The sequence below is a fragment of the Actinacidiphila glaucinigra genome (assembly GCF_035918135.1).
GTDB lineage: Bacteria > Actinomycetota > Actinomycetes > Streptomycetales > Streptomycetaceae > Actinacidiphila > Actinacidiphila glaucinigra.
Window position 1 is genome coordinate 112640 of the sequence record NZ_CP109145.1, and the last position, 57671, is coordinate 170310.

At 68.0% G+C, this 57671-nt stretch carries 53 protein-coding genes and 1 pseudogene (2 of these 54 running past the window's edge); 39 read left to right on the forward strand and 15 right to left on the reverse strand.

What is annotated here, in order from left to right; all coding sequences use genetic code 11:
- The 5 genes in view from OIE69_RS43755 to OIE69_RS43775 are tightly spaced (at most 32 nt apart) and all read right to left on the reverse strand, a layout consistent with a single transcriptional unit that may run on beyond the window.
- On the reverse strand, positions 1-141 hold the beginning of the coding sequence (locus tag OIE69_RS43755; protein ID WP_326581688.1) for a TauD/TfdA family dioxygenase. Its footprint begins 816 nt before the window's first position; the window shows 141 of its 957 coding nt (coding positions 1-141); it begins with the start codon at positions 139-141; its stop codon lies beyond the left edge, outside the window.
- Positions 138-1382, reverse strand: a complete 1245-nt coding sequence (locus tag OIE69_RS43760) for a Zn-dependent hydrolase (RefSeq protein WP_326581689.1) — start codon at positions 1380-1382, stop codon at positions 138-140. Before OIE69_RS43760 ends, OIE69_RS43755 begins: the two co-directional genes overlap by 4 nt.
- Positions 1382-4468: an amino acid adenylation domain-containing protein gene (locus tag OIE69_RS43765; RefSeq protein WP_326581690.1), complete on the reverse strand. Its 3087-nt coding sequence runs from the start codon at positions 4466-4468 to the stop codon at positions 1382-1384. Before OIE69_RS43765 ends, OIE69_RS43760 begins: the two co-directional genes overlap by 1 nt.
- A gap of 32 nt (positions 4469-4500) precedes the next feature.
- A complete protein-coding gene (locus OIE69_RS43770; RefSeq protein WP_326581691.1) occupies positions 4501-5688 on the reverse strand; it encodes a cytochrome P450 in 1188 nt (395 codons plus the stop codon).
- A 1-nt stretch (position 5689) separates the two neighbouring features.
- Positions 5690-7684: a carbamoyltransferase C-terminal domain-containing protein gene (locus tag OIE69_RS43775; protein ID WP_326581692.1), complete on the reverse strand. Its 1995-nt coding sequence runs from the start codon at positions 7682-7684 to the stop codon at positions 5690-5692.
- 572 nt (positions 7685-8256) lie between these two features.
- Between OIE69_RS43775 and OIE69_RS43780 the strand changes: the two genes are divergently transcribed.
- Positions 8257-9393 (forward strand): hypothetical protein, encoded by a 1137-nt coding sequence (locus OIE69_RS43780; protein ID WP_326581693.1) that lies wholly within the window; start codon positions 8257-8259, stop codon positions 9391-9393.
- Between the two features lie 640 nt (positions 9394-10033).
- Here the strand turns inward: OIE69_RS43780 and OIE69_RS43790 are convergent.
- On the reverse strand, positions 10034-10750 hold the full coding sequence (locus tag OIE69_RS43790) for a hypothetical protein (RefSeq protein WP_326581694.1): 717 nt from the start codon (positions 10748-10750) through the stop codon (positions 10034-10036).
- On the reverse strand, positions 10740-11348 hold the full coding sequence (locus OIE69_RS43795) for a hypothetical protein (protein WP_326581695.1): 609 nt from the start codon (positions 11346-11348) through the stop codon (positions 10740-10742). The genes OIE69_RS43790 and OIE69_RS43795 overlap by 11 nt, the downstream gene beginning before the upstream one ends.
- A gap of 211 nt (positions 11349-11559) precedes the next feature.
- On the opposite strand from OIE69_RS43795, the gene OIE69_RS43800 reads away from it, so the two are divergent.
- The 7 genes and pseudogenes from OIE69_RS43800 to OIE69_RS43825 all read left to right on the forward strand — a co-directional run bounded on the left by OIE69_RS43800 (position 11560) and on the right by OIE69_RS43825 (position 18744).
- Complete coding sequence (locus OIE69_RS43800; RefSeq protein WP_326581696.1) at positions 11560-11904, forward strand: hypothetical protein; 345 nt, start codon at positions 11560-11562, stop codon at positions 11902-11904.
- 796 nt (positions 11905-12700) lie between these two features.
- A pseudogene (locus tag OIE69_RS44920) lies at positions 12701-12922 on the forward strand (zinc-ribbon domain-containing protein); the annotation flags it as partial.
- A gap of 21 nt (positions 12923-12943) precedes the next feature.
- On the forward strand, positions 12944-14932 hold the full coding sequence (locus tag OIE69_RS43805; protein ID WP_326581697.1) for a zinc-ribbon domain-containing protein: 1989 nt from the start codon (positions 12944-12946) through the stop codon (positions 14930-14932).
- Between the two features lie 942 nt (positions 14933-15874).
- Positions 15875-16507 carry an AsnC family protein gene (locus OIE69_RS43810; protein WP_326581698.1) on the forward strand — a complete coding sequence of 211 codons (633 nt, stop codon included), beginning with the start codon at positions 15875-15877 and terminating at the stop codon, positions 16505-16507.
- 130 nt (positions 16508-16637) lie between these two features.
- Positions 16638-17081 (forward strand): hypothetical protein, encoded by a 444-nt coding sequence (locus OIE69_RS43815; RefSeq protein ID WP_326581699.1) that lies wholly within the window; start codon positions 16638-16640, stop codon positions 17079-17081.
- A gap of 167 nt (positions 17082-17248) precedes the next feature.
- Complete coding sequence (locus OIE69_RS43820) at positions 17249-18133, forward strand: PIN domain-containing protein (RefSeq protein ID WP_326581700.1); 885 nt, start codon at positions 17249-17251, stop codon at positions 18131-18133.
- Positions 18134-18378: 245 nt separating this feature from the next.
- The gene (locus tag OIE69_RS43825) at positions 18379-18744 is read left to right on the forward strand and encodes a DUF4158 domain-containing protein (protein WP_326581877.1); all 366 of its coding nucleotides are present in this window, start codon (positions 18379-18381) and stop codon (positions 18742-18744) included.
- A 16-nt stretch (positions 18745-18760) separates the two neighbouring features.
- Here OIE69_RS43825 and OIE69_RS43830 read toward each other — a convergent pair whose 3' ends face one another.
- Positions 18761-19990, reverse strand: a complete 1230-nt coding sequence (locus OIE69_RS43830) for a hypothetical protein (protein ID WP_326581701.1) — start codon at positions 19988-19990, stop codon at positions 18761-18763.
- A 1090-nt stretch (positions 19991-21080) separates the two neighbouring features.
- Positions 21081-21359, reverse strand: coding sequence for a hypothetical protein (locus tag OIE69_RS43835; RefSeq protein ID WP_326581702.1), 279 nt, complete (start codon positions 21357-21359; stop codon positions 21081-21083).
- A 120-nt stretch (positions 21360-21479) separates the two neighbouring features.
- On the opposite strand from OIE69_RS43835, the gene ligA reads away from it, so the two are divergent.
- Both ligA and OIE69_RS43845 read left to right on the forward strand, forming a co-directional pair.
- Entirely contained in the window at positions 21480-23501 is a 2022-nt protein-coding gene (ligA, locus tag OIE69_RS43840; protein ID WP_326581703.1) for an NAD-dependent DNA ligase LigA, read from the forward strand.
- A gap of 749 nt (positions 23502-24250) precedes the next feature.
- The gene (locus OIE69_RS43845; protein ID WP_326581704.1) at positions 24251-24676 is read left to right on the forward strand and encodes a hypothetical protein; all 426 of its coding nucleotides are present in this window, start codon (positions 24251-24253) and stop codon (positions 24674-24676) included.
- A gap of 2695 nt (positions 24677-27371) precedes the next feature.
- On the opposite strand, the gene OIE69_RS43850 is transcribed toward OIE69_RS43845, so the two are convergent.
- The gene (locus OIE69_RS43850; protein ID WP_326581705.1) at positions 27372-28136 is read right to left on the reverse strand and encodes a GntR family transcriptional regulator; all 765 of its coding nucleotides are present in this window, start codon (positions 28134-28136) and stop codon (positions 27372-27374) included.
- Between the two features lie 3 nt (positions 28137-28139).
- The gene (locus OIE69_RS43855; protein ID WP_326581879.1) at positions 28140-28709 is read right to left on the reverse strand and encodes a UTRA domain-containing protein; all 570 of its coding nucleotides are present in this window, start codon (positions 28707-28709) and stop codon (positions 28140-28142) included.
- 156 nt (positions 28710-28865) lie between these two features.
- Between OIE69_RS43855 and OIE69_RS43860 the strand changes: the two genes are divergently transcribed.
- From OIE69_RS43860 to OIE69_RS43995, 28 genes are all read left to right on the forward strand, one after another.
- Positions 28866-29282 (forward strand): RNA polymerase sigma factor, encoded by a 417-nt coding sequence (locus OIE69_RS43860; RefSeq protein WP_326581706.1) that lies wholly within the window; start codon positions 28866-28868, stop codon positions 29280-29282.
- A 545-nt stretch (positions 29283-29827) separates the two neighbouring features.
- The gene (locus OIE69_RS43865) at positions 29828-30340 is read left to right on the forward strand and encodes a hypothetical protein (protein ID WP_326581707.1); all 513 of its coding nucleotides are present in this window, start codon (positions 29828-29830) and stop codon (positions 30338-30340) included.
- 148 nt (positions 30341-30488) lie between these two features.
- Positions 30489-30695: a DUF5999 family protein gene (locus tag OIE69_RS43870; RefSeq protein ID WP_326581881.1), complete on the forward strand. Its 207-nt coding sequence runs from the start codon at positions 30489-30491 to the stop codon at positions 30693-30695.
- A 36-nt stretch (positions 30696-30731) separates the two neighbouring features.
- Positions 30732-30992 (forward strand): WhiB family transcriptional regulator, encoded by a 261-nt coding sequence (locus tag OIE69_RS43875; protein WP_326581708.1) that lies wholly within the window; start codon positions 30732-30734, stop codon positions 30990-30992.
- 151 nt (positions 30993-31143) lie between these two features.
- Positions 31144-31635, forward strand: coding sequence for a hypothetical protein (locus tag OIE69_RS43880; RefSeq protein WP_326581709.1), 492 nt, complete (start codon positions 31144-31146; stop codon positions 31633-31635).
- 801 nt (positions 31636-32436) lie between these two features.
- Positions 32437-34137: a DUF2637 domain-containing protein gene (locus OIE69_RS43885; protein ID WP_326581710.1), complete on the forward strand. Its 1701-nt coding sequence runs from the start codon at positions 32437-32439 to the stop codon at positions 34135-34137.
- A 180-nt stretch (positions 34138-34317) separates the two neighbouring features.
- Positions 34318-34797, forward strand: a complete 480-nt coding sequence (locus tag OIE69_RS43890) for a hypothetical protein (RefSeq protein ID WP_326581711.1) — start codon at positions 34318-34320, stop codon at positions 34795-34797.
- Positions 34798-34898: 101 nt separating this feature from the next.
- Positions 34899-35099, forward strand: coding sequence for a hypothetical protein (locus OIE69_RS43895; protein ID WP_326581712.1), 201 nt, complete (start codon positions 34899-34901; stop codon positions 35097-35099).
- Positions 35100-35222: 123 nt separating this feature from the next.
- Positions 35223-37178 (forward strand): hypothetical protein, encoded by a 1956-nt coding sequence (locus OIE69_RS43900; RefSeq protein ID WP_326581713.1) that lies wholly within the window; start codon positions 35223-35225, stop codon positions 37176-37178.
- Between the two features lie 11 nt (positions 37179-37189).
- Positions 37190-37606, forward strand: a complete 417-nt coding sequence (locus tag OIE69_RS43905; protein WP_326581714.1) for a conjugal transfer protein TraB — start codon at positions 37190-37192, stop codon at positions 37604-37606.
- 217 nt (positions 37607-37823) lie between these two features.
- Entirely contained in the window at positions 37824-39815 is a 1992-nt protein-coding gene (locus OIE69_RS43910; protein WP_326581715.1) for a chromosome segregation protein ParM, read from the forward strand.
- Positions 39816-39928: 113 nt separating this feature from the next.
- The gene (locus OIE69_RS43915) at positions 39929-40468 is read left to right on the forward strand and encodes a hypothetical protein (RefSeq protein ID WP_326581716.1); all 540 of its coding nucleotides are present in this window, start codon (positions 39929-39931) and stop codon (positions 40466-40468) included.
- 292 nt (positions 40469-40760) lie between these two features.
- Complete coding sequence (locus OIE69_RS43920; protein ID WP_326581717.1) at positions 40761-40943, forward strand: hypothetical protein; 183 nt, start codon at positions 40761-40763, stop codon at positions 40941-40943.
- Positions 40944-40958: 15 nt separating this feature from the next.
- Positions 40959-41363 carry an RRQRL motif-containing zinc-binding protein gene (locus OIE69_RS43925; protein ID WP_326581883.1) on the forward strand — a complete coding sequence of 135 codons (405 nt, stop codon included), beginning with the start codon at positions 40959-40961 and terminating at the stop codon, positions 41361-41363.
- Between the two features lie 115 nt (positions 41364-41478).
- The gene (locus OIE69_RS43930; protein WP_392567712.1) at positions 41479-42342 is read left to right on the forward strand and encodes a DUF6919 domain-containing protein; all 864 of its coding nucleotides are present in this window, start codon (positions 41479-41481) and stop codon (positions 42340-42342) included.
- A gap of 47 nt (positions 42343-42389) precedes the next feature.
- Entirely contained in the window at positions 42390-43007 is a 618-nt protein-coding gene (locus OIE69_RS43935; protein WP_326581719.1) for a hypothetical protein, read from the forward strand.
- A gap of 3 nt (positions 43008-43010) precedes the next feature.
- Positions 43011-43733 (forward strand): hypothetical protein, encoded by a 723-nt coding sequence (locus OIE69_RS43940; RefSeq protein WP_326581720.1) that lies wholly within the window; start codon positions 43011-43013, stop codon positions 43731-43733.
- Between the two features lie 270 nt (positions 43734-44003).
- On the forward strand, positions 44004-44681 hold the full coding sequence (locus OIE69_RS43945; protein WP_326581721.1) for a GGDEF domain-containing protein: 678 nt from the start codon (positions 44004-44006) through the stop codon (positions 44679-44681).
- On the forward strand, positions 44678-45019 hold the full coding sequence (locus OIE69_RS43950) for a hypothetical protein (protein WP_326581722.1): 342 nt from the start codon (positions 44678-44680) through the stop codon (positions 45017-45019). The genes OIE69_RS43945 and OIE69_RS43950 overlap by 4 nt, the downstream gene beginning before the upstream one ends.
- The gene (locus OIE69_RS43955) at positions 45016-45939 is read left to right on the forward strand and encodes an ATP-binding protein (protein ID WP_326581723.1); all 924 of its coding nucleotides are present in this window, start codon (positions 45016-45018) and stop codon (positions 45937-45939) included. The genes OIE69_RS43950 and OIE69_RS43955 overlap by 4 nt, the downstream gene beginning before the upstream one ends.
- 103 nt (positions 45940-46042) lie before the next feature.
- Positions 46043-46624: a hypothetical protein gene (locus OIE69_RS43960; protein ID WP_326581724.1), complete on the forward strand. Its 582-nt coding sequence runs from the start codon at positions 46043-46045 to the stop codon at positions 46622-46624.
- Positions 46625-47036: 412 nt separating this feature from the next.
- On the forward strand, positions 47037-47501 hold the full coding sequence (locus OIE69_RS43965) for a hypothetical protein (protein WP_326581725.1): 465 nt from the start codon (positions 47037-47039) through the stop codon (positions 47499-47501).
- Positions 47502-48762: 1261 nt separating this feature from the next.
- Positions 48763-48885 carry a hypothetical protein gene (locus OIE69_RS43970; protein ID WP_326581726.1) on the forward strand — a complete coding sequence of 41 codons (123 nt, stop codon included), beginning with the start codon at positions 48763-48765 and terminating at the stop codon, positions 48883-48885.
- On the forward strand, positions 48885-49238 hold the full coding sequence (locus tag OIE69_RS43975) for a WhiB family transcriptional regulator (protein WP_326581727.1): 354 nt from the start codon (positions 48885-48887) through the stop codon (positions 49236-49238). Before OIE69_RS43970 ends, OIE69_RS43975 begins: the two co-directional genes overlap by 1 nt.
- Positions 49235-49621 carry a hypothetical protein gene (locus tag OIE69_RS43980; protein WP_326581728.1) on the forward strand — a complete coding sequence of 129 codons (387 nt, stop codon included), beginning with the start codon at positions 49235-49237 and terminating at the stop codon, positions 49619-49621. Before OIE69_RS43975 ends, OIE69_RS43980 begins: the two co-directional genes overlap by 4 nt.
- Positions 49618-50406, forward strand: coding sequence for a hypothetical protein (locus OIE69_RS43985; RefSeq protein ID WP_326581729.1), 789 nt, complete (start codon positions 49618-49620; stop codon positions 50404-50406). The genes OIE69_RS43980 and OIE69_RS43985 overlap by 4 nt, the downstream gene beginning before the upstream one ends.
- A gap of 721 nt (positions 50407-51127) precedes the next feature.
- The gene (locus OIE69_RS43990) at positions 51128-52168 is read left to right on the forward strand and encodes a hypothetical protein (protein ID WP_326581730.1); all 1041 of its coding nucleotides are present in this window, start codon (positions 51128-51130) and stop codon (positions 52166-52168) included.
- Positions 52169-52170: 2 nt separating this feature from the next.
- A complete protein-coding gene (locus OIE69_RS43995; RefSeq protein ID WP_326581731.1) occupies positions 52171-52983 on the forward strand; it encodes a hypothetical protein in 813 nt (270 codons plus the stop codon).
- Positions 52984-53175: 192 nt separating this feature from the next.
- On the opposite strand, the gene OIE69_RS44000 is transcribed toward OIE69_RS43995, so the two are convergent.
- Together OIE69_RS44000 and OIE69_RS44005 are read right to left on the reverse strand one after the other, a co-directional pair.
- Positions 53176-53616 (reverse strand): hypothetical protein, encoded by a 441-nt coding sequence (locus tag OIE69_RS44000; protein WP_326581732.1) that lies wholly within the window; start codon positions 53614-53616, stop codon positions 53176-53178.
- A gap of 170 nt (positions 53617-53786) precedes the next feature.
- Positions 53787-54932 (reverse strand): ADP-ribosylglycohydrolase family protein, encoded by a 1146-nt coding sequence (locus OIE69_RS44005; RefSeq protein WP_326581733.1) that lies wholly within the window; start codon positions 54930-54932, stop codon positions 53787-53789.
- Between the two features lie 187 nt (positions 54933-55119).
- On the opposite strand from OIE69_RS44005, the gene OIE69_RS44010 reads away from it, so the two are divergent.
- Positions 55120-55878: a hypothetical protein gene (locus OIE69_RS44010; protein WP_326581734.1), complete on the forward strand. Its 759-nt coding sequence runs from the start codon at positions 55120-55122 to the stop codon at positions 55876-55878.
- Positions 55879-55901: 23 nt separating this feature from the next.
- Here the strand turns inward: OIE69_RS44010 and OIE69_RS44015 are convergent, their stop codons facing one another.
- On the reverse strand, positions 55902-57035 hold the full coding sequence (locus OIE69_RS44015) for a hypothetical protein (protein WP_326581735.1): 1134 nt from the start codon (positions 57033-57035) through the stop codon (positions 55902-55904).
- Between the two features lie 32 nt (positions 57036-57067).
- Positions 57068-57671 carry the 3' end of a DnaB-like helicase N-terminal domain-containing protein gene (locus OIE69_RS44020; protein ID WP_326581736.1) on the reverse strand. Its footprint extends 1070 nt past the window's final position, so 604 of the gene's 1674 nt are visible here — the last part of the coding sequence; its start codon lies off the right edge, out of view — the gene reads right to left on this strand; its stop codon occupies positions 57068-57070.

Sequence of the window (57671 nt, forward strand, 5' to 3'; positions counted from 1 at the left end):
CTGCGGGCCGCTCACGGTGAACCCGCGCAGCAGGACCGCGCCGGTGGCGGCGAGCGTCTGCTCTACCTGGCCTGCGTGCTGGCTGGTCCAGGTGGCGAGCGGGACGGATGTTGGTGCGGTGAGGGTACGCGGGATGGTCATGGGAGGCTCCCCGGGCGTGAGGTGAGCGCGAGCGCGGTGTCCTGGAGCATCTGTGCGCCCAAGACCAGGTCATCGGGGCTGGTGTCCTCGTGCGGGACATGACTGACACCACCGAGGCTGGGCACGAAGATCATCGCGACAGGGGTGATGGCCGCCATCATCTGAGCGTCGTGCCCGGCTCCGCTGGTGAGGGGCAGCGTCGGCACCGCGCGCCGGGCGGCCGCCGCGGCGATCGACCGGCGCAGGGCCGCGTCGGTGAGCACTGGCTTGGAGGATGCGGCTCGGGTACACGATGCCTTCACCGTGCGGCGCTGCGCGATGCTCTCGATTCGGCGCACGGCCTCATCGGCCGCCTGGTGCAGCTGCGCTTCATCGGCATCGCGCACATCGACGGTCAGGCGCACGAGGCCCGCGATGGTGTTCGGTGAGTTGGGCGCGGCCTCGAGTCGGCCGACTGTGGACACCTGGCACCAGCCGGTGGCGGGCAGACCTTCGACAGCGAGGACGATCTCCGCGGCGGCAGTGAGCGCGTCGGAGCGGCCGGGCATCGGGGTGGTGCCGGCGTGGGCGGCCGCGCCCATGAGCTCGACTTCCAGTTGGACACGTCCCACGATGGCGTCGACGATGCCGATGGGGATGCGCTCGCGTTCCAGTACCGGGCCCTGCTCGATGTGCAGTTCGAGGTAGGCCAGGAGCTGATGCGGGTCCAGGCGGGCCTGGTCAATGGCGTCGAGATTGCCGCCGGCCCGGGCCATCGCGTCCCGCAGGAGGGTGCCGTCATAGGCGGTGGGCGCTGCGGCGGGCGTGGGCAACTGCCCACTGGCGGCCAGCGATCCCCAGAACGGCTGTGGGTGCAGCGCCCCTTCCTCGTTGGCGAAGGCGACCGCTGTGACCGGGTGCGCGAGGCTCAGGGAAGTGAGGTTCTCCACGGCTTCCAGGGCGGAGGCCACCCCGTAGACCCCATCCAGCGGACCGGCGTCGACGACGGTGTCCAGATGCGAGCCGAGAACCAGCGTGGTCGTGCCGGGGCGCGGGCGCGGCCCGAGCCACAGATTCCCGGCAGCATCCACGGCGGCGGGGAGACCGGAGTTCTCGGCTTCGTGGACCATGTAGCGGCGGGCTTCGAGGTCCGCGGGGCTGAAGCCGGGGCGGGTCACACCGCCACTCTCAGACCTGCCGATCTGGGCGAGCTCCGTGATACGGCGCAGGAGCCGGTCCCGGTTGACGGGCTGGGCGGGCATCAGTTCACCTCCCCTTCCGGTGCTGTCGACGCGGCCGGGTGGTGGAGTTGGTGCGCCTCGGCTGCGTGAACGCACAGCTCCCCCAGACGCGGCGACCGGTCGACGGCATTCAGAGCGACTCGGGTGGGCAGGGAGAGGGTGCGGGCGAGCAAGAGGGCGGCACCGGTCGTCCAGGCCAGCGTGCTGGGCAACTCGCTCGGTGCGTCGGCGGTCGGCTTCAGGCCCAGGGCATCGGTCACCTGCCGGCCGATGGCGTTGTCCATAGCAGCCTGTTCGGTGGCTTGGTGCCTGGCGTTACCGGGTGCCGGGAGCGCTGAGCGGTCGACCTTGCCGTTGGCGTTGAGTGGGACGGCGGGGATGGGGATCAGGTGAGTGGGGACCAGGTGGTCGGGCAGCCATATGGCCAGGTGCCGGCGCATCTGTCCGCTGTCGACCGGCGCGGTGGCGACGTAGTAGCCCGCCAAGGCCAGAAGTTCGCGGCGGCTGCCGACCGCCGTGACGATGGCCTCAGTGACCTGCGGGTGGCTGGTCAGTGCGGCCTCGACCTCGGCGGGTTCGACTCGATATCCGCGGATCTTCACCTGCTGGTCCCGGCGACCCAGGAACTCAATGCTTCCTCCGGGCTGCCAGCGGCCGATGTCGCCGGTGCGGTACATCCGGGCAGCCGGGTCGACTGCGAACGGGTCGGACAGGAACCTCTCGACGGTCAGCTCTGGCCGACCGCGGTAGCCGCGGACCACGCAGGCGCCGCCGATGTACAACTCGCCGGGGACACCGACGGGAACCGGCTGATGGTCCCCGTCGAGGACGTACATGGTGGTGTTGGCGATCGGGCGGCCGATGGGGACGAGCTCAACGCCGAGATCGACGGTGTCGTCGATCATGTGGACGCTGTTGCCGACGGACGCTTCGGTGGGCCCGTATTCGTTCAGGATCTGTGCGTGCCTGGTCGGTTCCCGGTCGCGCCAGTGGGCCAGGGTGCGGGTCGTGAACGCGTCCGCGCCCACCGCCAGCATGCCGGTCAGTGCCTTGGCCTGGTCCGCGGTGAGGAGCTCGGCCAGCGCGTCGAGCTGTCCGGGAGTCAGTTTCAAGAACGCGAACGGAGCGTTCTGCGCCAGCGCCTCGGTGATCTGGAAGAGGTCGGCTCTCTCCGGGATCATCAGAACGCGCTGCCCGGCGAGCAGTGGCGCGTACAGGTTCGGAACGACCATGTCGTAGGCGACGCTGGAGAACACCGCACCGCCGCCGGTGCGCTCGCCGATGTACTGCTCGACGCACCAGTGCAGGTAGTTCACCAGGCCGCGGTGTGGCACCTCGACGCCCTTGGGCAGACCGGTGGACCCAGAGGTGTAGATGACATAGGCCAGGTCGTCACCAGTGACTTCCGGAAACTCCGTCGGCGTGTCGGGCTCGGTGTCGCCGCTGGTCAGATCCCGGATTTCCAAGGCCGTCCACGGGCCTTCTGGGGTACTGGCGGCGTAGGTGGCGTCGCTGAGAACCAGGGTGACCTTCGCGTCATGCAGCATGTGCACGGTCCGGCTCTCCGGTGCGAGCGGGTCCAGCGGGAGGTAAGCCGCGCCGGCCTTCATGACCGCGACGAAGGCCACCAGTTGGTCCGCGTTCCGGCGAGCCCGGACTGCGACGATCGCCTCGGGGCCTATGCCGAGCTGGGCGAGCCGGGCCGCGACTCGGGTAGCGCGTTCGTCCAGGTCGCGGAACGTCAACTGCTGGTCCGGGTCCTGGACGGCGACGTGGTCGGGGGTTCGGCGGGCCTGGTCCTGTAAGAGCTTGTGCAGCGGGGTCTGCAGGTCCCAGCCTCCCTGCGGCCCCTGCCAGGCGGCCATCGTCAGGTTCTCGTGCGGCCGCGTCAGGACCAGCGGCTCAGCAGAGTTGGGCGGCAGTGCCAAGGCGGTTTGGTGAACCTCGGCCAGTGCCCGCATCTGCGCCGGGTTCAGGCGCGTGGAGACGAGCTGCAGCTCGGTGCTTCCGGTGCGGGGGCAGTGGATCAGGTGCAGCAGCACCGTTGCGTCCGCTGGGTGGGTGGTGGCCGGTCCAAGCGCGGTGCCTCCCAGTGGGATGAGCTCGCTGGTTTCCGGGTCGGCCATGTCGGCGGCGGGCCCGTGTGCGTCGACGAGGACCTGCGTGTCCACGACGTCCACCACGCCGAGGCTCCGAGCGATCTCGTAGACGGTGTCCGAGGCCGCCGCAGCCAGCAGGGCGCGGCCAGCACCGGGCTGCTCGCCGTCGAGGCGGCCGGTGCTCTCGGTCGGCGGCACAGGGACGCTGGTCACGATCAGGCGTCGGCGGCTGCTCAGTTGGACGGCGACGTTCGGGGCCGGGCGGCCGGTGGCGATACGCACCGCCGCGAGGTGCGCGCTGATCAAGGACTCCAGCGAGTGGCCGGGGCCGACCGGTACTCGGGCCTGGACCGGTTCACCCGGAGAGGGTGCGGCCGTGTCGCCTGCGGGCAGAGTGGGCTGGGTGATCCAGAACCGGGGCTGCTGCGCCCCGTCCTGTACCTCCGTTCCGGCCACAGGTGGCACTGCGGACGGCAGGGTCAGATCGGCTACGTTCCGATGGGATACGGCAGGGGCCTGCTGGTGGTAGCGGTGCAGGACCGCGGCCAGAGCCTGGGTCTGCTGTCCCAGGGTCAGTGCGGCCGGGTTGTGGACCAGCAAGAGAGCGGCGACACCGGGGCCGGTGATCAGCCCGAAGCGTACGGCCGGCGACAGTCTCTCGGGGTCGGGATGGATCCGGGTGACCTCACTCCCCCAGGCCGCGGCCAGCGCACCGACCTTCGTCAGGGGTTCCACGGGCGCATCGCCAAGGTCATGGACGGTCAAGGGCGACGGCTCGTTTAGAGACCGCCACACCGGCATGGTCTCGCACAGGGTCAGTGCCTTGCGCAGCCCGGGCAGATCCTTGGCGGCGGCACGGTAGGCAGCTTCGAGGCGTCCGCGGTCGGGCACGAAAGCGAGCTGGAGGTGGACGACGGCTGCGCCAGCGCGCGCCCCCACGCGTAGCAGCGTCAACTCGTCCGCATCCAGGGCCCCGGCCGGAGCCGATGACGTTGCGGAGGTGGTCATGATGCTCTCTTTCGGCAGTGTGTGAGGGCCGGTCAGCCGAGCAGGGTGACGGGCAGGTAGTCGTAGCCCCAGGTGCGCAGAGAACGGGACCGCCGCCCGGGACCGGCCGGGTGGAGCTGGGTCACACGCTGCGCCATAGCGTCAAGCAGGCAGGTGAGGGTCAGCCGCGCGAGCCAGGCGCCGAGGCAGTGGTGTGAGCCCATCCCGAAGGAAAGGTGGTGGTTGGGCTGGCGTCCGATGTCGATCCGGTCAGGGGCGGAGAAGATGCCGGGGTCACGGTTGGCGATCGGGTGCCAGGCTGTGATGCGCTCTCCGGCTCGGATGGTGGTGCCGCCGATGGTGAGGTCCTCGATCGCAGTCCGCATCACGTTCAGGCTGGGTGCGCTGACGCGCAGGACTTCCTCCACCGCGTCCGGTAGCAGGTGCCGGTGAGTGCGCAGCCGCTGCCACTGATCTGGCGCCGCGATGAAGGTGCTGGCCGCGCCTACCAAGGCTTGCCGTGTCGTCTCGTGCCCGCCGGCGAGGAGCAGGTGCGCGTTGTAGAGGATCTGCTCCATGCCGACATCCTCCTGCCTGTCGGCGCGCAGCCGGGCAAGTACTCCCTTACCAGTGCCAGGACGGTGCAGGAGCTGCCGGAAGTAGAGGAACAGCTCAGCGTTGGCTTCGGCTACGTCCTGCTGGTTGGGTTCCGTCGCAGGAAGCGGGCCGGAGCTGGAGCCGAAGGCCACGGCGGTCCACTGGGAGACCTGCTCGCGGTCGGCGGCGGGGATCCCGAGGATCAGGCCGGTCAGGGTCAGGGTCATCCGTGTGGCCACGGCCGTGGTGAAATCAACCTTTCCGACCTGGAGTGCGTCGTCGACGACCGTACGCGCCGTCTCGGCCAGCGGCTCCTCGACGAAGGCGAGGGCCTGGGGTGTCATGGCCCGGCTGAGCGCGGCCTTCATCCGACTGTGTGTACGGCGGTCGGACTGCACAAGCATCCGGCCACGGGCCGGCTGGTCGGCCTCGTGTAACTGTCCGACGTGGATGCCGTACTGGCTGGAGACCTGTCGCCGGTTCCGGTACAGCCAGACGACGTCGGCGTACCGTGTCAGTGCCCAGAACCCCTTAGGCTCCCCGGAGTTCCAGTAGATCGGGCAGTTGCGCTGCAATGCCCGGAGTTCCTCCAACCCGCCGGTAGTGGCGAACAGGTCCGGGTCGGCAAGGTCGATACCTGCCACGTCAGCCTCCGTGATGGGGGTCGTACTGCGCCATCGGCAGGTCGGGGGCCGTGTAGACGGGAATGGCGTCCCAGCCCAGCAGCTCCCGCCGGCGGAGGTCGAGCGCCATCGTGACCGCCAGGTCCGGCTGCCAGCCGAGGTGCTCGGCGGCTTCCCGAAGCGGGCGCTCACCATTGGCCAGGTCGAGCAGGAGCGCCTCCTCCGGGGCGAGACCGGTGGTGTTGGATCCCGGCATACGGACTGGTCGCAGATCCAGGCGCTCAGGGGCCAGGATTTCGGTCGTGCCGATGAACAGCCGGTCGAGCTGGCTACCGAAGAGGCAGTCGATCGCCTCCGCGGGGGCTTCGACGATCGGCTTCCCTCGGACGTTGAAAGAGGTGTTCAGCACCATCGGGATACCGGTCAACCGCGAAAACTCCTCGATGACCAGCCGGAAGCCGCCGGGCAGATCCGCAGCCACGGTCTGCAGACGGCAGGTGCCGTCGACGTGCGTGATCTCCTGCACCTGCGCGGCATGCTCGGGCCGGACCGGGCAGACGAGGAGCATGAACGGGCTGTCTTTGCACGGCAGCTCGAACCACGTGTGGGCCTGCTCCTGGAGGACCGAGGCCGCGAAGGGCCGGAAGCCCTCACGGAATTTGACGCGGGCGTTCAAGCGATCCTTCATCCCGGCAATCCCCGGGTGACACAGGATCGAGCGGGCTCCCAGGGCTCGTGGGCCGAGTTCTGCGCGGTCCTGGAACCAGCCGACGATCTCCCCACGTGAAACGGCGGCGGCCGCTGCTTCGGCAGCGCTCCGCTCGTCGATGTGGGTCACCGGCTCCAGCCCGGCCTTCCGCGCGAGAGCCTGAATGGCGTCCTGTTGGCCGGTGACCTGAGACGGTCCGAGATAGACGTGGGTCATCCGCGAGGCGAGTGCGGGGGCGGAGCGGCCGAGCAGGACACGGTCGGCGTACAGGGCCGCGCCGACGGCATTGCCGTCATCAGTCGCGGCTGGGAATACAAACAGCTCTTCGGGTTGCAGCTCTGCGGCGATGCGCGTGTTCAGGGCGCTGTTGAGGAAACAGCCGCCGGCCAGCACGAGGCGGCGGGTGTCGGCCTCGCGCATCGTTCGGTCGGCCAGCGCCAGGCATGCGGCCTCGAACTCTTGCTGGAGTTGGGCGGCAAGGTCGAAGTGCCCGTGGTCGAACGCGCAGGTGCCCCCGGACGGGCGAAGTAGGTAGCCGTCGGTGGTGCGGGTGGCGAAGCCAAGGTTGGCAAGGTGGTCCGCGGCGCCGTCGAACCGGATCTGGTCCCCGTCGATCTGGATGAAGAGCGGCTCTTTCGACAGAGGCTTGCCGTAGCTGGCCAGCCCCATCGTCTTTCCTGCGTCATCGTAGGTGGACCCGTGCTCGGCGAATCCGAGTGCAAGCGTGACGACCCGGTAGACCTCTCCAATGCCGGACAGATCGGACGGGATCCACAGGTCGCCATCCCGGCGTCGTCCGGCGATCCTGCTCGATGGACGCACCGTTTGCCACAGCAGCCGGGGCTCCCCCGTTGGCTGGAAGAGGAAGGCGGTTTCCTGCTCGCGAACCTTCGGGCCTATGCGCGAACCGTAGGCGTCGATGACCAGCGCTGCGGCCGGCCGGTCCGCTGGGCTGCAGTAGAACGCGGCGCTGGCATGGGCGAGGTGGTGCCCGGGGTGCGGTAGCGCCAGCGTCGACGCTGGGTCAGTGAGTAGCCCAAGGCTCTCCAGCAGCCCGTTCTCTTCACTCTGGCTGCGCGTCTCGGTTGAGGTCGCAACCCAGTGATCGACGTCCCCTCGGCCGAGGCCCTGGTCGGCGAGGACGCTGTCGATCAGTCGCGCCATAGCGGCAGGGTAGGCGTGGTGGGCAACCACGCCGCGCTTCACGCCGGTGGTGCGCTCCAGGGCTAGGGCCCCGCGCACTTGGCCATCCACGATGAGCGCCGCGGCGCTGTCGTGGCTCATGTTCAAGCCGACGATGACGGTCATGAGGCTCCTTTTGGGCAGGCGAAGAGCAGGCAGGCCCACCGACGTAACGACGTCCTGAGCGGACGTCAACCGAGTGGCTGCGGCCGCTCTTTGAGGGTGGAAGTTGTGCCTGACTCGCCGCTAGAGCCGGGGGCTGTGCAACCTGTGCAACCTGCTACGGCCTCTCCCTAGCGACCGCCTGCGGCAGGGACGATCGAGGCGCTTCCCGGAAACGGCCCAGGCCAATGAGCAACGCGCTGTAAAGTCACCGTCACCCTCTGGTGCATCTTCGTGTTGAAGGGCTGCCCATGGCTCGATCAACGGAGCTTTCTCCCAATCACCGGCTCGAACAACTGATCGCCGAGACTGGATGGGACACCGTTGGTGTTCTCGCCGACCGCGTAAGCCGGCTCCTACGCCAAGCGGGCAGCCGCCGCGTAATCCATCGCACTACCCCGTACAAGTGGCTGCAAGGGCACGTCCCGAGTGGTCCCGTCCCGGCTCTCGTAGTCCGAGCGTTATCGAGCGCCTTGGGCAGGGACCTCACTTTCGATGATGTTTGGGTCCACCGCGGTCCGACAACCGTCACCGAGGTGATCCGCGCACACGAAGGACTCGATCAACCTTGGGACAACACCGGCCTGCACCAGCTACTGAAGGAGCTGGACACAGTGCCCACACGCCGTGTAGTGCTGGCCGCCACGGGAACCGTCCTGACAACGCTGGCCTGGCAATCCCTCGCTGCTCCGCGCCCCCGCCTGACCGCCCCGGGCAAACCAACCACTGCCGTCCCCCCGTCTGCATTGCAGATCGTCGACAGCCTGGTAGCCGCCGCGCAGGCCGCCGACGACAGGGAGGGCAGCTCCGCCAGACAGACCATCCGAATGTCCATACCCGTCATCGTGAGGCTGCTCCAAGAAGGCGAGTACTCGCCCGAAACCGGGGCCCACCTCGCACGATCCCTCGCCCAGATCTGTCAGACCCTGGCCTTCATGCACCACGAGGAACTCGCGGCTGGCGCCTCCCAGCGCCTCTACCTCATGGCTTTGCGAGCCGCCCATGCCGCAAGCGACAGGGCCCTCGTCGCAAGCATCCTCGCTCTCATGTCAGGCCAAGCGGCTGACCATGGACAAGCCGCCGACGCCGTCCAACTCGCCGCTGCGGCCACAGAGGCAGCCGCGCACTCCGCCCCAAGCGTGCGTGCCCTCGTCGCCGCCCGCAAGGCCATCGCACACGCAAGCGCTCGCGAGCTCGACGCTTTCGAGTCATCGATCGATGACAGCAACCGCTTCTTCGAACAGGCAGCTCATCAGGTCGGAGCCCCCTCCTGGGCAGGCTATGCCGACCGGACCGAACTCGATGCCATCGCCGGACGCGGCCTCGTCCTGCTGGCCGCCAAGCGAACCGCTGACCCATTGATCGCATTGCCCCGGGCAGCCGAGCTCCTTCAGGCCAGGGCGCAGACGCCGTTGGGCGGCGACCACCAACGCTCCGCCCTGCGTCATGGAGCCCTGTACAGCCTGGCTCAAGCCCGGCTCGGCAACCTCGACACCGCCGTCGACGCGGCCGAGACCGCACTCACCCGGCTTCCGACCGTTGCATCCACCCGAAGCATGATGCTGCTACGCGAGCTTGCCTCTGTCCTTAGCCAACACAGCTCCGCATTCCCGCGGGCTCGCGCGATCGTGTACGAAGTCCATGACCATTGCCAGCGCCTTCGTCTGCGCTAGGCCCTGTCTGACAAAGATCATTCTGGAGGCTCGCGTAGCCACAGGATCACTAAAGCGAGGCTGAGTCCCGCGTGGTTGCGGCTGATGAGTTCAGCGAGCCAGGTGGCCATCGCCCGGAACTGCTTGAGCCGGCCATGCCGTCGGCACCAGGATCGGATCACCCTCGACGAATACGCCTGCCACCACACGGGCCGGGCCGGTGCGCGGCCGGCCCCGCCCGGAGTCGGGGGGATGCGGATGCCAACTGGATCTCATCCAGGTCCTCGGGCCGGTCATCTTGCATACCGGTCACGGGACGGGCTAGCGACGACAGCTGCCCGGCGCCGAGCCTCGCGGTGGCCTGGTTGCGCGAACACGGGGCACGCCCGTGTCTCGGCTTTGGCCTCACGGCTGCGGGCGCCGCGCTACGGTGGTCTCTCCCCGCTGTTGTGGGGATGGCCCGTTGACTGCATCGGTGGTTCCGATGGTTCGCATCGGTGGTGCTGCAGGGGCTACTCCCCGCGCGAGCGGGGGTGGACCGATTCTGATGGGTGAGCCCCGTCGATCGCGTCAGTGGTTTCCCGCGTGAGCGGGGGTGTCAACGTCGTGGGCCCGGTCACCTCTCAGGGTGGCCGGGCCCACGTGTGTGCTGGACAGGCGGCTACTCGAGGAGGTTCGCCACCAGGCGGGCGACGGCCTGGACGTCCAGCCGGGACGCTCCCTTGGTGCCGGCGTTGTTGGTGGCTTCGGCGTCCCACTCCCGGGGGCGTGCGTAGTGGCCTCCGGCGAGGACCTTGAACTGCGGCTCGCGGTCCTCGTGGAAGGTGACCAGCCACGCCGCGGCCTCGGGGTGCTCGCGCTCGAAGCGGATGGACTCCATCGTGGGGAGCAGGTTCCGCACCGGGACGTGCTCGGGGGTCTCCAGCGGCTGGGAGTAGACCGCGCGCACCAGCTGGACCGTGATGGGGTCGTTGTCCCGCTGGGCGGCGAGGTCCACGTACACGGTGGTGAGGCCGCCGCGGGCGAGGTGCCAGGCAGTGGTGCGGTCCGAGACCGCGTGCCAGCCGCGCGCCCACATGGCCTGGCGGAGCCGATCCCATACGCCTTCCCCGAACCCGGGGGCGCGCAGGTAGACCACGACGGGCGAGGCGGGTGCCTTCGGGGTGGGTACGTCGCCGTCCTCGGTGGGGTTGAGTACCGCCGTGATGCGGTTGCGGTTCTGGATGCCGAGGGCGCGGGTGATGTCCGCGACCCTGCGGCCGCCGGCGGCGTGGGCGTCGCGGATCGTCTGCTCGTGCACGGCCCTGGCGGCCTCCACGGCGTCGCGGGTGCCGCGCAGCCGCTCGTCCCAGGCCTCGGGGGTGGTGTCAGTGCTCACTGGTTCTGTCCTTGTCCGTGCCGTGGGCGGCCAGGGTGGCGTCGATCTCGGCGATGCGGGCGAGCAGGCGCTCCCGCTCCTCGCGCAGCGCGGCGACGTCGACCGTGGTCTCCACGATCTCGTATGCGCCCCGGTGGAGGTTGTCGAGGAGGGCGCGGGGCAGGTCGCGGATCTCGACCACGGTGTCGGCGAGGGGTTCCAGCGCCGGGTACTTCGTGCTGCCGCCCTGCCCGGGGAAGCCGCCCGAGATCAGGACCACGCCGACGCCCAGGCGTACGTCCTCGTCGCGGCTGCGGCGCGAGGCGATGCGGTGGCCGCCGAGGTGGAGCTCGCTGTCGCCCCTCCTCTGGCAGTAGTTGGAGATGTTCCAGCGGATGGTGACCTTGTCGGCCTCGTCGGCCGGGGAGCCGTCGGTGCCGAAGAAGTCGCGTGCCAACTCGCGGACGCGCTGCTCGTCGCGGGCGTCGAAGTGCCAGTAGCGGGCGGTGCGGTCCCAGCGTCCCCCGAGCTCCCTCGCGGCTGCCGGCAGTTCGCTGTTGTACGGGCTGACCAGGGCGACGCGCCCGTTGTCCAGGGAGATGACCCTGACGTCTTCCATGTGCTTCCCGTCTGTCCGGGGCGGGGACCAGCTCCCCCCGCGCGGTGTATGACGACCGTACATAGGTGTACGGCGTTCATACAACCCCCGAGAGGAACCGGGCTGGACCGGTCCCGGGTCGTCACGCTCTCGTCACACAGAGCGCCATGGGCCGCTCTCCGCCCGTACCGTGATGATCACCTTCACCAGACACACAATCCCTGGGGGGATCATGTCCGTTCGCACCGTGGCGCCCGCGCTCCTACTGCTCGCGGGGCTCGCGCTCACCGGCTGTTCCGGCAGCGACAGCAGCGCCGACCCCGCCCCGGCCGCCAGCTCCCCGGCCGCGCCGGCACCGACCTCCGCCCCGGCGTCGCCCAGCCTCACCAAGGAGGAAGCGACCGCGGCGTGCGTGGAGGCCGTCGCCCAAGTCGCAGCCGAGACCGAGGGTGCTGAGGTGCCGTCCGAGCCGGTCCCGGACGAGTGCGCCAGCCTCAGCGAGAGCGAGTATCTGGACGCCTACATGGACGGAATCCAGGAGGCGAACAGGAAGGCCCGCGAGGCGCTCGGCGGCTGACGGCGCACGTCCCACCGAACCGGTGGCGGGCTGTCGGCGACGTATGACACAGTGAGGACCGCTCCACTACCCGCTCACGCGGAGATGGCCCGTTGTCGATCCGCAAGGGGCAGGTGCTCCCCGCAGCCGCGGGGATGAACCAGGAGTATGGAGCGTCGAGACGGCCCCACACGCCGCTCGTCTCCCCGCCACGGCGGGGATGGAGAAGGCCCCCTCAGCGAGGGGGCCTCACTCATGCGTGGGCGCGGTCACCTGCCAGGACAGGTGCGGACTTCCTCGCAACGCCAAGTCGGCATGCCCGCCTTTGTGGGGTGCTACGTGAGTCGCAGGGCACAATCGGGCTCGCAACAGGGGCCACCGGGTAATCCGCAAACAGGGCGAAGCGCGGTTCCCGGCGAGGCAAGAAATGGTCCAGACCCGATTGGGCGAGGTGAAGCTGCGCGACGGGCTTTGTCCCTGTTCGATGGTCGACAGCAGCCCGGCGCGGCCCCCGACGCGCCGGGCTCCAGCGGTCCACGGTCCGCTGGATAGCGTGGAGCAATTGGAGTCTGCACGATCACTGGCGCACACGCATACTTCGACACCTCTGTATCAGTTAGGCAGACGCTGCTCAGGCCACGTGCCCCGGAACGGTCAGTGCTGGTGTGAATCCGGGCGCAAAAAGAACAAGCGTTGCGGCGATCCAGCGCGGAACTGGTACGCGACATGACCGACCTTCGCTCCCCGGGCGGCACGACATGCCGTTGCGGCGCTTGCCCAGGCCAGGATGTCAGTGGCGGTGCCTAGAGTCGGCTAGGTGCACAGGACTTCCCGGAAACTGCTCGCCCCCATTCCGGCAGACGCGACGGTAGCCGATTACCCGCACCTTGCCGCACAGCTGGATCCCGAAGCTGGCGAGGCCAGACTGATTCGAGCCCGAAGCGACCGTGACGTGTGGTGGCGGTGTCCGGTCGCAGAGGATCACCGATGGTCAGCACCTCCCAAGAGGCGTGCCGGTCAGGGCAGTGGCTGTCCCGCCTGCTCAGGGCGCCAGGCATCGGTGACGAACAGCCTCGCCGCCCTCTTCCCTGAGATCGCTTCCGAACTTGACAGGGACTCGCCTGCCACCGTGGGCCTGACTGCAGACCAGCTCGTCGCAGGCTCGCACAAGCGTGTGGGTTGGCGCTGCTCTGTCTGTGGGCACCGCTGGGAAGCGCAGGTCGGTCCCCGCACCGGCCGTCAGCAGGCGGGATGTCCGGCATGCGCCGGCCACGTCGCTACAGCGACCAGCAACCTTGCAACCTTGCGTCCAGGGATCGCGGCGCAATGGCATCTTCAGCGCAACGGCGAATTGCGTCCCCAAGACGTGCGACCGGGCAGCAGCAGGGCAGTGTGGTGGCAGTGCCCAGCGCACGAAGACCACGAGTGGCAGGCCGTGATCAACGCTCGCACCCACCCGTCCAATCCCACCGGGTGCCCTGCCTGTGCCGGGTACCAGCTGTCCGCCACGAACAATCTCACTGCGCGCTTTCCCGCCCTTGCTGAACAGTTCGACCCGGCCCTGAACGCGGGCCGCACACCCGACCAGGTGCTGGCAGGTACTCGCGAACCGGTTACTTGGCGATGTCCGGCAGGCCCAGATCACATCTGGAGCAGTGGCGTCGTCGAACGCACTGCAAACGGCAACGGCTGCCCATTCTGTGCAGGCCGTCGCGCTTCTGTGACCAACCACCTCGCCTCGCGGCCTGAGCTCGCCGCCGAGTTCGACCTCGAAGCAAATGCTCCCGACACGCCGCACACGCTCGCACAGAGTTCGAGGAAGAAGGTCTGGTGGTCCTGTTCGAGGGGCCCGGACCATCGCTGGCAGGTCTCCGTTGCCGTGAGGGCGAAGGCCGGACACGGCTGCCCGTTCTGCGCCGGCCACCGTGTGTCCGTCACGAACAGCCTGCTCACCAAATTTCCCGAAGCGGCGGCTCAGCTTGATCCGGCCCTCAACGACGGACTCACCGCGGATCAGGTCACAGCGACGGTCTCAAGGCTCGTCGAGTGGAGTTGCTCGCACGGTCATACCTGGCAAATGACGATCCAGGCCAGGACTCGAGCCCTCGCCACTGGTGCCGGCGGCTGCCCCTACTGCTACCCCTACGGTGCAAGTCTGCGTCAACTCGCCGTATCGTCGGCGCTCGCCCACTCGCTCCCAGGCCTCACCGTCAACGACCGCCCCGCGTCCATCATCGCCGCAGGACGGCCGCGACGCGTGGACATCACTATCCCCGCGCTGCACCTGGTGCTCGAGTACGACGGCGCCTTCTATCACGCCGGTCGGGAACTGCACGACGGCGAGAAGTCGAACGCACTCCGCAAGGCGGGGTGGCAGGTCGTCCGGCTGCGGGAATCGCCACTGGACCGCATCGACAGTCAGGACCTTCCCGTGCGGGTCACGGCACCTGCGTACGCCGATGAGCTTGTGCCGGAGATCCTGAGCCACCTGCAAAGCGTCCTGGACGAGACCAGCGTAGAGATCCTGCAGCGGGAACTGCATCGGCCGTCACCGGACGGACGACCGGCATGGCAGTGGTCAAACCCTCCCCCGAGGTTCTTGGACGCTCTGCAGGCTCTCCAAGCATTCGCCGAACGCGAGGGCCACGCCCTGCCCCCCTCGGATCACGTTGAAGGAGACGTCCTCCTCGGCCGCTGGGTCATGCGCCAGCGACGCATGCACCGCGACCGCAAGCTCGCCCGGCCTGAGCAGCAAATGCTCGAGGGGCTACCAGGATGGTCGTGGGACTGGCGCGAATACCGGTGGGACCTTTTCATCACGGCCCTGACCAGCTTCGCTGACCGTGAGAGACATCTCCAGGTCCCGCAAGGCCACCATGAGGGGGACTATCCACTCGGAGCGAAGGTCGCCCATACGCGGGGCGCCCATCGCAGTGGAAGGCTCTCAGCTCAGCGTCAGGCCGAACTTCTCACACTGCCCGGATGGACATGGGAGCCCGACCGTCGAGGTCGCCACGCCGACGGTCCCACGCAACTGACGGCCTTTTGAGGCCGCCATGCGGCCGGCAATCTGGCTAACCTGCCGCGTAGGAACCGCTGCTCACGACGATCGCTCAATGTCGCCGCTCTCGGTGCACTCAGACAGGCGACGCCCCCGCGTCCGGGGCCGGTTACCCGCTCACCCCATCGGCAGTTGTCCCAGAGGTCGTCGCACGTCGGCTTGTGCCGCAACTAGACCTGCGACTGCTGCGTCGGCACGGTCCGTGCCAGGTGTCAGGGCGCGCAACAGCCTGCACTGCGACATTAGTGCCGTAACGGCGAGCTGCCTCGAACAGCCGCTGCAGGATATGCAAGGCGCGCGGGTCGAGCTGGCCGATCAGCGCGCTCCATGTGCGAGTTGCGGAATCGAATGCGGCAACGGACCGCAGCAGGCTGCGCTGCGCTTCGAAAGATGCAGGATCAACCGTTGCCGAGACGGCAGTGACTCTGAGAACCCACTGCGGTGGCGCCGTTTGGCCTGGGCTGGGAGTCGTCATGAGTTCGACCGTAGCGCTGTTGACTGACACCCGGACAGCCCCAGGCCTCTGAGGTGTGGACCGCGAGGCGGCGAGGTTCAGCGATGGTCGAATGTTGCTGGCCGACCGATCGTGGTGTCGTCTCGGCAGCTTTGCGGGGGTTGCTCACCTGGGGTTTCGCCAGGCTGGTGTCTCCGCGCATCAAGACTGCACTATGGGCACCCATCTGCTCCCGCGTGGCTGACACCTTGTGATCTATCGGTAAGGTGCCTTACCGTGAATCTGGTAAGTCACCTTACCGAGAGGGGATCCCATGGCTTGGCGGTTCACCCGCAAGTCCATGCCGGCCGAGGCTCACATTTCCGTGCACGCCAAGGCCCAGCCGGGAAGGCTGCCCGCACGTCGCCTGCTGACGTCGACCCCGCCCGCTTACCAAGCCGAGATGTACGGCCGTGACTGATCAGGGAAGGACCGCCATGACCGAACGCCCCACCGCCGCCCACGACGCTCACCACCTCGGACGAATCCGCCTGGAGCACCTGGACTCCACCCACGCCGGGCACTCCCCGGTGCAGAAAGGAGCCACGGCCCATTGGGCGGACGGCACAACTTCCTATGTACTGCACACCCGCAGCGGGGACGCCCACGGCTGGGCGGTGGCGGACGAGACCGACACCGCCATCCGCGCGATGGACGCCCTGCGGGCCGGGGAGGACATTACCCCCGGAACCCTGCGCAACGCGCTCCGGGACGTGAGGCGACTCCGTGGCCGGTTGGAGGCCCTGGAGGCCGAACTCATCCTGTACGCGCGGGAGGCTGACGCCGATGGTGAGCCTCGGCTCCCTTTCCGGGCGATCGGTGAGGAAGTCGGGACCACACACCCCGCGGTCATGGAGCGTCACCGCCGTCTGTCAGCCGGAGAAGTCCCCTATTACCGGAACTGGCTCATCCAGGGAACCGTCCGGGTCCGCCTCGGTGCCGTGACGCACGCCGGGCAACCGATGCACGGGGACTGCACTATCTGCGGGGAGCCGATCACCGAGGGCGTAGCGATGGCGGCCCGGGGCGGCTACGCGCACGAAGCCTGCCACCCCCTCGGCAACCGGTGATCGCGGGCATGTACTCCCTGGACGACTACGCGGCCCCCCGGACCGCATTCGACAGCCCCCTGTCCCTGTTGTGCTGCGGGGGATCGCCCATCACGAGGCCGCTCACGCGGGCGTGGGCACGCACTACGGAATGACCGTGGCGCGGCTGGAGATCGCGCAGGCCGCCGACCAACACGGCGTGACCGGATGGAGCTGGGGCACGACCTGGCGGCCCTCCTGCCCGAACGCCTTCCACTTCGCCACGCAGGCCGCGGCCGGTGAGATCGCGGACCGCCGGCAGATGGTGGAGGCCTACGGGATCGACCCGACCGAGGCGGCCCACCTGGCCGGCTCCACCCACGACCGTGACCAGGCAATCGCACTGCTGGCCGCGGTCGGGTACCCGATCGCCCTGGAGGGCCCGGCCCCCGAGGGCGGGGGCACGTGGGAGCAGGTGACCGAAGCCGCCGCGGTGGTCGTGGCCGAACTGTGGGAGCCGATCAGCCGGACCGCCGTCGCGCTCCTGATCGCACCCGGCTACAGCCTCCCCGGGGAGCGCGTAGTGGACATCCTGCGAGGCGGTGAGGCGCTGTAGGTCGCGTCTTCCTCGGCTGGCTGCTCGGAGCCTCGCTGACGTCGCGGTGGCCAGGCCGGTCCCCACGCACGAGGTGCATCGGACTTGCCTGACATGCCGTCTGGTGGGCGCCCCCAGTGACTGGGAAAACACCCCCTCGTCCCTGCCTGTTCGGCATCATCGGCAGCATGGCCCACAAGCAGCCCGCCCCATCGTCGTACGCAGACCGCCTCATCGGGGAACTCGACACGATTGCCACCGAATTCCATGCCATCCTCGCGGACTCCTCTATCCGCCCACGGAACCTGGAGAGCGCGGGCATGGTCGTGATGACCGCGAACCGGTGGGCGTGGGATATCAGCAGTGCTGACGGCGAGGCACGCAGAATGGCATTGCTTCAACGGCTGCGCGACTGGGGACCCCGGTTCCGCCTGTTGTTCCCTCACCCCACTCCCCAGGTGCAGCACAGCCTCGATGACGGCCTCGGACTCTTGGAGGACTGGCTGGTGCGCGCCAACAGGGCGAAGCATCACCCTCCACGGGACCTTCCCACCGCGACACAGAAGGCGGCCGCCGCTGTAGCGAAGCTCCAGGCGCTCGCTGACTTGCTGCCCGCCGACGACTGGCATGTGCGGGTTGTGGTGGATACGAACACGCTGCTCGACGACCCTGACGTGACGCTTTACCAGAGCGAACTCGGCCCTCGGTACATGGTTCACCTGTTGCCGGTTGTGCTGCGTGAGATCGACGACAAGAAGCGAGACGGCCGGACGCAAGACCTGCGTGAGGCCGCCAAGCGAGCTGATCGCCGGCTGAAGGGATTGCGCCACAACGGCGACGTGCTCGTGGGGGTTCGGGTCGCCGGCGAAGTCCATGCCGTCTTTGAGCACATCGAGCCACGGGGAGACGGCCTGCCGGATTGGCTCGACCTCAACGTTCCCGACGACCGTTTCCTCGCCTCCACGCTTCTGCTGCAATCGCGACACCCTGGGGCGCGGGTGTACGCCGCTACCAGCGACATCAATCTGCAAACCAAGCTGGCCGCGGTGGGCTTGCCGTTCGTCGAACCCTGATGGACTCGAAGCCCTCGTGTCGGCAGACGTCTCCTGCAACGGCAGAGCCGGCACCGGGCTGTGGAACATCGATGTCAGATCGTGCGCCAAGCCCTCTCCGGGCTGATTGGGCCTTTGGCCTGGGGTGATCGAGCATCGGAGCCTTCGCGGGTCGTTGCTGTCGATCTTCGGAGAGATGTTGTGGCGGTCGAGTTTCTGACGGGTGAGCAGGCGGCTCGGGACGGGGGCCTTCAAGGGCGGCGGAGCTGGAGCGGTACTTCTTCCTTGACGACTCGGACCGGGAGTCGGTACAGGCCAAGAGGTGTTCGCTTAACCGGCTCGGGTACGCGGTCCAGCTGGCGAGCGTGCGCTACTTGGGCCGGTTCATACCGGACCCGCGGCAGAGGCCAGCGGTGGTCGCCGAGTATCTGGCCGAGCGGGTGAAGATCGCGGACCCGTTGTGCCTGAAGCTGTGCGGCGACTGGGACGGCACGGCCCGTACGCACGCCGGGGAGATCCAAGAGGCCAAGGGCTGGAGGGACCTCGCTGAGGCGGGCCGAGTTAAGCGGGTGGCCGGACGCGCGGGTGTGGACGACCGGCGATGGGCCGAAGGCGCTATTCATCGCTGGTGAGGCTGCACCCAACGTTTTATCGCTTGACGCGACTCCGGATTGCCAGGGCGCCGAGAGCGAGCAGCACCGGCTCGGAGACCCGTGAGACCATCTCGATATAGTTGCCCGCCGTCGTCAGATCCTGACCACTGGATCGGAAGACCACCGAGTCAAGGGTCATCCTCAGCGCCTTCTCGAACCGTCTCGTCGTGAAGCGGCTCTCAGTTGGGTTCTTGGGGTCATCCTTGTCAATTTCGTAGACAATCTGCCCGCCTCGAGAGGGCAGGACGCTGGTCGCGGTCTGCTTTGGCGGTTCACTCGGTAAGCCAAATCCCATCATGAGCAGGACTGTGATTGTCATAGCCACAACCAACCAGCAGAGAGCCCGGGAGGCACGTAATCCGTAGCCCGAGAGCAGCCAGTACGCCTGCAATAGCCATCGCTCGGCCTCGTGCCATCGGTGGCTGAGGCGACGCATCTCCATCTCACCGTAATAGAAATCTGCGGCCCCCGGTTCGTTCTTCGTGTCCTCAAGGGATTTACGCAACTCCCGATACAAAATGGCGATGTGCTGAGGGCCGGGGTGAGCGCCAAGGCGGGGGATTATGTCTTCCGGATTCGTGAGCTCCTGCCAGCCATCCGCCACAGCACCCGGTTGATGCGCGCGCCAGTGATGCTCCTCCGCCAAAGTCCGGCGAGCTGTCCAGTGACGAGGTACTGGCAACAAGCGCAACCTCTTCGGCACGGAGGCGAATGAGCAGTTCCCGTGCATTCTCAATTGATCCAGATGGAAGGCGCCAGCGAATGTGCAATCGGACAGGTCGATATCTGTCAGCATGAGGTGTGAGGCGTCGACCCCTCGCAGTGAGCGCAACTGAACATTTGGGTCACCAGAGACATTAGCTTCACCCATAGGGCGATTAAATGCAGCAATGAAAGGTTCCGCGCTCGCGGAAACCGAAACAGGATACTCGAACGAGGCATTAGTGAAATCGACCGAAGCGTACCTTAGGCGGAGGGTCGCAGTCGATGACCATTGACTATTGTGGCACAGCACGTACGGTGCGGAAATCTCGATCGCCGCGGGAGATCTGAACTGCGCGTGGGCAAAAACCGCCCGCTCGGCGCAAATCAACGGCCCTATGTGAGTATCTACGGATTCAAACCGCACATCTGAAAAGAATACCCCCCCATAGGATCCGTCGATATTCAATGCATGCCCTGCAAATATTGCCCCGGCGAACGTAATATCCGCTTCGCAGGTCACGTTGAAAAGGTAGGCGCTATCCGAGAAGGTCGCTCTCTTGAACTGCGCAAACCCCCCGAAGTGAACGTGGTTGAAGCAGGCAGAGACGAAACTTGAACGATTAAAATTTGCCCCACTAGGGAAAGTTGCTGCTAGGAAATTTGCCGTTTTGAAAGCCGGATCTCCGGAAGCGTCTCGAACCGCGTCCAGAAGCCGTGCCAGGAGAGGTTCATCAATGCGAGTGCCTCGCAGGTCGATATCGGCCCCTGGTGCTAATCCTCGCAAGTACGCGTCCTGCTCTGCCGGCTCAAGGTGCGCTAGGCACGCCATATGGCCAGGCAGCCGTATGCCTGTGCAGCTCCCAGGGTGACTGCCGGGCATAGCTTCAAGACCGCAGTACTGCCAGTCCGGCTGGGTTAGGTGGTGTGAGGGCATGGGCACGTCGATACCAACGACGCACTGCTTCACGCGGTTCCGGCAGTAGGGGCCGGATGTCGCCCGGGGCCCACAGCCCAGTGAGCTCGGCGATTGCCTCGGGTGAGGGTTTGAAGTACCGCTTCACGTTCTCCGGTTTGCTGTGCCGGGACTTGGCCATGAGCATCAGCAGGCTTGCGCTGGCCTCGCCGAGGTGGGTGAGGCCGGAGTGCCGCCACTCGTGCAGGTCCCAGCCGTTGCCGGCGTCCCGGAGACGGCGGTCTGCCGCAGATGATAGAGCGTCATCTGTGGGAAGACTTCAGACCGCCTCCGCCGCCAGCGATCCGCTAGCCACTCACCAGGGCTGACGGGGGCTTAGCGCACGATCTGACATCGATGTTCCTCGGACCCCGGCCCGCCGATAGTCTCACGCTGCAACACTGGGATGGTCAGTCCGGGAGCAGGTGGCCCAAGGGTCCCGCATCGTCGGCCTGTATGGCGGGAGCGACTGCAACCGCGGTGTCGATGAAGCGTGGCCCTCCCCAGGCGCCCGGGCATGCCACGGGCCCTTCTGTGCGTTGGTGCCATATCGGCGAGCCGCTTCGCTGAGCTGGGACAGAATGCTCAGGGCTCGCGAATTGAGATGCCCGATCAGCCTGCTCCATGTGCGGGCGGGTCGCGGGCCGCTGCGGATCCTTTAAACCGTGCACGCCCCAGTCGCTTCCGACGTCTGCCAATCCTGTGGCCACGGCTTGAGCACTTCGTGGTTGCCTGCGGTGTCCTTCACCAGCTGGATGAACACGTCCGCTCCGTCGCCGTACAGCCCGACCCAGTCGCGAAAGGTGTCGAACGCCGTCTTCGGCTTGGTCCACTCCCCTGTGACCTCGCCACCGCCGGGCCGAAAGCGAAGAGTGACGAGATACACGGCAGCGGACGTGGTGCTCTCGGGCACCGCGTGCGCATCGGTCACCATCATCTCCGTCTCCCAGGCGAGGCGCCATCTCTTCAGGACTCCTCTCCGGCATCGCCCCGACCCGGTGGCCCACTGGTGCAGCAGCGGACAGCACTGTCCGACCTGTGCGCGAAGATGCGGCGCATGACGACAGTAACCCCTGCTCCACTGGCTGACCGCACCGCATATCACTCAGCCGTCGACATGGCCCTGGGCGCTTGCGCCGCCTACTACGGCGACGGGACGAGTCCGCTCGACGACGCCAGCTACGACCTGCTGGCCGGCCGCATTCGCGCCTACGAGCTGGAGTACCCCGAGGACGTCCGGGAAGACTCTCCCACCGGCAAGGTGGGCGGCGGTGCGGCCCCGTCGGGCGATGTCGCGCACACGGTCCCCATGCTGTCCCTGGACAACGTCTTCAGCGCGGACGAGCTGTTCAAGTGGGAGGCCTCCCTGGCCCGCCGGCTTGGCGGGCCCGTGGCAGGTGGCTACGTAGTCGAGCCCAAGCTGGACGGGGCGGCGATCGCCGCCCGCTACGTCGATGGGCGCCTGGTCCAGCTCGTCACCCGGGGCGACGGCGCTTTCGGTGAGGACATCTCGCACGCGATCGGGTCGATTGTCGGTCTGCCCTTGGAGCTGGACAAGTCGGCGACGTTCGAGGTCCGCGGGGAGGTCTTGCTCACTCGCGAGCAGTTCGAGGCGGCCAATGCGATCCGACTGGCCCACGGGGCGAAGGTCTTCTCCAACCCGCGCAACGGCACCGCTGGCACGCTGCGGGCGAAGGACCGCCCGTACGTGATCGAGACGACCTTCTTCGCTTACGGTGTGATCGGCCTGACCGGAGACACGCACGAGGAGATGATGGCGGCGGCCGCCGCCACGGGGGTGCAGACCACGGCCGCCACGCCTGCAGGCCTGCGCGTGTATGCCTCGGTGGAGGAGGTCCAGTGCCGCGTCCAAGAGATTGCCGCAATGCGTGCGGAGCTCCCGTTCGGGATTGACGGTGTCGTGATCAAGGCCAACGCCGTCGCCGAGCAGGATAAGGCCGGGTTCGCCACCCGTCATCCGCACTGGGCCACGGCTTACAAGCTCCCCCCCTCGGTTCAGCGTTCGAAGCTTCTGGCGGTGGAGTGGAACGTCGGCCGTACTGGCGTCATCGCGCCGCGGGCCGTGCTGGAGCCGGTCGAGGTCGACGGCAGCGTCGTGCAGTATGCGACCTTGCACAACCCGAGGTTCATCCGCGACAGCGGCTTGATGATCGGCGACACGGTGGGGGTGTTCAAGGCGGGGGACATCATCCCGCGCGTGGAGGCACCCGTGGTGGAGCTCCGCACGGGAGCGGAGTCGCCGATCGTGCTGCCCGAGGCATGCCCGAAGTGCGGCGGCGAGATCGACACCTCCGGCGAGCGGTGGGAGTGCGCAGGCGGCGCGGGTGGTGGATGCGGGCTGCTCGCCGCACTGCGCTATGCAGTGGGCCGCGACCAGCTCGACATTGACGGCCTCGGCGTCACCTATATCGAGGCCCTGGTCGACAGCGGCGCCGTGACCGACGTCGGCGACCTGTTCACCCTCCGCCTTGAGCAACTGGTCGACGCGACGCGCAGCGAGAAGCGGGCCGAAACCGTCCTAGGGCAGATCGAGGCAGCTAAGGCTAAGCCGCTGAGCCGGGTCTTCTGCGCCCTGGGCGTGGTGCGCACCGGCCGCACCCTGTCGCGGGAGATCGCCCGGTACTTCGACACCATGGACGCGATCCGGGCCGCGGACGCCGACGCTCTCGCCGCGGTGCCGAAGCTGCCCGGCGCCAATGCCCCGAAGATCGCCGCGCACATCGCCGCGCTGGCCCCGGTCATCGACAAACTGGTCGCAGCGGGCGTGAACATGACCCAGCCGACGCTTCCCGGAGCGGCCGAGGGCGGTCCGCTGACCGGCGAGGTCGTGGTGATCACCGGCGGCATGCACGGGGCGCTCGCCGGTAAGAACCGCACCGAGATGAACGACCTCGTCACCCAGGCTGGCGGATCTTCCTCGGGCAGCGTGTCCAGGAAAACCACCATCTTGGTCGCGGGCGAAGGCGCCGGATCGAAGCTCGCCAAGGCGCAGGAACTGGGAACCAGGATCCTCACCGAGCAGGAGTTCGCCAAGCTCGTCGCCGACTACCTGACCTAGGCGGAGAGGCCAGCTGCCTGGGCGCAGCGCCCGCCATCGCCAATAAGGAGGAGCCCCTGAATGGCGAATTCCAGGGGCCTTCTCTGGCAAGTCAATCAAGGCTCAGCACCTCGTTGCGGTGACGTCAGCAGCTGCTCGGGCGAGGCGCGGGTCAGTGCTGATGTCAGGCGAAGTGGTCCAGCCGCCCGGCAAAGGTCACACGCAAGAATGGCTCAGCATGCTCGGCCCAGCTCTTTGGCGCGGCAGCGAACGCAGACAGCCCGGGTCGGTAGCGCGCTCCTTCCGCACGGTTCACCGTCCCAGCCCTCACACGCTCGCTGACCCTGTGCGCTGGTTGCGTCGATGACTGCTCGAGACCTTTCCGGGCAGGGGCACGCTTCGCATGTCCCTAGCGCCGGACATTCGCTGTTCTGGCACCCGATCCTTACTTCCGGCCGGCGGCGCGCTGAGGTCGTCGTCTTTGGTTCGTGTGGGGTCGCGTCGGGGGGCAGGATTGCCTGGACTGCGGCAATGCGGGTGGTCAGGAGATGCTGAGCCGTGCGCTGTCGGGCGCGCTCTGCGTTCCTCGCTGCGGCCTTCTTCGCGGCCGCTAGGTCGGCGTACCGATGCGCCACTCGCATCGTCGCTTCGGACGCTAGCGTCGCTTCCCGGTCCGCCGTCCCGCTGCGAGCCAGATTCGACAGTGCCGAGAGCCGGTACGTGGCCGCCTCGGTCTCCACCGTCAACCGTGCCAGCAGGGACAGCGTCTCGTGGGTTGCTCCGCGGGCGGTGGCGTCACTGAGCGCCTGGTCCAGCTGGGCGCGGAGGATCTCCTCGTATGCCGCGCGGACCGCCACAACGTGCATGTGCCGGTGCTCAGGAACGTGGGAACCTTCAAACCCGGCTTCTGCAGCCGCAGCCGCCAGTGTCGCGTCGAGGATGGCCCGCTCCGCGGCCTTGCGATTGCCACAGGCCGGGCACATGCCCGCTGCTTCGGGCCGACCGCAGTCCGCGCACGGTTCAGCGCGACGCGCCCGCTGTGCTGCCTGGGCGTCTGTACGAGCCTGCGCTACGGCCTCTGCCCGCCGGTCCCGTTCGGCGACGGCGCGCTGGTGACGGGCGTCAGTCTCGGCTACCTGCACCGCAAAGGCCTCGTGCAGCTCGTGCTCGTAGGCTGCGCGTCGCTCTGCCGTTGAGGCGCGCGGCACGGTGGTGACGTTGGCCGCAACGCGGCTGCGGACGCCACGGCGGTCCGCAATGAGGGATCCGCAGGCCTCGCAGGGGCCGGAGGTGTCCATCCGTCGTCCGTCATCGCAGCGTAGGTCGCTGCATCCCGGTCGTCGTCGCAGGCCCCTGCCGCGGAGCCAACCCACGGGGTCAGTGACGGCATCTGGGCCGCCTTGCTCCGACAGTCTGCGCAGAAGGCGAGCGCCCAGCACCTGGCCAGCAGCCGGGGTCCCGGTAAGCCCGGCAATGGCCGCAAGCTCGCGCCGTGCGGCCGCCACGACTGTGGCTCGGGCCCCGGGGCGATCAAGGCGCGCCCACAAGGGCTCTACCTGCGCGAACACCGCCTCAAGATCATACGGAAGTCGGGGAGGCTGGTCCGGTAGCTGACCGTGTGTGCGCCCGCCAACGACAACGCGGGCGGGCGGTGTGCGGCGTTCCACGTGGTCGGGAAGTTGTTTGCGGCCACCCCGTTGATCGGAGGAGTCCTGGTGCTTGTCCCCGCGAAGCGGGTCCTGCTGACCAGCGGAGCGCTGGTGCTCGCCTGGTCCGTCGACCACCGGTGCGAGGCCCTCGCGCGTGCACGCGCAACCCGGCAGACCACAGCACCCCAACGGCTCTTCGCCGGAAAAGCCACTCTCATCAGCATCTTGGGGTACTACCTGAGCCACTGGCGCGTGGAGGGTGTGAAGGGCTGCCGTACCGTCGGGCTCTGCGCTCCGAGTTTCACGGCGGACGCGTGTACCACTGACCTGCACATCTGTCGCCGCGTCGGATGGTGCACTAGGTCCTGCCGTAGCGTCGGGGTCCGCTGGGACAGCACCGACAGCGTGACCGCGTCCTTCCAGCAACCAATCACCGACGACAAGCCCATGCGCTCGCGCCACCGCCGGGACCAGCAGCCGCGACCGGTTGGCCAGACCGGAGGCAGTCTGCCGCCGGACCCTGGCCACAACTCCGGCCGCCTCGAGCCGCTCCAGAACACGTTCACCGGCCGAGGCGGAGCTCCCTAGCAGCCGCGCCATCGTCGCCGCTGGACGCCCACGCCGGATCTCGATGGTTCCCCCGCAGAGCGGAACACGCCCCTGTCTATTCGCCTCGAGAGCCAGCAGCAGCAACGCCAACCGGTCCGTTGGAGCCCCACGTCCTGTCCTCGTCCCCAGCAGGCCGGCTGGCGTCACGGACCCGTCCCGATGGGCCCACCCGGGGGCCATGACGGCCTCGACCATACGCAGGAGCGTCGCCAATTCCTTGCGGTTGAGAGCGAGTGGGTGGCCGACAACTCCACGGGCCGTCCACAGTGGTATGACCTCACAGATCAAGGCACGGTTTTCGCCGGACTCGCCGGTCGCCACGCTGGTACGGACAACGCCGGACCTGCGCAGCGCCGGTAGAACACACGAGGCGACATACGAGGGCGACACGCCCAGCCAGCGAGCGAGCTCAGGAGTACGGATCTCTACCCGCCCGGTCGCCTCAGGAGTACGAGCAGCCAGGACGACTGTGGCCAGCCGCACCGCGTCAACCGTCCCAACGAGGCCGGGCGCGTCCAGCAACAAGTGCACGGCGCCACGCAAGCGCGCGCGGGTGTCGCGACCTAGTGCCAGCGGACGACACGCCCGCGGCGCCTGTGCCTGACGCGGATGGCCGACTCCCTCCTCTGGTCGCATGGCCGTGCGACTGCGACTTAGGGGGCCGAGGGCCGACCGGCTCGCACGGCTGACCCGCTGGGAGGTTGTCATCGGGCCACCGCCCGTAGTGGGGGTGAGGCTGCGCCAACTGATGGTGTGACCTTCGTCTCACCACAGGGTCGTAGAGGGCTAGTTTCTGGGCCAGAAAGGGGGACGCGGGCACGCCAAAGGTGGCGTGCTGCCATGACGTGATGCAAAATTGGCAGCGCTCCTTCTACGGGAGGGCATGACGAAGCCCCTCATCGGGTGCTTCGGCAGGTTGGGGAACCTGAAGATCGAACTGTTCGGCGGGCTGCGAACCTGTCGAACAATCCCTTCGGAGGGACTGGTGCTCCTCCGGTGGCAGGGGGCGCTGAGCTTCGGTGACTGCGAATCACCGCGACGCTGAGCGTCCCGGCGGCTGAGCCGCCCTCGCGTTAGCTCATGCGGGCCCCCTCAGCAGGAGGGGTGTGCGCGGCATCGGTCGAACAAATGCGAACACCCCACCGAGGGGTCAGCGCGTATTCAGTCGCTGGCCCTACGGCGGGGTGCTGCGTGTCTGTCAGAGGGTGCGGGTACCCTGAGTCCATGTCGATCACCTGACGGTTGCTGAAGGTGGCCGGCAGGCCAACGTCCCTTGTGGAGAGGTTCGAAGGCCACGTGGCCCCACACTCGACTTGCCTAAGGTCGACGGGGCCACATTTTTTTGATCTACGTCGGAGGCCACTGTACCCCTCGACCTCAGGACCTGGTGAGGCTTGCGGAACGTGTCGCCGAGCTGCTCGGTTCAGCACTTTGACGACTCATCAAGGCCAGCCAATCGGCCGGCCAAAGGCGACGAACCGTCCGGTCAGGCGCATAGGTCCCCAAGACCGCAGAAGCGGCACGACACCTCCCTGAGTGCAAAGCGATCTACCGCTCAGCCAAGCTATCACCTTACTGCCCTAAGACTTAAGGCCCTCGGCCGCACCTGCTCGGAGGGCCCCTGAGTTCGGTCTCACTCGGCAGAGAACTGGTAGCGCACGCGGTAGTGGTGTGCCGGCTTGGTCAGTAGCGAAGCCTCGATCGGACGGTCGCCAGCCGCGTACACGACGCGAAAAGTTACAAGGACTGGCCGGTCCTTGGGCAGCTGGAGGGCTACGACTTCTTCTTCAGTCGGGATTTCGGACGACACCTCGTCGACCACGTTGACCGGCGGATATCCGAGCTCGGCGAGGAGCGCTGGCGTGCCCCCCCGGATCTTGCGGCGCGCCATCATGGCCGTGCCCTCGGCAAGGTTCAAGGGGTAGTAGGACATGGCGAATTCAGTGGGCTCACCGTCAAGCAAGAGCACCTGCTTGCGCAACACCGCGTTGCCCCCCTCTGGAAGCCCGAGCGCCCGCCCCACCTCGAACGGTGGCTCGACCACCGCCACGTCGAGAAGCGTGATCGAACCCTGCTGTGATCGCTTGGCCGCTTCGCTCACCCACGGATACGGTTCGCCGACCGGAGCTGGCCTCGCGTACAGCGATGGCTCTATGGCCTCCTGGGTACTGCCCGTAACAAAGACGCCCTTGCCTGGCTGACCATGCACAAGCCCCTCTTCCTTGAGCAACGCCAGTGCGTTCTGGACTGTCGTTCCAGCCACTTCGTACTGGGCCATCAAGGCAGGCGTAGACGGCAGCTGTACCCCGGGCTCCAGGTCACCGCGCATGATCCGGCGCCGAAGGCCAGCAGCGATCCTCTGGTGCGCCGACCGACCATCCTCGAATGCTCTCGCCATAGGTCAGCTGGCCTGCCTTCTCTGTCGGTACCGCAAATGTCCAGTCCCAGTCATGATGCTTACCTCGATCGGCTCGCCGGTGGAAGACGCGACGAACCGTACGCAGATCAGCACAGGCGATCCCTCGGGCAGTCTCAAGAGGTGCGACTGCTCGGCAGTCGCGGCCGCCGCGGCAACGTCCTCCAGCGGCTCGTCCTCCGGGGTCTGCCCGATCGCCGCCAGAAGGGATGCGGTCCCGCCGCGGACTTTGCGGTGCTCGGCCAAGGCCGTCCCGTTGGCAAGGTGCAGCGGGTAATACGAGTCGGCGAGCTCGATAGGACGGTCATCGAGAAGGATCAGGCGCCGGCGGGCGATGACCTGGGCGCTGTGGGACAGCCGAAAGAACTCTCGCACGGGCTCGGGCGGGTCCACGGCTCCTACTGCCAACAGCCGCTGGGTTCCCTTGCGACCATGTGCGGCCGCGTGTGCCGCCCAAGGATCACCCGTTCCCTTCCGGCCCGGCCCTAGGTAGGGCCGAGGATCACCAGCCCATGCGTCCTTGCTGTCCACGGTCCGTCCCCCCTTGGCTGACATCTGCTCGTTCAAACCCTAGTGCCCGCAGTGATCAGCCGTCGCACGACCCAGAAGCCCTTGCCACCTTAAGGCTAATGGCCTTATGGTCGCATGGAGGTCGACGATTCGGAACTCGACCGACGAAGGCTCACCTGACTGAATCGAAAGGGGCCGCACATGACTCGACGTCAATGCGCAAACGAAGCTGCCGCCGCCGGCTCGGCCAACGGCCAAGCCAACGACTCAAATGCCTGCTGGACGGACCTGCTCGCCAGCACCTACGAGCGGCACGCCGGTCGACTGCAGGCCTACATCTCCAAGCGACTCACCCCGGGGCTGCGCCAGGACGCTGAGGACGTCGCCTCCGAGGTCTGGCTGCGGTGCGCCGAGGCGACCAGCACGATCGACCGTCGCATTCTCGACTTCTCGTGGCTGCAACTCATGGCCCACGCCGCAGTGCGCGCGCACCTCGGCGAGTCCCACTCCGGCGACCACGCCGAGGCGCCTATCGCCATCGACACGACTGCTCCCGTACTGATCGGCGGGACCGGCAGCGGCAAGACCCCGCTGGCCAAGCCCCTGCAGCTGACGTGATCTGACGCCTTTTGCCGGAACCGTCTCGGACGGCGCCGGCGATGGGCGCCGGAACCTCGGCGACCAGCACCACACAGGAAGTCGCCGCCCTAAACGGGGCGACCAGGGTCGATAGCACCATCAAATCCCCTGGCTCGCGACGACCTGTCGCACATCGCAGCGTCAGTGCGCTGTCTGGCCGTCATGGCGCTCGTACCTCGGGCGCCTGGCGGGCAGAGAGGGCATTCGCCGCCGCGCCCTCGAGGCCTGCCACGGGAGACGATGCAATGACCACCCAGACCGGGACTGCGACCGCTCGCCCCCGGGCGAAGAGGACCCGCACCAAGAACCACAGCAGCCGCCCGGCCTTGCTTGTCTCGACACTCGCCCCCCACCAGGTCGAACTTCTGCCCGGGGAGGTCAGCTTGGTCTGCCCGGATTGCTCCACCTGGTGCCCCATCACCGGAGTCCAAAGCGCTCCCAAGGTCGTCCCTCACGACACTGCGCCAGTGGGTGCACCCAAACAGGGCCGCTGCCGCGGCACCAACCGCTTAGTGGTCATTGACGTGACCATCGCCGAGTGGGCAGGCCGCCTCGGTGACGGCATCGCAGACGCCGCATCGCGGAGGCCGACTGCGGTACGCCGCAAGCCGATCACGCCCGCAACGCCAGCGGCGACCCGTATCACGCCCGTTGTTCCGCGCGCGGACGCCGCTTGGGACAGTCTCACCGCCCACCGCAAGGGCTGCGCCGTTTGCACCGGCCGCGACTACTGCCAGGACGGGATCACGCTGGCAGACACCTACAGCCGCCTGCTCCGGCAGGAGCCCGCTCGCAGGAACGTCCAGCGGGGGTGGGCTCGAGAGCGCAGGTCCTTCGACCAGTCCTACGCCAAGCAGGCGCGGGAACGGCAGGAACTGATGTTCGCCAGCCAGGCGCCCGCGGGGCAGTCCTCCGCCAAGGGAAGCGGCACGGCCGTCGAGGACACCAATAACACCTGCCGGACCACCCGGCAGGGCGCCTCGTCCGAGTTCCGAGGCCCCGAAGTGCCCCTCACCCCGACCCGCATCACCCGATAGTCCACTACCTGGAACGAACCACCGCGGCCGCCGCCAGCCCAGAACGGGATGGCGGCGGCCGCGGCCGTTCGTACCGCACCTCGTCAGCAGCGGCCGCGCGGCCTCGCGCGGCGGCCAAGCCCGCCCCGAAGGGACTGTCATGGAACGAATCTGCCTCCATCACCCCGCCTGCCCGCCGGCAACAGCTGCCGACCGGGAAGCCGCTCAGGTCGTGAGCGCGGTCTACCAGCAAGGTTGGAGCCTCCTTTGCAACGGCGTCCTGCTCTTCTCGGACACCGGGGAGTTACTGCCGGACGGTCGCGTCATACCGCCGCGCCACCCGCTCGGCACCAGCACCGTCGACACCGCCGCTTGAACCCACCACGACCGACCCTGAGAGGGAGGAAACACCATGGACTGGCGCCACAACGCGGTGTGCCGCGAGGAGGAGGACCCCGACCTCTTCTTCCCGATCGGCAACACCGGTCCCTCGCTGCTGCAGATCGAGGAAGCCAAGGCGGTCTGCCGCCGCTGCCCCGTGATGGAGCTGTGCCTCCAGTGGGCCCTGGAGACCGGCCAAGACGCGGGCGTGTGGGGCGGCCTCAGCGAGGACGAGCGTCGCGCGATGAAGCGCCGCGCCGCGCGTAACCGCACCCGCAAGGCCTCCTCCTGACGGCTTCGCACACCAGTGGCCACGGGCGTCGGCATCCACCTCGGATGTCGGCGCCCGCGGCTGCTCGTATGCAGCCAAACGGCGGCGGCCCCGGGATCGCACCCCAGGGCCGCCTCCAGGTCGCCAACCACTCAGGAAAGGGAACACGACCTTGGCAACCCTCATGATGGCAGCTCCCCAACTGCTGGACACCCCCCGCCCGACGTCCCCGCCCAGGGAGCCGGTCAAGCTGCCGCTGCCGCGGCGAGAGCCCGGCAAGACCCTCCGCTACGACGACCACGGCCTGCCGGCCCGGATTCCCGCCGGTCCGCCCAAGCCCGACGGTGCGATGCTCCAACGTCGGCTGATCGCGGCAGGCCGAATCAGCCGCCCCGCCGCCTGCACCCGGGTGGTCCCTGCGGCCGTCCTCGCGGCCTACGACTACAGCACGCTGGCGGAAGCCCACGACGACCGGGTCTGCGCCCGGCTGGCTGCGATCGCCCGCCGTACGCGGACGACCGGGCCGCAGATGGCGGACCACAGCATCAACGGGGACTACGGCCACGAGCCGATCCCCACCCCGCCGCCGACACCGCCCCCGGCACCGTCGGGGCAGACCAGCTCCAACGGGACCTCGATGGGGGTGGCCCCACGGGATGCCTGATGCACCCCGACGTTGTCCGGACTGTCGAGGCACCGGCAACGGCGTGCTGATCATCGACGGCTCAGGCCGGCAAACCCCGCAACGGTGCACAACCTGCAAGGGAAACGGCGAGCTCTAGACCCGCGCGTTCCCAAACCCCGAGGCGGGGGGCTCCGCCAAACTCCGGAGCCCCCGCCTCCTCCCACCACTTGAGCTATCGGTGCCTGACGATCTTCACGTAACGATTCGTGCACGGGTGTTGGTTACGGCAGCCGCCCGTGCTGTGGCGTTCTTTGGCCCGGGAAGCCGGACCGCCCGCCACCGCCTTCATGTCGCCGCCTGCGCGGCCGCCGCAGCATACGCCGCTGGCCACCGCGTTCAGGAGATACACCGGAGTCTCCATCGACAGGCGGAGCCTGACGCCGGTACTACCTCACATCTACTCCGCAGGCAGACGGCAACTGTGACCGAACACCGCACGCCCTAACGATCTGTCGGTTGCCTCCTGTGCCCGTCCTGGCTCGCCGGGACGGACACGGCTGAGGGGAGCCGTTCAGGACCGCAGGCCCTCAGCTCACACCATCGTCGTGTGGGACCGCCGCCGACACCGCCGCCCGCTTCATGACGGGCAACCCGGCCACCCCCATTTCGGGCGCCCCAGCGGTCTGGCTGACGGTGCGCCGTTGGCACTCGCACCCTCTGCAGCCCGACGTGGCCCACTTTCGTGCCCGCCTAGATCCATTTCGGCCACAGCTGATCACGTTTCGCGGCCACCCATTGCCGTTTCGAATACACCGTCTACCGCCCCTCTGGAGGCACCCCATGACGATCACCGAAGTGCCGCAGAGAGCGGCCACCGATACCCCGGTTTCGCGGCCGCCGACCACGATTTCGGGGGCGCCGCATCCCGCTTCGAGCGCGCCGGAAGAGGTTTCGGGTCCGCTGAAGCGGAACGCTCCGCCCCACCGGGTGCAGCCGTCCCGCGGTCCCCTGAGGACGTCGCAGAAGTTGACCGCGGCCGCGATCATCCTGGCCGCCGTCGCCCTCGCCGGCATCGGCCTCTACCTGAGCTTCGAGCACGTCGCGGACTTCGCCTACCAGCGGCTCGGCTTCGGCACCCTCGGCAAGGGCCAGCTGTTCGCCGTCGGCGTCGACACCGGCATCATGGTGATGATCGCCGTCGACCTGCTCATGGCCTGGCTGAACAGGCCCATCAGGTGGATCCGCTACCCGGTCTGGCTGCTCACGGCCGCCACCGTCGTTCTCAACGCCGCTTCCGGTGCTCCTCGCGGGCGCGGCTGGCAGCTGCTGGACTACGTTGCCGCGTTCGCCCACGGGGTCGTCCCGATCCTGTTCATCATGATCGTGGAGCTGGGCCGCACGTCGATCGACCGGGTGGTCCGCCCCGCTGAGCAGGAGGAACGCGACTCCATCCCGTGGTCCCGATGGGCCTTGGCTCCCTGGCCCACTGCCAAGATGTTCCGGCGGATGAAGCTCTGGGGCATCACCTCGTACCCGGAGATGGTCCGCCGCGAGCAGGAGCTACTGGCGTACGAGCAGTGGCTCATGCGGAGGCACGGCGGCAACCTGCGCAAGGCAACGGAGGACGAGCGTCTGCCCATGACGATGGCCCCCTTCGGGTACACCGTCGCGGAGGCCCTGGAGCTCCCCGAGCAGCAGGAACGCGATGCTCAGGTGCGTGCTGCGGATGCCGAGCGCCGGCGCCTGGACGCCGAGACTCAGCAGGAGATCGAGCGGAAGAACGCTGAGGCCAGGCGCATCGAGGCCGACGGCAAACTGGAGACCGTCCGGGCCCGCGTGGAAGGCGAGACCGGGCAGGCCCGGGCGCATGCACGGGCACAGGTCGGTGCTGCTGAGCGGGCTGCGGAGCAGGAACAGCAGGAGCTCGAGACGGCTCTCGTCTCTGAGGCTCGCGCCCGTGCCGCGACCGCGGATCGCGAGGAGGCCGAGCACCGCCGCGAAGAGGCCGCCGCCAGCCTGCAGACTGCAGAGCTCGAGCGCCAGGCCGCGGAGAAGCGGAGGGAAACCGCCGCCCTCGACGCCGCGGCCGCGGACGAGACCGCAGCAATCGAAACGGCCACTGCCGCCGAGGCCCGACTCCGCGCTGCCGAAGCCGACGCAGCCGCTGCCGAAGCGGACAGGGCCACTGCCGAAACCCGACGGCTTACCTCCGAAACCGACCGCCTTGCCGCGGAGGAGACAGCACGCAGGGAGGAGGCCTTGGCCGAGGCGAGCCGTTCACGACATGCCGCTGCCGAAGCCCGTCTGCGTGCGGCCGAAATCGAGACGCGTGCCGTCGAAATGGAGGACGTCGCCCGGCTGACGCCCCGGGAGCGGGCGATCCGCAAGGTCGGCCGGATGATCCTCAACCAGGCCGGCGGGAACGCCGAGGCCCTCACGCTCGCAACGATCCAGAGCGAGATGGGGCTCTCTTCGCCCAGCACCGCGTCCGAGTACCGCAAGGAGGCCGCACAGCTCCTGGCCGAGGGGTACCAGCCCTGACCTGCGAAAACACAGGGACCGACGGCTCCACTGGCCACCGGGGCACTCCACATGCCCCGGTGACCGGTGAAGGCGCCGAGCGCCACAGAACAGCGTTCCAGCACGACCAAGTTCGCGCAGCGGATCGGCCACGTACGCCGACGCCGCTGGAGTATCTGCAACTCGTACGGAGGTTCCATCATGAATGAGCACCAAACCGAGCCGTCACTGCGCGATGTGGCACGGAACGCGGGCGCGAGTGCCAGGTATCTCGCAGACATCCAAAGCGTCGTGGAGCAGATCAACGAAAACCTGAAAACCCTACGACGAGAAACGCGCATCTACTGCCGCAACACGCATGTGAAGGACGACAAGTGGTACCACCCGAGGCTGCGCGCCATTCCCGTTGACAGGCCCCTGGCCGCCGCTATCAGGCATGCCACCGCCCTCGCCAACTCCTTGGAATTTGCCTCGCGCCGACGTCGCGCACACGACGATGCAGTCAGGGCTCTCCCGGATAGGCGGCGTGAAAGGCAGTTGGCGCGGGACAAAAAGTTCAAGGAGGCCGCCGCTCTGCGCTCGACTCCCGAAACTCCGCCCGTGCCGACGGAAGAGCCATCGAATGAATACACTGGACCCCAGTCGGTCTGGGATATCAAGCGCGGAGAGAAGTCGGCCTGATGCGACCTCGAACACGGCGAGAACAGTCCACCGAAAATCGGCGAGCATGGCTGCAGGAACAGGTAGAAGCAGCCCGCGCAACGCGAGGCGAAAAGGGAGCCATGGAATTCTGGCTCCGACTCGCGCGAGCGGAAATCGCGCAGGAAATCAGGGCCGGTCAGAATGACGTCGTCCCGGCCTACGCACTCCTTCAGCGCGTCTTCATGCTCGCCATCGAGCTTCGCCGCGACGGCGACCCGCGTCTGTGGAACGACCTCATGACGTACGCCAGCGAGGTGGAGGAGGCGCACGCACACCGATGACACAGCGTGCACGGAACCAGCGCCCCGGAGGCCAAACGGCCTCGCGCGTAACGCGTGCACGCGTGCCCGTGCACGCGTGCACGCGAGAGTCACACTCTGTCAAGACCCGAGAGGAGGTGGAACGTGGCACGCGATGACGACACATTCGAAGGGGAAGACGACGACGCGGGAAGGGGCAACGTGGTCCGCCTCCCGGTTGGGCAAGGGGCCTACGTTGTACCGCCGAGAGTTCCGACATTCGAGGAGGTACGCCCGCCGGCCATTCCTGACCCTCTGCGCGAGGAGCCTGTTCCGGAAATTGCGGTACCTCCGGTTCCCACGCCGATGGCTCCTGCCGCGGCGCTGGCGGCGGAGGCTCCTACGGATGAAACGGGCGACGACGGTCCGAGCGAGGAATACGACGTCGACGCCGAGGTGCCCCGTTCGCTCGCTGATCGGATCGGCGACTGGATCGATTTCCGGATTTCTCGTGGCCGCGAGCGCCACGAAGCTGAAATGCCTCTGCGGGAAGCCGAGGTCGCCCGGAAGGTGGATTTGCTCAAGGCCAGGACCAATCACGATGTGACGATGTCCGGGTTAAACAGCAAACTTCAGCAGGAGAGGCTCAGAGGACGTGGTCCGGCAGCCGGATCCGGCGGGGACAAGGGGCGAAAGCGGACGCCAGGGCCGAATTCTGGAACGCCTAAGAATTCGGGTGGTGCGTCTGGCCGGAGCCCTAGCTCCAATGGGAAGAGTCCGGGCAAGAAGGCCCCTGAGGGTCCCTCTAAGGGGCATAAGAGGGGTACCGAGGGCAACGGGCCTTCCAAGGGCCGGAAGGACCCTCAGAAGGCCGCTGGCGGCGCTGCGTCTCCCGACAAGTCCAAGACTGGGAAGATCGACCCCAAGGGCAGCGGGGACGCAAAGAAGAGCCCTAAGAAGGATGGGGCGGGCCCGAAAGCCGGTGACCCCGGCCCGAAGAAGAATGGGACGGGCCCGAAGGACAGCCCGAAGAAGGATGGGGCGGATCCGAAGGCCGGTGACCCCGACCCGAAGAAGAGCGGGACGGGCCCGAAGGACAGCCCGAAGAAGGATGGGGCGGGCCCGAAGGCCGGTGACCCCGACCCGAAGAAGAGCGGGACGGGCCCGAAGGACAGCCCGAAGAAGGATGGGGCGGGCCCGAAGGCCGGTGACCCCGACCCGAAGAAGAGCGGGACGGGCCCGAAGGACAGCCCGAAGAAGGATGGGGCGGGCCCGAAGGCCGGTGACCCCGACCCGAACCCCGACGGTCCAGCCAAGGACAAGGGCGGCAGCGGGCCGTCCACCCCGACCCCGGGATCCGGAAGCGGCCCGGGTGACGATCCCCGTTCAGCGGAGGGACAACGCGGCAGCGGTAGAGGGCCGGGGGCTGACGATGCAGGCTCGCCCCGCGAAGGCATGTGGGACCGGTTCCGGAAGAACAAGGACGCCGAGACAGAGGCGCCGGGGCCCGTGGCCGCCGAAGACCTTGGCATCACGGTGGAGCGTGCCGACGAACCCCATTCGCCGCCGCAGGGGGCCCGCCAGGACCCCACACCCAAGGAGCTCGGCCCAGGGACGACTTCGGCAGAACCCCAGTCTCATACGGCGTCCCCCACAGCTGGCGGCGCCACCCAAAGCAGGGAGAGGACCGTGCAGCAGCCAGCGGAAGCCCCCGGAACATCTGGGGCCGCCGGCTTGGCGCCCCAGCACCGCACCAACATCACTTTCGCCCAGTTCCTGCAGGAGATGGCCTCAATGGCCGTCGAAGCGGCTGGCGACCAGGAGTACGCGCAGAACTTGTCCAAGGCGATGGGCATTGTGGCAGACGAGCTCCGGGCGATGGCGGGGGACTTGGCCCAGGACCACAACGTCGCGCCAGCGGTGGTCAATCTCCTCGTGGACCTCGCCGACTCTGCAGCCACCCTAAAGTTTCAGGCACAGCTCTTCGCTCACCGATTGGCCACGGCCGCCACCGCTGCCGTCATGGCCGCCCGGGAGGTCTCGCGGGTGTACGGCGAAGACATGCAGGCAAAGCGGGACGCCGGCCTGGCCCACGCATCTGCTGCCGCGCACCACAACTAGGAGAGATCCACATGGCGAACGAGCCCGCCACACAGGGCAGTAAGTCACCCGCTCCCGCGGATGGCGACAATCGCTACCAAGCCGTGCAGCAGAAGCTCATCGCAGCCGGTCAGGCCATGGACGACGCGGTCGCCGGGTTGCACGCCTTGAGTACCTCGATGGGCGAGCGGGCTGGCCGCGCGCAAGGCGTGGCTGCCCACATCGGGCACGCGGAGCTGGGGACCAGGTTCATCGACCTGGTCAACACTGTGTCCGTCTCCCAGGGAGGCGCCGCCGTCGACTCCGCAAAGATGCGGGACTCTGCGCAGGAGTTCGGGGGCAAGGTGCGCGATACACAGCGCACCCACTCGCGACTCTACGGAGCACTCGACGACATCCGCTCCACCAGGCGCGATCCGACGCCGAGGCCTGGCTTCTTCGAGGAATGAACCACCCCGCACCAGCAGAGGGCGGCCCGGCATCGTGCGGGGTCGCCCTTTCCCGATCCTGATAAGGAGTGCTTCCCCCGTGAATCCGCCCAGTGTCCGGCTGGAACGCCTCGTGTACACCATGGCTGCGCCGGCGCTGGCCGCAGTCCCGAACATCGCCCCCGAGGGAGCCGTCAACGGCGGCATCCTCACAGCCGGGGTCGTCAGCGTCGGTGGCATGCTGTTCGCCTTCAAGGGCGACGCCGGTGCAGGCCAGAAGCTCCTCCGCCTGTCTCCTCCGGCCGCGGCACTCGTCGTCGACCTCGTGGCGACGAACACCACCGGCTGGTACTGGGGGGCTGACGCTCTACTCGCCGCCGGATGGGCAACGACATTCGGCATGCTGCTGCCGTGGTCGCACAAGGCCCGCCGCCGTGCCCGTGCTGCGCTGGCCCGCGCGTCCGAGCCGGTCGCTGCGATCACGCCGGGACCGGCCGTGCCGACCCCCGCAGTGCCGACTCCCGCGCTGCCGATCCCAGGTGCAGCAAACGACGCCTTCACCGTTCAGGTCCGCCAGCTGTGGGAGCGTGCAGGGCTTCCTGCCCGCACCGTGGTCATGGTGGCAAAGCCACACCCCGGCACCGACCACGACTTCACGATGATCCTGCGCGCCGCCGAGCACGGCCGCCCCATCGTGGGACTCGAGACGACGGACATCGCCGCCGCCTTCCAGATCGATCCGGCTGACGCGCACAAAATGCCCGTCGCACCGCAAGCAGGCCGGCCGGCAGGGCCGGGCTGGCTCGAGGTCGAGGTCACCCCCGACGCCGGTGCGCGCCGAAGGAAGAAGCCCACCAACGATGAAAAGTGGGCCGACACCATAGGCCGCGAAGGCGGCCCCATCCCCGGCTCCAAGTTCCTATCGCGTGTACGGAACGCCGAGCGCGGCGTGACGTACTGGCGAGCTGTGATGGAGGACGCATCAGCCGAGCCGAGGGTGGACATCAAAGCTCTCTGCAAGACGCTCGGCGCATCCTACGAGGACGGCCGCACCTTCGTCACCACCGACGGCCCCGACATCCTGGTGTCCCAGTGGGACGTCTCCCCGCTCGCCAAGGTCTACCCGGCCACGCGCGAACTGCTCACGCCCGACGCCGAAGGCCGCTACGTCACCGGCTACCTCGCCAACGGCCAGCCCGCCCGAAACCGGGTCTACACCGAACGCGGCGCCGCCCACGGTCTGTTCGTCGCGCCATCCGGTGGCGGAAAGACGCAGCTCATGGCACTCGCCATCTGCGCCGACACCAACTCGGGGGCCTCCGTCTGGCTGGCCACCGAAACCCCGGACGAAAAGACCACAGCTCTCGGACGGCACATAGACCGTCAGGGCGCAGGCGCCCTGTACATGCTGCGCTCACTGCGAGCGACGTTCGCGTTGATGGAGATCCGCGCAGCCATGCCCTGGGCTGACGGCACCTGCCACGACTACACGCCCGGGCTGCCCGGTTGCCCGTACGGGCCACACCGCCAGTACCTGGACGAGTTCCTGTCAGCGGCCCGGCACCCGAAGTACGGCGCGGAGATCATGGACCTTGCCGAGCAGGTCTCGGTCAAGGGACGCAAGTACAACGTCGGCGAGAAGGTCGCAGGGCAGTCGGTCTATGTGCAGGACGGCTTCACCCAGTTGCTCCTGGAGAACCTCCGGGAGAACAGCATCCCGGTCGTTCTGAAGGTTGCTGCCCGGAAGGTCGCGGAGATGTTCAGGGCGCTGGGTATCGCCCCGGAAGACATTCCCGATCCGCTGCCTCGCTCCTTCTCGAAGGCGGAGAGCGGCCGCCTGGAGCGGATCATGAAGGGTGAGCCGGAGCCGCCGGCCGACGGCAACACGGGTGGCGCCGGATGGATCATCGAGACCCGCAAGCCCGAGGTCCTCCGCACCCTGTTCATGAACTTTGAGGAGGACATCTCGCCGCTGTTCCCCAGCGTGGTCGGGCGGCTCACCGACCACGAAATCCGTGAACTGGACCGCCGCGGCCTCCTGGGCGACTGGCACCGCCCCGACGACGAGTCCGAGGACGAAGGGCCCGACCTCGACGACTGGGGTGACACCGACACGAAGCCCCGACGGTTCCGCGGCACCGTGATCGCCCCCTACGCACCGACGCGCGCAGCGATCGCCAGCCCGGAGCAAGCCATGGAAGCCCTCAAGAGGCTCACCACCGGCGGGTGACCACGGGCCACACGCCTTCCGGATCTCAGCCACATCCGCATCACGCCCGTCCTGACCTTGCGGCCCTCCTTGCAACGCAGGGAGGGCCGCCTCACTTCGCGAATGGAAGAGACATGACGCAGCACCCCACCTTCGGGTACGAACCCCAGCGACTGTCCATGCCTGACGTGCCGCAGGACACGCTGGAGGCCCTGGCTCACGCGCACCGGATGCCTACCGCGTACGACCCGATCGCGGCCGGCGCGGTGGAGCTGTCCAGCGAGCGCCGGCCCGCCGTCTTCGTGCCCAGCCCCGACAACGCCTACGTCCTGGTGCCGCGGGACAGCCTCCCGGCCGGATACCTCCACAGCCCCTTTATGACGCAGCCGGAGCCCCGCCCGACGGGCGGCATCGACAAGATGGCCCAGCGCTTCGCGGCCGCCGGTGTTTTCGCAGCTGGCATGGGCTACGGCGTGTCGCAGGTCGTCAACGCGGTAGCCGGGATCAGCGGCGGGGTCATCCTCGGGATCGCCGCTCTCGTCATCGCCGCGCGCATGCCGGTCTCCCGAGCCCTCCGCGGAGGCGGCGACACCTACATCACCACCCACAACCACCAGCACACCCACGAGCCGAAGTGGTTCGGCAAGTCGTCTTCGGCGACCACCTACCACTGACCCGCCCCGGCCCACCTGCCTCGTACCCGAATCCCGTCCACCGCCCCGGTGGCTGGGCCTCGGGTACGGGACAGGCCGTCCGGGCGACGACAGGCACAACCACCAAAACCGCCTGCAGCCGATCACGCGCGATCGCTGCACCAGCGACGAATATCGCCTCCCACGCCGTGAGAAAGCAGCGGCCGCCAAGGGAAACGTGGCGGCTTCCTCATTCCACGTCCACGTAAGCAGCACGCCTGTCTGCCCGCGCGCCTTCGGACATGCCCCATCACCCGAGAAGGGACGGATCTTCATGGCGCCCCCGCACAGCGAAGCCCACGAGCGCAAGACCGACGCACCCGAACAGGCCGACTCCGCCGTCGGCCCACTGCGAAGGCAGGCCGTCATCGACCCGGCGCCCGTGATCGACGCCGGACGACTGGCTCGGCTTCCGCGAGGCCTCGGCGACCAGCTGCGTCGTACGCGCAACCTCTGAGCCGTGAAGACCGGTGTGATATCCCCGGGCGGTGCCTTACCCGTCTACGACTGGGGCAGCATCGACCGCGACGCGTTCGCCACACGACGCCAGCTTCGTGCACGAGGACTGCGCCCTGGCGGGCACGATCCAGTTGCCCAGCTTCGCTGCCGGAAATGCCTTGGGCTCACCCGCCACTGCACCCGCATGGCGTGGCTGTACCGGATCGATCTGGCGCTGCCGAAGCTGCCTATGACACCAGCCAAGCGCCGCGCACTCGCCCGAGCGATGAGGGCTCGGCGCGAGTGCCCGGTCTGCGAACGCGTCTACATCTTCTGCCTGCCGCTGAAGACGTTGGGGTCGTGTCTGGAGTGCTACGACGGCACACCAGCGGACCCCGCTCACTACACGGCGCCCGGCGAGACGGTCCTGGCGGCCTAGCGCCGCCCACCTACGGCTCGGGGCGGCCGCCGGCTTCCAGGCCCGGCCGCCCCGATGCCACCTGTCAGCCACCATGAGCGAGGCGAAAGTCATGATCAAATTTCGGCTTCCTGGGATGAGCCGTTCCGACAGAGAACGATGGCGAGCGGCCCGAAGCGTCCCCGACCTGGGACAGGCCATGGCCGACTGGCTCGAAGGCACGATCGAAAGCCAGCCCAACTATCCGCCGGGGTACGGTCCTGATCCGGAGACCGCGAGCATTCGTGAGGTCCTCGCTGCCACCAACCGCAGCGGATACCTCACGATCGGTTCGCAGCCCGGCGTCGCCGAGACCACCCCGGACGGAACGGTCTGGAGGCAGCATGCGGCGGTCGAAGGCTTCGTCGACGACCCTGACCTCTTGCAACGCCTGGTCGACGCCGCCGAGTACGCCAACTTGACGATCATCCTGCACGAGCTCGGCTGCAGGCCGGGCACTGGCGGACAGACCGTCACCACCCGTAACGGGGCGCCCACGACAGACTTCGGCAGCGCGCTCAGCCGACGCGAACTGGTCGGCATCTGGCGCGGCTGTCACCGCGACGCGGTGGCCGCCGTCGCCGACGCGATGCAGGTCACCATCATCGACCCGGCCGACGAGCCGAGCGACCGCCTGTGGACAGTCCTGCAACGTGCCCTGCCGCAGCCAGCGACCTGCCCTTGCGGCTGTGTCACCTATGCCTTCGGATCCTGGCTCTGCAGCCCGCAGTGCTCCGGTATCACGAACCCCGGCGACGGCCGCTGCGAAGCCTGCCGAGGATTCGTCGACGACGGCAGTTCCCTGACGGCAGCCGGCACCAGCAACCGCCGCAAGTGTCAGTCGTGCGGTGCCCCGGTTGGCACCCGCCGCCCCTACTGCTCCTACAGCTGCGAGATCGGCCAGGTCACCGCGTCCTCTCCGCTCGTCATCAGCAGGCTCTGCGCCCAGCCGCGGCCCTAACAGCAGCAATCCCGGTTCCACAACGACTACGGAAAGGCACTCGCAACATGAAAGGCAACGCCTTACGCCACCGTGCGTTCCGCATCGGTTCCGCAGCCCTGACCCTCTCCACCAAGATCGGCGCTGTCAGCGCTGCTGGCTTCCTCAGCGTCCCCGTGTTCCAGGCCCTCCCCGAATCCTGGGCACTCTCTCAGCGCGTCTTCATCGTGGCCGCAGCAGCGGCGGTGATCAGCGCCAAAACCTACACCGTCCTGGGGGACTACCTGGTGCCGGTGCGTCGACTCCTCGCCCGGGTGACGGCACGCCCGCAACCGTGCCAGGACCGGCTCACCCTTGCCGAAGCGATCCGGCTGACAGCGACAGCAGCCAAAGCCGATGCGGCAGCGCGTGCGGCCATCGCGGCGTTCACCCTGGACCGCAGCGACCACTTCCTCCGGAACCCGCGTGGATGGCACGGGTCGGAGAGCGGCGAAGCCGCATTCCCCTTGGGCCCGGGAGTGACGCTGCACTACGACGGAACCGATCCCCGGCTGGCCCAACCGCAGTTCTCCCTGACCATCCTGGGGAAAACACCCGTGGCGGTCAGCACCCTGCCCGAGCTCCTCGCGCTGCTCACGCACCTGGCTCACCAGGCCGCGCCGGTCGTCGTCGTGGAGAGGGTCTGACGAATGACCATCTTCTACGTAGCCACACGCCCCGACGGAGTCATCCCAGCCAGCGCGGACGCCCGTACACCGGTGAATCTGTCCGTATCCGTCGGCCGAACGGTCATCCATCCGAACCAGTCCCTCATCCGGTCCAGCCACGCCCCGTTCAGCTACTTCTCATGCACCAGCGAAAGCGGCGAGGTGCTCGAGGGGTACGAACTCTGGCCGGCGCGCCTGTTCATCGTCGAGCCGGTCGGTGAGACCAGCACGCCGGATCCGCAGTTTCGCCCGTACCTTCAGGCCACACATTCCATCCGCGTGGTGGAGGAGACAGACCATCGGCGGGCGCTGGGACCGCGAGGGCACGAAGTCCTGACCGCAGTCGAGAACCTGCCCCAGCGGATTCACCAGTGGGCCCAAGCCTGGGACACCAATCCGCTGTCCACCTACCGGGCCCTGGAGGAGTGGCGACTGCCGCCCAAGGGTGCGCCCATGGGCGGCGGTCAAGCCCAGAATTCCGCTCTGGAAGCCGCATACGCGGCGCGGCGCGGAGCCGCGCACTCCACAGCGCAGCGACTCGCCGTATGGACGACGAAGTCCACCTGCCGTGGGACCCCGTTCACGCTGCGGGCCGTCGAGTACGCCTCAACACGCGCGACCAACCTGGTCACCGCAGAGCTCCTTCGCGATCGGCTCCCCATCGAGGTGACACGCAAGCTCCTGGCAGAGGGCCTCGACATCTGAGGGGCCCGGCACCAGCCGGCGCTCACGGCCGGTTCATCGAGAGAGCCGCCGCCTTGACAGCGTTCCGTGGGCGTCGACCACAGTGCGGGCTCACGAGCCCAGCGGTCACGCAAGCGGGCGCCGAGGACGGTTCTTCACACGGCACGCATCTGTGCGCAGGCCCATACGCGGTCTGCAGCGCCCCGGGGACGGACGGCATTGGCCTGGAAACCCGTCGTCCGCCCCAGGGGCTTCCCCTCCCGTATCACCGACACGAGAAGGACCATCAGTATGGCCAATTCCGCTAGCTTACGGGCGCTGCCGGGGCTCCTTCCCGCGGCTGCCGCCGTCCTGCTTCTTGCCGCTCGTGTGGCAAACCTCGAACGCCGTCTCCACCAGGCGGACCGGTGCGATCTGACCGGCGCTCTCCGCAGGAACGTCTTCACCGTCCGCGCTGAGCAGTTCCTCGACCGGTACGGCGACAACGCCCTGATCGCCATGGTCGACGTCGACGCCTTCAAGCAGATCAACGACACCGCCGGCCACGCGGCCGGTGACCAGGTCCTTGCCCAGACCGCAGCCCGCCTCAGCCAGTGGGCTGGCAGCCGAGGCATCGTCGGGCGTCTAGGGGGCGACGAATTCGTCGTCGCGACCTACGCCGGGCGAAACCGACGTGTCGCCCGCCTGCAGCAGCTTCAGCGGCTGCTGTGCATGCCGGTGCCCCACGGTGTCCACCACTCGATCGACGTGTCGGTGTCCATCGGTTCCGCCACCAGCGACACCATCAAGAACGCCACCTACTCGCGTCTCCTGCGCGCAGCCGATGTCGCCTTGTACAGGGGCAAGCACTCGGGCGCACCGATGGTCGCGGTGGCCAGCGACGCCGAAGTGCCCAGCGTCAACGGACGCCGCCTGGGTCGTCCCGGTACCGCCCTGCTCACCGCCGCGGCGGGGGGCGACGCCCGATGACGGAGCGCCTGCAGATTGCCAGGGCGGCCGCGGGCATCATCCGGCTCGGCAGCCAGCAGCTCGAGGACATCCTCGCCAGCGAAGGCATCAACCCGCAGGAAGCAGCGGCGGTGCTGCGTGAGGTGTTCTGCGAGAGCGACCCTGGCGGCGGGGTCCTGGGCGCGGTAGCGCAGTTGCTCACGACTGCTGCGGGGACGGCCGATCGCTTGGATGCGGATGGTGACGGAGACGCCTCCTGCCCGCTACAGGAAGCAGCCGGCTTCATCGCGGGTGCGACCGGCGACCGCGTTTACGCGGCTACTCGCGTCTTGGACCCGGAGGGTGAGCGAACGCCATGACCCCGTCCTTCGAAGTGCCCGACCCGGGGTTGATCGTCCTGATCGGCCCCTCCGGCTCCGGCAAGTCCACTCTGGCAGCGACGTGGCCCGACACCGACATCTTGTCCCTCGACACCTTCCGCGGCATCGTCAGCGGCGACCCTGGCTGCCAGGACGCCACACCTCAGGCCGTAGCACTGTTCGACATCGCGCTCGAATGCCGGATGCAGCGCCGGGTCCGCACCGTCCTCGACTGCACCAACGTGGATCAGGCTCACAGGGCCGGACCGGTGGCCGCTGCCAAGCGCAATGGGATGCCCACGGCCGCAATCGTGATGAGCACCCCGTGGTCGGTGTGCGTCGACCGGCAGCAGTACCGGCCCGCGAACCGGCAGGTGGACCAGGACGTGGTCCGGGCTCAGCACACGGCCATGGTCCACAGCACTCGAGATCTGGCCGGTGAAGGCTTCGACCACGTCGTGTACTCCGACGCCCTCTACCGCCTGGAGCCCTTCCTGCAGCGGCTCAGCCAGCAGCGGGAGGCCGACCTCGGCCGCGGCTGCCACCGGGGGCTCGGCGACCTCCTCGTGGTCCAGCGCTTCTTCGGCCCGCGGCTCGTTCCGCTGTGGAAGTGGAAGGACGGGTCACGCCTGGCGGAAGGCGACCGCGTCGCTGAGGTCCGCATGGGCCAGCAGTACCTCACCCTCGCCTACCGGCAGAACGTCGACGACGAGGGCGGCATCGGGTTCGACGTCCGGGTTCCCTGCCCTGTCGACGACGAGTGCGCGGGCACCGCGTGGGCTCCGGCCTACAGCGTCACCGACCTGTACCGGGCCCTGACCGGCGACATGGACCGGGACCCCGGCATCACGTGTTCGGTGCACGGCTGCGTCGAGCCCGAAGACGACGACGAGGCACCCCGCCCGGAAGCCCTGCTCTGACAAGCCGCCCTTGTGGCCCCCTGCCACTGCTGCCGCAGTGGCAGGGGGCGACCGGTAGGCAGAGACAGGACCTCCTGCGCATCACGAAGGAGGAAGCGCACCCATGACCGTGATCCAGCTCCGTCCCCCACAGCCCCCGGAGCAGCCCGAGTACATCCAGGGCGCTCCCGAAGATCCCAGCCCCATCGCTGCCCTGTGCCGCAGCGTCCGCACCGTCGACCTTGCCGAACGAGCCCGCGAACGAGACGAGGCCGCGGCATTCAACGCCGTGCTGACCGCCGGCGCCGTCCTGGTCGGCAGCTTCCCCGACACCCTCGCCGCGGTCGTCCCGAACCTGTCGTGGTCCGGATTCGTCCCGCTGCCCGAGCAGGGCCTGCCCGCCAGTGCCGTCGCCTTCCTCGGAGCGGCTGACGCCGTCGCCGGATGGTGGCTGCACTACAGCGCAGACGACAGCGGCCGCGGCGAACGGCACGTGCTCACGCTCGTCGTGCCCTGCTCCTGCGGCACCTACTTCGAGCAGAACGTCGACGACGAGGACGCCCTCGGCAACATGCTCGCCGAGCTCCACAGCGAACCGGGCGCGCCCGTGGACTGCGATGCCCGCCTGCTGATCCGTTCCACCAGCCGCGACAACCCGCACGACAGCACTGTCACACCCCAGCTGAAGGCGACCCCCACGCCGTAGCCCGGCGCACCCCGGGCTTCGACATCCGGCGCCTGCAGACATCGCAACTGCTCGCCCCAACACCGGGACGGCCGCACTCGGCCTGGAAACCAGCCGGCCGTCCCGGGCCCCACCCCGCGCCAGCGGAGAAGGAGCACCTCATCATGCACGTCCCCACAGCCGTCACCAAGCCCCGCAACAGCGGAGCCGTCAGAAACGGACGCACCGGTCGGTCGTCCCCCATCCCGCTCAGCCAACTGTGCAGCCCGTGCCGTCTCAGCTGGGCCGGTGCCGAGGCTGACTGCAGCAGCTGTGGCCTACCCGGCCGCTGTGCCGGACGGGGCTCCTCGCTGCAGAGCCTGATCGCCCAGATCACCGCCAACGCCCCCAAGGGCGAGGCTGCCACGAGCAGTGCGGGGAGGACAGGGACCGCATGAGCACATTCACGCGCTACCTCAACGAGCTCATCGGTGGGCAGGCACTGGGCGACCACCTCAGCGCCGCGATCAGGGAGCTGCAGCACCGCACCGGCGCCTCCTACGCTGAAGTCTGCGACGAGGTCACCGAGCGCCTTGACGCTGGCGACCCGGCGATCCTGGCGGCGACACGGCAGACATGGGTCCGTCGCGGCAGCGTCGCGACGATGGCCGCCCCGCACGCGCGGCTGCGGATCCTGGAGCGCACCCAGGATGGCGTTTTCGTGGTTCCCCTCGACCCCAGCGGCGCTCAGCACACGATGCCGCCCGGAGACGAGTGCGCCGTGGACGGCGGCGGATTCGACGCCAGCCTCGATCTGCTGGCTAACTACGAGCTCACAGCTTGGCAGCCGTTCGAGCACTTCCTACCCACGTGCGGCAGCCTCAGCGATGTGCGCCCCGGGCGGGACGGAACGTCATGACCGCGCGTGCCGTCTGGCCCTCGCAGGACACTCATCCGGCCCTCCACCGGTTCCTGCCGGAAGCCGCAACAACCGCGGTCTGTCTTCGCCCCCGCAGGCTTTCCAACCCCCGTACGGCAGTGGATGCCGTGGACGCCGGGCGGCGGGCATGTCATCTCGCCAGGGCGGCGGCGCGGCTATGACCGGCGAACCCGTCTCGCCTTCCGGCCTGTCCGCCGACCAACTCGCACGGCTGATTCAGGAGGGAATTCCGACCGGTCTCGGCCGGTACGCTCTCCCGCCGAAGCCCCGCGTCCAGACCAGCGTGACGAGAGAGCAGGCGGCCCGGAACCGAGCGGCTCTGGAGGCTGCTTGCGCGCCAAGCCGGGCACCCAAGGTAAGCGCAGCTCGCGCGCTGACCCTCCGGCCGCCGTGGTCGGACTGCGTGGCCTTCGCCGGCGCCCGCGTCGCGAACCACCCTCGGCCCCTGGCATTCCGCGGACTGGTCCTGATTCACGCTGCCCTCACCGTCGACGCCCCGGCCCGTCACAGCGCGGCTGTCACCGGTGCTCTCCCCTCCGACCATCGCTTGGTCCGGGGCGCCGTGGTGGCAGTGGCGGAACTGGATGGCTGCCACCTGGACGACGGATGTTGCGCCCCTTGGGGAGAGCAAGGGCAGTATCACCTCTGCCTCACGAACGTGCAGGCACTGATCACGCCGTTCGCGTGCGACGGTGCTCGGTCACCGTGGAAGCCGACGCCCAGGCTCCTCGCGGGCATCGCCCAAACGTCGGCCTCCGCCCACGGCATCATCGAGCGCTTTACTCGGGCCGGCCAGGTCTATCAGGACCGTCAAGCCCTACCGAGTCAGGAACGACTTGCGCTGCAGCTCCTCAGTGAAGGCGTCCGCGCCAGCGTGATCGCTTTACGGACCAACGTCACTGCCCCGCAGCTGTACGCGATAGCCGCCAAGTACGAGGTGACAGCGCCCTGCGCCACCTCCGAGGGCGCCAACTGCCACCTGGCCCGCGGCGAGGAGCCGTGCAGGCGGTGCCGCCACGCGATGAGGCCCGCACCACGCACCAGTGGCGGCGCCACCCGCCAAGCTCCTGCCACCAGTTCCAGGCGCCTTCGCGCGGTGTGAACAGCCTTGGCAGAGCGCGCCGCGCTACGCCCGACGGCTCCGGAAACAACGCACGCCGCCCGGGCAGCCGCCAGGCCTCGCAAACCAACGGCAGCTGTCCCGGGCGAACGTCCACCTCAGTGAGAGGACCCACCCATCATGCCCACCGCTTCCCAGCGCCGCATGCCGCGCTCGCGAAGGCACACCACCGCGACCCTCGCGAAGACGCTGCCCGGGCACCGCTCTGCCCAGCCCATTTTCGAGTGCGAGGAGTCCGTCTGATGGCCGGCAGTACAACGATCGTCGAGAGCAACTACGTGCCGGTGCCGCGCTCCACGGGCTCGGAACCCTGCCGAACGAACCCCGACGCCTTCTTCCCCGAGGACTACAACGACACCAAGGAACTGCGAGCCGCCAAGCAGGCCTGCGGCGGCTGCAACCTGAAGGAATGGTGCCTGCTCTGGGGACTCGCCAACGCAACGGGACTCGCCAAGAACGGAGTCATCGGCGGCACAACACCCAAGGAGCGCAAAGCGTTCGACAAGCGGCTGCACCAGCGCCTCAGTGAGGAGGAGATCGCCCGCCGCTTCAAGCGACAGTACGAGGCCCTCACTCGGAAGGGCCTGGCCCAGTGACCGCGCCCTCCAACGCGACAGCCGAAGACGAACGTCCCCGCCTGTCAGCCGCTCAGGCCGTCGCCCTGACGCTGCTGCGCGACGGCTCCCCCGCTGCGACGATCCAGCGCCGCACCGGCATCGCTCTCCAGGGTCTGTACCCGCTGGCCGTGGCCTGGCAGATCACTGCCCCCTGCGGCACTGTCGAGGGCGCCGAGTGCCACATCGCCCGTGGCGAGGACACCTGCAAACCTTGCCAGCGAGTGAAGGGCAAGGCCGATGCGCAGGCCCGCGCCCAACGGAAGATCAGGGACACCCGCCGACAGGTCACCGCCACGCGGACGTCGCATCGCCCGCAAGCCCGCAACGGCCGGCCCCGCAGCCGCCACGGAGCCGCCACGTGAGCAATCTGCCCTACGCACTCATGCTGGAAGGCATCGTCAGCGGATCTCCCGTAGCCTTCGACGACGGCGCCACGGCTCGATTCCAGATGGTCATCTCGCCCACCGGCGACGAAGCGACAGAGATGATCCTTCCCTGCGTGGTCACCGACCTGGCCAAGGCCGCTCTCGAACTCAACGACGGCGACTTCGTTCGGATCAGCGGAGACCTGATCCTGGCCGAAACCGACGAACTGTGGATCGAGGTCCTCCTCCTCGAACGGATCCAGGCCCTCCCCCAACCCACCGCGACGGACACGGCACACACGGCCTGCCACGTCCTTCGTGAAGTCGAATGGGAAGCCTTCGTTCACCGCGACGTGCTGTCCGGCGCCGCGCCCGGCACGGCCTGCATCCGGCTGTACGTCTCCCCCACCGCGGACTACGTCGACGACCTCATGATCCCCTGCCAGGTCACCAACCCTGATCAGGCAGCCCTCGCACTGACCGAACTCCAGGACAGAACGATCGTGCGCGTCTGCGGTGACGTCTGCCACTCCGCTATCAGCGGGGCGCTCTGGTTGAACCTCCAGCAGATCGAGATCGTGGGCGCTCCCGCCCTCGACGCAGTCGGCGACGGGCAAGCGTCCCTGGAAATCCGCGACCACATGTACGTCGTGACTGACCTCGGCAACAGCTACCTCTCGGTCTTCACCGTCGCCGGTGACTGGGTCGGCTACGCCTCCGGCCGCGATGACGTCAACACCAAGATCGAGGAATACGAGCACAAGGCGCTCAGCGACACCTGACCCTCACCGCGCCCGCCCAGGCGGGCGACGAGGCCGTTCCAGATCACCGACCAAGCGCCGCCACCCCCGCCCTCGGCCCGTCTCCCCTCGGGCTGAGGGCGGCCGCATGTCGGCTGACAACGCAGGAGCACCGTTCATGCTTTCCAGCGCCCCACCGCCCCCTCCCGCCGAGACGTTATCGGCAACGCCCCCGCCACGGACCGCCACCGGGGCGAGCACCCCCACCTCGGAGACCCCGCACAGGGACCCGGCACTACTGGCCCGGGACCTGCGCGCCGCCGAAAAGGAACTCGCCGAGCGGCGAAACGACAGGCGGCTCATCGCAGCCTTCATCTGGAACCCGGAACACGACGAAGCCGCTCGCCGGGCCATCGCTCAGATCCTCAGCATGCCTGGGCCTCCCAACACCACGGAAGCCCAGACCTCTGCGGAGGCGGCCGGCGGAGACCTCGGGCGTTAGCGCGCGTGAACCGTCCCGCCGCGAACCCGCGCCGACAGGCGGGATCGCCTCGGCGACTTGCGCGCCTTGAAGCCGCAAGAGTCACAGTCCTCTCAAGCCGCCGCACGGCCCGACTGGATGCCACGCACCAGCAGTACACGACGGCCATTGAACGGTGCCAGGCCGCGATGAAGTTGACGCAGACGCCAGTGCCCGTCGGGCCGGTCGGGCGACCTCCCCCGGACGGAGAACAACCGTCCCCCCATCCGAAAGGACACACGCATGCATCTGCTGTCTCGACCCGTCGCCCCCGGAGTGTTCGATCAACCTCCGGCGATAATCCCGACGGACCCCGCCGAACTCGGCCGACTGATCGACAACACGCCCGCCGCCGACCTGGGGGCGCTCTACGCGCACCTGGTGCAGCAACTCGGCTGCCACGTGCAGGCGGAGCGCCTCTGGACCGAGGCCGGGCCGTTCATGCTCGAATGCCGCAACGACCGACCCACCAGCCTCACCGACAAGCAGATTGCGGATCTCCGGGAGCGGACGCGCCGCGAGACCACCTCGTTCGCGGATCCGAAGATCGTGCACAAGCCGGGCCCGACCTTCCACAGCCGCGAGTGGGCGGAGGCCATCATCGGCGGGCAGCTCACCGCGATGACCTGGCCCGTGATGTACCTGCTCCATATCGCCATGGAGGCTGAACCCGAGCCGCCCATTACCCGCAGGCAGGCCGCCGAGATCGCCGAGCGCGAGCGCCAGGCCGCGGCCTCGCAGGAGACCCGGGACCGCCGGGGCGACCAGGTCGCACAGCGCCGGGCCTCCGAAGCCAATGCCTACGCGGCCGCCCTGCGCACTTGCCTGGTGAAGGTCGCCGTGCGCGAGAACCCCCACGGGCGGATCCGTAGCGGTGTGCGGGAGTCCGTGCGGCACGCCGTGCCCGACATGGACGCGGTGTCCGGCCGTAACCGCCAGCACCGTGCCGACCGCGCCCTGTGCGAGGACATCGGCCGCACGAAGCCGCTCAATCTCAACGACGAGGCCACCGATGAGCCCGTGACGTGCGTCCGCTGCCTCATGCACGTGGCGACCCTCCGGCCCGTGGGCACCACGCCACTGGCCCCGGCCAAGACCGGGCCGAAGCGCCCCACTCGGGCGCAGCGCGACCTGATGGACCACATCGGGGACGGGCGGGCTGTGCGCGACCGGTACTACATGACCGAGCGCCTGGAAGCCCTCTCCGTGAAGGGCTGGGCCGTCAAGGTCGACGGCAACCGCTGGGAGCTCACTGACTGCGGCCGTGCCGCGCTGGAGGCCTGAGCGTGGCCGGCACTCGCATCCCCCACCGGCGCCCCAAGTCACCCACCGCGGCGCTCAGCGCACTCCAACTCGAAGCCCTGCAGCTCATCAAGGACGGCCGGGTGCGCTACGTCAGCGTCCCCGGCCGCCCGGGCCAGGGCAGCTACCGCACGGCCGACGGAGCCACCGTCCCCACCCGCGTCGTGCTGACCCTGCACAACGAGCGCCTGATCAAGCATGGCGACAGGCAGCACAACGGCCCCGAGTGGTTCGAGCCGGTCGGCGCCACCATGCAAGGCGACCAGGTGCTACGCCGGGGCGCGGCCGGGGCCGCGAAGACCGCGAAGAAGAAGGAGGACAGGGCGAGGGTCGCCGCAGCGCGCGCGGCCGCCGCCCTCCTGCCCCCGCCGGAGGTCGACGTCGTTCCCCTGGTCGCCCAGGTACCCGGGGCCGGCCGCGTGTGGGTCCTGTCCGTCCCGCCCGTGGAGCTCCTCAACGCCAACGACCGCCGTATCTGGCAGGCCAAGCGACCCCTGGTCGAGAACCTGCGCGCGATCGGCAAGAAGCTCGCCACTGCGGCGCGTATCCCACGCTTGCGTGCCGCGCACATCTTCTACGTCGTGCACCTCAACACCCATGCCAGCAAGGGCGACCCCGCCAACTGGTACGACTCGGCGAAGGCGCTCCTCGACGGCATCGTGGACGCCGGAGCTCTGCCCGACGACTCCGACGGCTACGTCATCGGCCCCGACCCGCGCACCGGCCCGCGCTTCCCGCTCTCGGGTGGCCGCCTGAGCATCGTCATCATCGAACTCCCCGAAGGGATCCCGGCGTGACCGCCCCTGTCAATGTGCACGGGGCACAAGACGCGCACCCTGCACGCCGCCCTCGCCGTCGTCGCCGGCCACCATCCGCGCGGCGCCACATCTTCTGAGACACCGACCCTGACCGTCCCCGTGCCATACGGCCGCCGCGCATCCACTCACCGGCGCGACGGTGGCCGTCGTGGCAGGCGAATCTCCCGCGGACTACCTGGGAGACGTGAACGAATACGTGGCTGAGCCCTTGAAGAACTTGTAGTCGTCGAGCTTGCCGAGTTCGAACTCGTACGTCCCTGCCGGATTCGAGCCAACATTGAAAACGACCTTGTCACCTGCGCGGCACCTGATCTTTTCGCTGGATACAACGTAATTGAAGCCGTCAGTACGTCGCAGCAGTACAGTCATGTCCCCGTTGGGGCGGTTGCATTTCTTGACCTTGAATTGGATGGCGCCGCCGCCGATTTTGAACTCCGGGGTAATCCACAGGTGCTGATAGTCGAAGTTGACCGTTCGACTGTCCGCGTGGGCTTGCGCTGCCTGCGTGAGGGCCAGAGCCGCGACACAACAGGCGGTGACAGCAGCGCGAGCCAGGTGCCGCACCACGGTAGGCGTCCGGCACATACGGTCCTCTCCCTGGTACGAAGTCATGGGCTCATCGTCTCGGACTGCTTGCGACTGAGGATTCACTACACGGCGACTGCCGCGCGTCCGCTCCTGAACACCCGCCAGAGCCAAGGGCTGTGCCTCCATTGGAGGCACAGCCCTTTTTTGTTGCCAAGCGTTCTGGGCGAAGTGACCCGGGATACCCTCGACGCCGTTCAGCCGTCGTAGCGTCCCCACGCCGGCCAGTCCCAGGTGCGGTAGGCGTCTTCGCCCGAGTGGAATCGTGTGTCGAAGTCGTCCGAGAGTTCGCTGATGACGCCGCGGCCCTCGACTAGGGCGAGCCAGTCGGTGGGCAGGCCCACATCGCCGTGGCAGGCGCCAAGCAGGTTCCCGCAGATCGCTCCGGTGGTGCCTCTATTGTCGGAATGATTAGCGGCAAGCTGCAGGGCCTCCCTGACTGAACCGCCTGCTAGCGCGCAGTACACCGCGATAGCGAGGGCCTCGTCTGCTACCCAGCCGGCGCCGAGGGATCTCACCTTGTCTGAGGTTGGGCGGCCTACGGCAGCCAGGTCTATAGCCCCGCGTAGCGCGGTGGAGGTCTCCTCGTGTCCGCGGTGCTTGGTTAGGTGCGACATCGCGCAATGGGTCGCGCGATCGATGGGGTAGCCCTGCAGGATGTAGGCGATGATCGTTGCGAGGGCGCTGGCAGCGTAGTACCCGGTGGGGTGCCCGTGTGTGATCTTGGCGCTGTTGGCCGCAACGGTGAAGGTTCGCCGCGGGTCAAAGCCCGTAAGCCCGATGGGAGCTGAGCGCATCACAGCGCCGCAGCCCTTCGATCCTGGGTTCACGGGTCCTCGGGTTCCGTCGATCTCGGCGTCGGGCAACGCGACGAATTCATGCCTCAGCCCGTTCAGGGAGGCCTTACCTGGCGAGCGTCGGGCGTACAGCCACGACTGCTGCCTCAGCCATCCGGACCGAACCCGACTGTGCTGCGAAGCCTCCATGTCGGAGCGTCCGGAGGCCGGAGGCGGGCCGCTGTTCTCCTGCGTTTCAAGCCAGCGCAGGTACGCATCGTGGATGAAGAAGGTTTCCTGACCTGCAGTCACCTCTTTTATGAGGGCTCGGACACGCGCACGGATCAGACCCTCAGCAGTGAACAGCGTCATCTGGGTCGCATCGGTGACCTGCGCGACAATGCCACTCACATCGGCAACTGGCTCGACGGCACCTTTCCGAAGCGACTGAAACAACCCTGCGGGGTTCCCCAGCGCATCTCCCAGCGCTCCCCCGAGCAGGCAGCCCCGTATCTGAGACCGCCGAAATGCCTGAAACCGGCGGTCCTCATACGATTCGCTTGCCATCGATTCCCTCCCCTTGCGTGTCTGTCGCCACGTGATGCAACGTCGGCGCAGAGGCTCTGCCAGGCGCTCAGCACGTTGACATTGCCGCCGCCCTTGCCGCTGTAGAGGATGCGGCTCGCAGGCGGGCGGTGCCGCACAACTGTAGGCCGTGCTGACAGATCGATCACGGAGCCACTAGGTTCCTGCCATGGCGGAGTGGGGGACGCGCGTTGCGCTCAATGGCTGTTGGTTCTCATGGAAGAACCTCGACGACCTGGTGGCGATTTTCGAAGACGTCATACCCAGCGGAGAAACGAAAATCAAGTACTCGACCACCGCACCTCAGGACCGCGACCCCTTGCTTGTCCGGGTCACGGAGACGCTTGAGTTCGCGACCCCTAGCCAGCTGCGGACACATCTGGGGACGGAGAAGACAACGTCGTCCATCCAGATCGAACGGACCGCCGCGGGAGACCCCCAAAAGATCTCCTTCAGCTTGGGTGGCCGCTTCGACTGGTTCATGAACACTCCGACCTCAACCGTCGTTCAGATCGAGGGCGGATCCAGAGTCTGGGAAGAAGGTGTGGCAGACCGGGTGGGGCGTGTTCTCAGCGGTGCGCGCTTCCTTGGTCAGCGGCTGACCACCTGGTTCACGCGCTTGTGGATCACATGCGCCTCCGTTGCCGTGCTGTTCCTCATGGGCGGCACCGGAGGGACAGACGGTTTGGTCGGGTTGGGTGCCGCCGCCATGGCGATCGTGCTGATACGGATGCACTACTGGCTCACCAAGTCCATGGTGATCAACGAGCCGACGGGAGTGCGGAAGCTCTTGGTGTCGCGAAGCCGCAATCATGTTGCGACGAGTGGGCCAACGCCAAACGCGGTCGTGATCGGCGTCGTCGCGAGCATCGCCGGCATCATCTCGACCGTCGTCGCGCTACTCGACTACTTCCTACCCCGGAGCTAAGCCCACGCCCCGCAAGAGCAGCCCTACAGCGACGGCCCCCGAGGCGCCGCTCCTGGGGCCGGGCGTTGATGCCGCTGCGCGAGGTCTACAGCCAGTCCCCTTCGTGCGGTCCGGGCCTGCACGACAGCGCCACCGCTTCTCGCCGTCACCGCTAGGCGGTCCACAGCGGCAGCGACCTCCCCGACCCACGACCCCTCGGCGGGGTGACGGGGTGACGGACCGGCCCCTCGGACCGCCACACGCAAGCAGCCCAAGGAGTGCTCCAGGTCGAGCAGCGTACGCATCCGCGGCCCTGCGGAGCTGAGAGCGTGCGCCCGCAGGCCAGGTGCGGACTTGGCCCATTCATTCACTGCATGAGCTCTGGCGGCGGCAGTGAGCGACAATTCGATCAAGCCCATTTCGTAAGCTTTCACCATCTCGGCTTGGCGTGCTTTCTCGACCGAACTGTTCCCCGTGGGCAGCATGCGAGTGAGAGAGACGAGCAGTGGCTGCGCACGGGCCGCCGCATGCAGCACGCGCGCAACCCTGTCTACGGCGGGCGTCAACCACCGGAACTGCGGCTGCTGGCTCTCACGAGCACCCAGCAGCTCAAGTAGCTGCAAGGCCTTATCGGCGGCCTCCGGCAGCTCGAGGCCGCAGGCAGCCATCTGCTGCCAGTCGGCTGCCAGCACCTCGTTGTGCACATGGTCAGCACGAAGGTCCAGGTCAGCACGGTTGTACGCCATGCTGGTGGCTCGGGCCTGCGCTGTGATTTCCGCGGCTGCGTGTGCCGGCAGTCCTGTTCGACGGATCACGGCGGCCAGAACGTCGTTGCCGGGGAAGCACCCGGCGTCAGCCGCAATGAGGACGCCCCAGGCCCGACCGGCTTGCTGGGCACTGTCGATGCTTACTCGGGCGTGCCCGCGAGGGAAGCGGTTGATGAGCCAGGTTGCCTGCGCTTCGGCCAGCTGTGCCACGCGGGAGCTGTCGGGAAGGAGTGCTTCGAAATGCAGGTCGTGGCGCGCTTCCTGCAACAGCTTGCCTGGGGCGAGCGGAGTTGTAGAACCCGCGTGGTCGAGGGCCTGCCTCGTATGGGTCGTGTCGGCGGCGAACCAGCGGATGGCTGCGTCAACGCTGTCGTCAGGCCGCGGAAGGTGCGTCGGCGGATCGTTCGCCATCTGTGCCTCCTTCTCCGAGCCGTGAGACCGGGTTACGCCACGTGATGCTGTGCTCCGCGTTGGGGGGCCGGTGCGGGAACCGACTGTGCGTGGATCCGCAATGCCTCGGCCGTGGCTTGCTGAACGAGCCCTCGGCTGCGCACCAGCAACTGCCGGCGATCGACAGCGGGATCCTGTACGCCGGCGGTCATGACCAGGCTTGCCTCGACGGCCGAGCGCCGAACCGTCATGGTGATCAGGTGGTGGGCGCCCACTTCGGCACGAGGAACCTCAGATCTCGTCTTCAGATCCTGCAGGACCTGAAGCATGGCCTCGTTCCTGAACCCTGGGATCTGTTCTCGGGCCGCGAGGCGGTTTGCGTGAGCAGCGACCAACCAGGGATCGCTGGCGAGGGCAGGATCCATTTCTTGAAGAGCGCGAAACAGGACGTGATGCTCCGCACGAGTGAAGTCCTGAGGCGCCAGGTTCGGTGTGGCCCCAGCTCCCCGTAGCTGGGATGGATCCCTGATCAGCGAGATGAGTACCCGCCGCTCGACGTCGTGGGTGGTGTGGACCTTCTGGGCTACCTCAGAGCTGGGCGGTGGTTGCCGCACTCTGGCACCGCCCTCGTCGCTCCTGAACGTCAGGCCGGCATCG

Excerpts from the sequence above, each read along its gene's own strand:
- OIE69_RS43765 (WP_326581690.1), bottom strand. The coding sequence starts at position 4,468 with ATGACCACCTCCGCAACGTCATCGGCTCCGGCCGGGGCCCTGGATGCG.
- OIE69_RS43950 (WP_326581722.1), top strand. The coding sequence starts at position 44,678 with ATGACGGAGCGCCTGCAGATTGCCAGGGCGGCCGCGGGCATCATCCGG.
- OIE69_RS43835 (WP_326581702.1), bottom strand. The coding sequence starts at position 21,359 with ATGATGGTGACCGATGCGCACGCGGTGCCCGAGAGCACCACGTCCGCT.
- OIE69_RS43910 (WP_326581715.1), top strand. The coding sequence starts at position 37,824 with ATGCTGTTCGCCTTCAAGGGCGACGCCGGTGCAGGCCAGAAGCTCCTC.
- OIE69_RS43890 (WP_326581711.1), top strand. The coding sequence starts at position 34,318 with ATGAATGAGCACCAAACCGAGCCGTCACTGCGCGATGTGGCACGGAAC.
- OIE69_RS43800 (WP_326581696.1), top strand. The coding sequence starts at position 11,560 with ATGTCCGTTCGCACCGTGGCGCCCGCGCTCCTACTGCTCGCGGGGCTC.
- OIE69_RS43970 (WP_326581726.1), top strand. The coding sequence starts at position 48,763 with ATGCCCACCGCTTCCCAGCGCCGCATGCCGCGCTCGCGAAGGCACACC.
- OIE69_RS43820 (WP_326581700.1), top strand. The coding sequence starts at position 17,249 with ATGGCCCACAAGCAGCCCGCCCCATCGTCGTACGCAGACCGCCTCATC.
- OIE69_RS43965 (WP_326581725.1), top strand. The coding sequence starts at position 47,037 with ATGAGCACATTCACGCGCTACCTCAACGAGCTCATCGGTGGGCAGGCA.
- OIE69_RS43810 (WP_326581698.1), top strand. The coding sequence starts at position 15,875 with ATGACCGAACGCCCCACCGCCGCCCACGACGCTCACCACCTCGGACGA.
- OIE69_RS43860 (WP_326581706.1), top strand. The coding sequence starts at position 28,866 with ATGACTCGACGTCAATGCGCAAACGAAGCTGCCGCCGCCGGCTCGGCC.
- OIE69_RS43775 (WP_326581692.1), bottom strand. The coding sequence starts at position 7,684 with ATGACCGTCATCGTCGGCTTGAACATGAGCCACGACAGCGCCGCGGCG.
- OIE69_RS44005 (WP_326581733.1), bottom strand. The coding sequence starts at position 54,932 with ATGGCAAGCGAATCGTATGAGGACCGCCGGTTTCAGGCATTTCGGCGG.
- OIE69_RS43955 (WP_326581723.1), top strand. The coding sequence starts at position 45,016 with ATGACCCCGTCCTTCGAAGTGCCCGACCCGGGGTTGATCGTCCTGATC.
- OIE69_RS43935 (WP_326581719.1), top strand. The coding sequence starts at position 42,390 with ATGAAAGGCAACGCCTTACGCCACCGTGCGTTCCGCATCGGTTCCGCA.
- OIE69_RS43940 (WP_326581720.1), top strand. The coding sequence starts at position 43,011 with ATGACCATCTTCTACGTAGCCACACGCCCCGACGGAGTCATCCCAGCC.
- OIE69_RS44010 (WP_326581734.1), top strand. The coding sequence starts at position 55,120 with ATGGCGGAGTGGGGGACGCGCGTTGCGCTCAATGGCTGTTGGTTCTCA.
- OIE69_RS43975 (WP_326581727.1), top strand. The coding sequence starts at position 48,885 with ATGGCCGGCAGTACAACGATCGTCGAGAGCAACTACGTGCCGGTGCCG.
- OIE69_RS43915 (WP_326581716.1), top strand. The coding sequence starts at position 39,929 with ATGACGCAGCACCCCACCTTCGGGTACGAACCCCAGCGACTGTCCATG.
- OIE69_RS43850 (WP_326581705.1), bottom strand. The coding sequence starts at position 28,136 with ATGGCGAGAGCATTCGAGGATGGTCGGTCGGCGCACCAGAGGATCGCT.
- OIE69_RS43895 (WP_326581712.1), top strand. The coding sequence starts at position 34,899 with ATGGAATTCTGGCTCCGACTCGCGCGAGCGGAAATCGCGCAGGAAATC.
- OIE69_RS43920 (WP_326581717.1), top strand. The coding sequence starts at position 40,761 with ATGGCGCCCCCGCACAGCGAAGCCCACGAGCGCAAGACCGACGCACCC.
- OIE69_RS43795 (WP_326581695.1), bottom strand. The coding sequence starts at position 11,348 with ATGGAAGACGTCAGGGTCATCTCCCTGGACAACGGGCGCGTCGCCCTG.
- OIE69_RS43990 (WP_326581730.1), top strand. The coding sequence starts at position 51,128 with ATGCATCTGCTGTCTCGACCCGTCGCCCCCGGAGTGTTCGATCAACCT.
- OIE69_RS43855 (WP_326581879.1), bottom strand. The coding sequence starts at position 28,709 with ATGTCAGCCAAGGGGGGACGGACCGTGGACAGCAAGGACGCATGGGCT.
- OIE69_RS43960 (WP_326581724.1), top strand. The coding sequence starts at position 46,043 with ATGACCGTGATCCAGCTCCGTCCCCCACAGCCCCCGGAGCAGCCCGAG.
- OIE69_RS44015 (WP_326581735.1), bottom strand. The coding sequence starts at position 57,035 with ATGGCGAACGATCCGCCGACGCACCTTCCGCGGCCTGACGACAGCGTT.
- OIE69_RS43815 (WP_326581699.1), top strand. The coding sequence starts at position 16,638 with ATGACCGTGGCGCGGCTGGAGATCGCGCAGGCCGCCGACCAACACGGC.
- OIE69_RS44000 (WP_326581732.1), bottom strand. The coding sequence starts at position 53,616 with ATGACTTCGTACCAGGGAGAGGACCGTATGTGCCGGACGCCTACCGTG.
- OIE69_RS43875 (WP_326581708.1), top strand. The coding sequence starts at position 30,732 with ATGGACTGGCGCCACAACGCGGTGTGCCGCGAGGAGGAGGACCCCGAC.
- OIE69_RS43760 (WP_326581689.1), bottom strand. The coding sequence starts at position 1,382 with ATGCCCGCCCAGCCCGTCAACCGGGACCGGCTCCTGCGCCGTATCACG.
- OIE69_RS43905 (WP_326581714.1), top strand. The coding sequence starts at position 37,190 with ATGGCGAACGAGCCCGCCACACAGGGCAGTAAGTCACCCGCTCCCGCG.
- ligA (WP_326581703.1), top strand. The coding sequence starts at position 21,480 with ATGACGACAGTAACCCCTGCTCCACTGGCTGACCGCACCGCATATCAC.
- OIE69_RS43885 (WP_326581710.1), top strand. The coding sequence starts at position 32,437 with ATGACGATCACCGAAGTGCCGCAGAGAGCGGCCACCGATACCCCGGTT.
- OIE69_RS43930 (WP_392567712.1), top strand. The coding sequence starts at position 41,479 with ATGAGCCGTTCCGACAGAGAACGATGGCGAGCGGCCCGAAGCGTCCCC.
- OIE69_RS43945 (WP_326581721.1), top strand. The coding sequence starts at position 44,004 with ATGGCCAATTCCGCTAGCTTACGGGCGCTGCCGGGGCTCCTTCCCGCG.